Origin of the sequence: Ruminococcus sp. RTP21198st1_G1_RTP21198_201120, from assembly GCF_040924265.1 — a bacterium.
GTDB lineage: Bacteria > Bacillota > Clostridia > Oscillospirales > Ruminococcaceae > Hominimerdicola > Hominimerdicola aceti.
Genome location: NZ_JBCOMH010000007.1, coordinates 57,672 through 115,342, shown reverse-complemented (window position 1 = coordinate 115,342; position 57,671 = coordinate 57,672). Strand labels below are relative to the sequence as shown.

At 44.4% G+C, this 57,671-nt stretch carries 48 protein-coding genes, 3 tRNA genes, 1 riboswitch and 1 other annotated feature (2 of these 53 cut by a window edge); of the genes, 40 read left to right on the top strand and 11 right to left on the bottom strand.

The window, feature by feature from the left end; genetic code table 11:
* The 8 genes from AB5627_RS06250 to gpmI all read left to right on the top strand — a co-directional run.
* Positions 1–169: the final stretch of a DUF5711 family protein gene (locus AB5627_RS06250; RefSeq protein ID WP_278634656.1), read on the top strand. It extends 1,472 nt beyond the left edge of the window; only the last 169 of its 1,641 coding nucleotides appear in the window; its start codon lies beyond the left edge, outside the window; the stop codon is at positions 167–169.
* Between the two features lie 16 nt (positions 170–185).
* Complete coding sequence (locus AB5627_RS06245) at positions 186–1,064, top strand: CvpA family protein (protein WP_278642555.1); 879 nt, start codon at positions 186–188, stop codon at positions 1,062–1,064.
* A 40-nt stretch (positions 1,065–1,104) separates the two neighbouring features.
* Positions 1,105–3,372, top strand: a complete 2,268-nt coding sequence (locus AB5627_RS06240; RefSeq protein WP_333635014.1) for an ATP-dependent Clp protease ATP-binding subunit — start codon at positions 1,105–1,107, stop codon at positions 3,370–3,372.
* A gap of 138 nt (positions 3,373–3,510) precedes the next feature.
* A complete protein-coding gene (gene pgk, locus AB5627_RS06235; RefSeq protein WP_022287444.1) occupies positions 3,511–4,734 on the top strand; it encodes a phosphoglycerate kinase in 1,224 nt (407 codons plus the stop codon).
* A 78-nt stretch (positions 4,735–4,812) separates the two neighbouring features.
* Complete coding sequence (locus AB5627_RS06230) at positions 4,813–5,334, top strand: DUF3592 domain-containing protein (protein ID WP_022287443.1); 522 nt, start codon at positions 4,813–4,815, stop codon at positions 5,332–5,334.
* Positions 5,335–5,464: 130 nt separating this feature from the next.
* A complete protein-coding gene (gene tpiA / locus AB5627_RS06225; protein WP_022287442.1) occupies positions 5,465–6,241 on the top strand; it encodes a triose-phosphate isomerase in 777 nt (258 codons plus the stop codon).
* Between the two features lie 118 nt (positions 6,242–6,359).
* Entirely contained in the window at positions 6,360–6,809 is a 450-nt protein-coding gene (locus tag AB5627_RS06220) for a hypothetical protein (RefSeq protein WP_022287441.1), read from the top strand.
* A gap of 35 nt (positions 6,810–6,844) precedes the next feature.
* Positions 6,845–8,368: a 2,3-bisphosphoglycerate-independent phosphoglycerate mutase gene (gene gpmI / locus AB5627_RS06215; protein ID WP_022287440.1), complete on the top strand. Its 1,524-nt coding sequence runs from the start codon at positions 6,845–6,847 to the stop codon at positions 8,366–8,368.
* A 168-nt stretch (positions 8,369–8,536) separates the two neighbouring features.
* Here gpmI and AB5627_RS06210 read toward each other — a convergent pair whose 3' ends face one another.
* Positions 8,537–9,619, bottom strand: coding sequence for a sensor histidine kinase (locus AB5627_RS06210; protein ID WP_368369737.1), 1,083 nt, complete (start codon positions 9,617–9,619; stop codon positions 8,537–8,539).
* Between the two features lie 429 nt (positions 9,620–10,048).
* On the opposite strand from AB5627_RS06210, the gene gap reads away from it, so the two are divergent.
* Positions 10,049–11,086, top strand: a complete 1,038-nt coding sequence (gap, locus tag AB5627_RS06205; RefSeq protein ID WP_022287438.1) for a type I glyceraldehyde-3-phosphate dehydrogenase — start codon at positions 10,049–10,051, stop codon at positions 11,084–11,086.
* 228 nt (positions 11,087–11,314) lie between these two features.
* On the opposite strand, the gene AB5627_RS06200 is transcribed toward gap, so the two are convergent.
* The 4 genes from AB5627_RS06200 to tyrS all read right to left on the bottom strand — a co-directional run bounded on the left by AB5627_RS06200 (position 11,315) and on the right by tyrS (position 16,199).
* Complete coding sequence (locus tag AB5627_RS06200) at positions 11,315–13,258, bottom strand: carbohydrate-binding domain-containing protein (protein WP_368369736.1); 1,944 nt, start codon at positions 13,256–13,258, stop codon at positions 11,315–11,317.
* 97 nt (positions 13,259–13,355) lie between these two features.
* Positions 13,356–14,060, bottom strand: a complete 705-nt coding sequence (locus AB5627_RS06195; protein WP_022287436.1) for a DUF4956 domain-containing protein — start codon at positions 14,058–14,060, stop codon at positions 13,356–13,358.
* Positions 14,053–14,781: a polyphosphate polymerase domain-containing protein gene (locus AB5627_RS06190; protein ID WP_265290539.1), complete on the bottom strand. Its 729-nt coding sequence runs from the start codon at positions 14,779–14,781 to the stop codon at positions 14,053–14,055. Before AB5627_RS06190 ends, AB5627_RS06195 begins: the two co-directional genes overlap by 8 nt.
* Positions 14,782–14,981: 200 nt before the next feature.
* Positions 14,982–16,199, bottom strand: coding sequence for a tyrosine--tRNA ligase (gene tyrS / locus AB5627_RS06185; RefSeq protein WP_022287434.1), 1,218 nt, complete (start codon positions 16,197–16,199; stop codon positions 14,982–14,984).
* A gap of 65 nt (positions 16,200–16,264) precedes the next feature.
* Positions 16,265–16,503, bottom strand: a binding site (T-box leader).
* 295 nt (positions 16,504–16,798) lie between these two features.
* Here tyrS and AB5627_RS06180 point away from each other — a divergent pair.
* The 9 genes from AB5627_RS06180 (at position 16,799) to AB5627_RS06140 (ending at position 23,825) form a co-directional block, all read left to right on the top strand.
* Positions 16,799–18,538: an ABC transporter ATP-binding protein gene (locus AB5627_RS06180; RefSeq protein ID WP_368369735.1), complete on the top strand. Its 1,740-nt coding sequence runs from the start codon at positions 16,799–16,801 to the stop codon at positions 18,536–18,538.
* Positions 18,531–20,297: an ABC transporter ATP-binding protein gene (locus tag AB5627_RS06175; protein ID WP_368369734.1), complete on the top strand. Its 1,767-nt coding sequence runs from the start codon at positions 18,531–18,533 to the stop codon at positions 20,295–20,297. The genes AB5627_RS06180 and AB5627_RS06175 overlap by 8 nt, the downstream gene beginning before the upstream one ends.
* 234 nt (positions 20,298–20,531) lie before the next feature.
* The gene (locus AB5627_RS06170) at positions 20,532–21,431 is read left to right on the top strand and encodes a DUF5685 family protein (protein WP_022287431.1); all 900 of its coding nucleotides are present in this window, start codon (positions 20,532–20,534) and stop codon (positions 21,429–21,431) included.
* On the top strand, positions 21,428–22,051 hold the full coding sequence (locus AB5627_RS06165) for a DnaJ domain-containing protein (RefSeq protein WP_022287430.1): 624 nt from the start codon (positions 21,428–21,430) through the stop codon (positions 22,049–22,051). The genes AB5627_RS06170 and AB5627_RS06165 overlap by 4 nt, the downstream gene beginning before the upstream one ends.
* Before the next feature lie 6 nt (positions 22,052–22,057).
* Positions 22,058–22,600 (top strand): hypothetical protein, encoded by a 543-nt coding sequence (locus AB5627_RS06160; RefSeq protein WP_046439958.1) that lies wholly within the window; start codon positions 22,058–22,060, stop codon positions 22,598–22,600.
* 13 nt (positions 22,601–22,613) lie between these two features.
* Positions 22,614–23,354: a TVP38/TMEM64 family protein gene (locus AB5627_RS06155; RefSeq protein WP_195248974.1), complete on the top strand. Its 741-nt coding sequence runs from the start codon at positions 22,614–22,616 to the stop codon at positions 23,352–23,354.
* A gap of 139 nt (positions 23,355–23,493) precedes the next feature.
* Positions 23,494–23,567: transfer RNA gene (locus AB5627_RS06150), tRNA-Gly, on the top strand.
* Positions 23,568–23,616: 49 nt separating this feature from the next.
* Positions 23,617–23,693 (top strand) — tRNA-Arg (locus AB5627_RS06145).
* Between the two features lie 54 nt (positions 23,694–23,747).
* Positions 23,748–23,825 (top strand) — tRNA-His (locus AB5627_RS06140).
* A gap of 195 nt (positions 23,826–24,020) precedes the next feature.
* Here AB5627_RS06140 and AB5627_RS06135 read toward each other — a convergent pair.
* The gene (locus tag AB5627_RS06135) at positions 24,021–25,184 is read right to left on the bottom strand and encodes a leucine-rich repeat domain-containing protein (RefSeq protein WP_022287427.1); all 1,164 of its coding nucleotides are present in this window, start codon (positions 25,182–25,184) and stop codon (positions 24,021–24,023) included.
* Between the two features lie 648 nt (positions 25,185–25,832).
* Here AB5627_RS06135 and AB5627_RS06130 point away from each other — a divergent pair.
* The 16 genes from AB5627_RS06130 to AB5627_RS06055 all read left to right on the top strand — a co-directional run bounded on the left by AB5627_RS06130 (position 25,833) and on the right by AB5627_RS06055 (position 45,750).
* Positions 25,833–26,822 carry a C40 family peptidase gene (locus AB5627_RS06130; protein ID WP_051706835.1) on the top strand — a complete coding sequence of 330 codons (990 nt, stop codon included), beginning with the start codon at positions 25,833–25,835 and terminating at the stop codon, positions 26,820–26,822.
* Positions 26,823–27,111: 289 nt separating this feature from the next.
* Positions 27,112–27,217, top strand: a riboswitch (TPP riboswitch).
* A gap of 62 nt (positions 27,218–27,279) precedes the next feature.
* Positions 27,280–28,083 carry a bifunctional hydroxymethylpyrimidine kinase/phosphomethylpyrimidine kinase gene (thiD, locus tag AB5627_RS06125; protein WP_022287425.1) on the top strand — a complete coding sequence of 268 codons (804 nt, stop codon included), beginning with the start codon at positions 27,280–27,282 and terminating at the stop codon, positions 28,081–28,083.
* Positions 28,080–29,393: a phosphomethylpyrimidine synthase ThiC gene (gene thiC / locus AB5627_RS06120; protein ID WP_117856616.1), complete on the top strand. Its 1,314-nt coding sequence runs from the start codon at positions 28,080–28,082 to the stop codon at positions 29,391–29,393. Before thiD ends, thiC begins: the two co-directional genes overlap by 4 nt.
* Positions 29,394–29,714: 321 nt before the next feature.
* Entirely contained in the window at positions 29,715–30,236 is a 522-nt protein-coding gene (gene thiW / locus AB5627_RS06115) for an energy coupling factor transporter S component ThiW (RefSeq protein WP_022287423.1), read from the top strand.
* Positions 30,236–31,054 carry a hydroxyethylthiazole kinase gene (gene thiM / locus AB5627_RS06110; RefSeq protein ID WP_333635075.1) on the top strand — a complete coding sequence of 273 codons (819 nt, stop codon included), beginning with the start codon at positions 30,236–30,238 and terminating at the stop codon, positions 31,052–31,054. Before thiW ends, thiM begins: the two co-directional genes overlap by 1 nt.
* Positions 31,055–31,194: 140 nt before the next feature.
* Positions 31,195–31,665 carry a GNAT family N-acetyltransferase gene (locus AB5627_RS06105; RefSeq protein WP_278340125.1) on the top strand — a complete coding sequence of 157 codons (471 nt, stop codon included), beginning with the start codon at positions 31,195–31,197 and terminating at the stop codon, positions 31,663–31,665.
* 22 nt (positions 31,666–31,687) lie between these two features.
* Positions 31,688–32,329, top strand: coding sequence for a thiamine phosphate synthase (gene thiE / locus AB5627_RS06100; RefSeq protein ID WP_278340124.1), 642 nt, complete (start codon positions 31,688–31,690; stop codon positions 32,327–32,329).
* A gap of 198 nt (positions 32,330–32,527) precedes the next feature.
* On the top strand, positions 32,528–33,946 hold the full coding sequence (gene pyk / locus AB5627_RS06095) for a pyruvate kinase (protein ID WP_046439974.1): 1,419 nt from the start codon (positions 32,528–32,530) through the stop codon (positions 33,944–33,946).
* A gap of 482 nt (positions 33,947–34,428) precedes the next feature.
* Complete coding sequence (gene pflB, locus AB5627_RS06090) at positions 34,429–36,507, top strand: formate C-acetyltransferase (RefSeq protein WP_278634642.1); 2,079 nt, start codon at positions 34,429–34,431, stop codon at positions 36,505–36,507.
* Entirely contained in the window at positions 36,497–36,724 is a 228-nt protein-coding gene (locus AB5627_RS06085) for a hypothetical protein (RefSeq protein ID WP_022287417.1), read from the top strand. The genes pflB and AB5627_RS06085 overlap by 11 nt, the downstream gene beginning before the upstream one ends.
* Before the next feature lie 75 nt (positions 36,725–36,799).
* Positions 36,800–37,051, top strand: a complete 252-nt coding sequence (gene grcA3, locus AB5627_RS06080) for an autonomous glycyl radical cofactor GrcA3 (protein WP_022287416.1) — start codon at positions 36,800–36,802, stop codon at positions 37,049–37,051.
* Positions 37,052–37,307: 256 nt separating this feature from the next.
* Complete coding sequence (gene pflA, locus AB5627_RS06075; protein WP_256320260.1) at positions 37,308–38,051, top strand: pyruvate formate-lyase-activating protein; 744 nt, start codon at positions 37,308–37,310, stop codon at positions 38,049–38,051.
* A gap of 260 nt (positions 38,052–38,311) precedes the next feature.
* On the top strand, positions 38,312–38,809 hold the full coding sequence (locus AB5627_RS06070; RefSeq protein WP_265290543.1) for a DUF2798 domain-containing protein: 498 nt from the start codon (positions 38,312–38,314) through the stop codon (positions 38,807–38,809).
* Between the two features lie 145 nt (positions 38,810–38,954).
* A complete protein-coding gene (locus AB5627_RS06065) occupies positions 38,955–40,037 on the top strand; it encodes a carbamoyl phosphate synthase small subunit (protein WP_302838402.1) in 1,083 nt (360 codons plus the stop codon).
* Positions 40,038–40,358: 321 nt separating this feature from the next.
* On the top strand, positions 40,359–44,414 hold the full coding sequence (gene carB, locus AB5627_RS06060) for a carbamoyl-phosphate synthase large subunit (protein ID WP_081856044.1): 4,056 nt from the start codon (positions 40,359–40,361) through the stop codon (positions 44,412–44,414).
* A 130-nt stretch (positions 44,415–44,544) separates the two neighbouring features.
* Positions 44,545–45,750 (top strand): LL-diaminopimelate aminotransferase, encoded by a 1,206-nt coding sequence (locus AB5627_RS06055; RefSeq protein WP_022287411.1) that lies wholly within the window; start codon positions 44,545–44,547, stop codon positions 45,748–45,750.
* A gap of 294 nt (positions 45,751–46,044) precedes the next feature.
* On the opposite strand, the gene AB5627_RS06050 is transcribed toward AB5627_RS06055, so the two are convergent.
* The 3 genes from AB5627_RS06050 to AB5627_RS06040 all read right to left on the bottom strand — a co-directional run bounded on the left by AB5627_RS06050 (position 46,045) and on the right by AB5627_RS06040 (position 48,301).
* Positions 46,045–46,863, bottom strand: a complete 819-nt coding sequence (locus tag AB5627_RS06050; RefSeq protein ID WP_051706839.1) for an AraC family transcriptional regulator — start codon at positions 46,861–46,863, stop codon at positions 46,045–46,047.
* A gap of 65 nt (positions 46,864–46,928) precedes the next feature.
* Positions 46,929–47,285, bottom strand: a complete 357-nt coding sequence (gene spoVAE / locus AB5627_RS06045; RefSeq protein ID WP_022287409.1) for a stage V sporulation protein AE — start codon at positions 47,283–47,285, stop codon at positions 46,929–46,931.
* Positions 47,285–48,301 carry a stage V sporulation protein AD gene (locus AB5627_RS06040; protein WP_022287408.1) on the bottom strand — a complete coding sequence of 339 codons (1,017 nt, stop codon included), beginning with the start codon at positions 48,299–48,301 and terminating at the stop codon, positions 47,285–47,287. Before AB5627_RS06040 ends, spoVAE begins: the two co-directional genes overlap by 1 nt.
* Before the next feature lie 255 nt (positions 48,302–48,556).
* Between AB5627_RS06040 and AB5627_RS06035 the strand changes: the two genes are divergently transcribed.
* The gene (locus AB5627_RS06035) at positions 48,557–49,810 is read left to right on the top strand and encodes a DUF975 family protein (RefSeq protein WP_302837558.1); all 1,254 of its coding nucleotides are present in this window, start codon (positions 48,557–48,559) and stop codon (positions 49,808–49,810) included.
* Positions 49,810–50,559, top strand: coding sequence for a putative ABC transporter permease (locus AB5627_RS06030; protein ID WP_022287406.1), 750 nt, complete (start codon positions 49,810–49,812; stop codon positions 50,557–50,559). The genes AB5627_RS06035 and AB5627_RS06030 overlap by 1 nt, the downstream gene beginning before the upstream one ends.
* A gap of 193 nt (positions 50,560–50,752) precedes the next feature.
* On the opposite strand, the gene AB5627_RS06025 is transcribed toward AB5627_RS06030, so the two are convergent.
* Positions 50,753–51,100 carry a type II toxin-antitoxin system PemK/MazF family toxin gene (locus AB5627_RS06025; protein WP_022287405.1) on the bottom strand — a complete coding sequence of 116 codons (348 nt, stop codon included), beginning with the start codon at positions 51,098–51,100 and terminating at the stop codon, positions 50,753–50,755.
* A gap of 248 nt (positions 51,101–51,348) precedes the next feature.
* On the opposite strand from AB5627_RS06025, the gene AB5627_RS06020 reads away from it, so the two are divergent.
* Positions 51,349–52,164: an Mrp/NBP35 family ATP-binding protein gene (locus tag AB5627_RS06020; protein WP_265290546.1), complete on the top strand. Its 816-nt coding sequence runs from the start codon at positions 51,349–51,351 to the stop codon at positions 52,162–52,164.
* Positions 52,165–52,818: 654 nt separating this feature from the next.
* On the opposite strand, the gene AB5627_RS06015 is transcribed toward AB5627_RS06020, so the two are convergent.
* A complete protein-coding gene (locus AB5627_RS06015) occupies positions 52,819–54,537 on the bottom strand; it encodes a phospho-sugar mutase (protein ID WP_022287403.1) in 1,719 nt (572 codons plus the stop codon).
* Positions 54,538–54,757: 220 nt separating this feature from the next.
* On the opposite strand from AB5627_RS06015, the gene AB5627_RS06010 reads away from it, so the two are divergent.
* The 3 genes from AB5627_RS06010 to AB5627_RS06000 all read left to right on the top strand — a co-directional run.
* Entirely contained in the window at positions 54,758–55,966 is a 1,209-nt protein-coding gene (locus AB5627_RS06010; protein ID WP_022287402.1) for a D-alanyl-D-alanine carboxypeptidase family protein, read from the top strand.
* Positions 55,967–56,120: 154 nt separating this feature from the next.
* Positions 56,121–57,452, top strand: coding sequence for a glucose-6-phosphate isomerase (locus AB5627_RS06005; protein WP_022287401.1), 1,332 nt, complete (start codon positions 56,121–56,123; stop codon positions 57,450–57,452).
* 96 nt (positions 57,453–57,548) lie between these two features.
* Positions 57,549–57,671, top strand: the start of a protein-coding gene (locus AB5627_RS06000; RefSeq protein ID WP_022287400.1) for a hypothetical protein. Its footprint extends 282 nt past the window's final position; the window shows 123 of its 405 coding nt (coding positions 1–123); its start codon is at positions 57,549–57,551; the stop codon falls past the right edge of the window.

Here is a 57,671-nt window from a genome sequence, read left to right as displayed (position 1 = left end):
CAAGAAGGTGATCCTTCTCGGCGAGGATAATATAGAAGCCTATGACAGTGCAGGAAATCTACTTGCAACAGCGGCAGTGTCCTCTGAGTATCTCGACTTTGTTTACCTCAACGACAGCGTTTATTTCCTGGGTCTGCATGAGATAAACAAAATAGCTTTCGAGACCTGACGAAAGGCAGGAAAATATGGCATATTTTTTTGACGGAGCAGTTATAATGATCCTTATCGTGACCGCTCTGACAGGATACTGTAAGGGCTTTGTGAGATATGTCATCACAATGCTCGGAACAGTGGCAGCCGTTCTTGTGGCTTTTCTTATAGCCAATATGTCGGCTGAAAATGTATATAACAAATATTTCAAAACACAGCTTATAACGAGCCTTGAAAACGCTGCTGAACAGACGGATCTTTCAAAGCTTGTGAGCAATGAACTGAAAAACGAGGGCGTTGATATCGACCTTTCAGATGAGGAGATAAAAAACGTCCTGTCAGGGGCAGGCACTCTTGCGGAGAATACCGAAAAGCTGCTTGTTTCAAAGGGAACAGACCTTGATACTGCTCAGCAAAAGGGCGAGGAGCTTTCAGAGTATATCCACAGCGTTATGCCCCAAAAGCTCAGCGAAAAGCTGGAGGGCAATAAGCTTGGAAAAAGTCTGTCTAAGGCGGTGAAGTTCACTGCCGAGCAGATAGACGAAGCCGTCAAGGCTCTCTCTGAGGGTGGCAGAACTGGTGCTGAGTATCTGGAAAAGAACATTTTCCGACCGATCGCCCTGACTTTTATAAGGCTTTGCGTGTTCATGACGGTTTATGTGCTTATGGAGATAGTCATAAGGCTTATCCTGCGTCTGTCGGGAGTTTTTACCCGAATGGCAGGTCTGACAGCGGCAAACCGTTTCGCAGGCATGGTGCTTGGTCTTTGCAAAGGTGGTCTGTATCTGGTGTTGATAGCCTTTATGGTCTGCACTGTGATAAATGCTACCGAGAACAAGCTTCCCAAGTTCAACAGCGCTGTTTTTGAAAATACCTATCTGTTCAGTTACTTCTTTGATATTCTGTATAAATGATTACCGTAAGGTGTATCAGTAAGGAAAGGAGCAAATAAAAATGTTAATGTGTTCAAGATGTAAAAAGCGTCCTGCTGTGGTGTTCATCTCACAGATGAACGCCAAGGACCCTCAGCACAAGAAGAACGAGGGACTTTGCCTTGTTTGTGCCAAGGAGCTTGGCATTTCGCAGGTGGACGATTATATGAAGGCAATGGGCATCTCAGACGATGACCTTGAAGCAATGTCAAATCAGCTTATGGAGGCTTCCGACGGGGACGATTTTGAGCCGGGCGGAACGAACTTCCTGAGCAATCTTTTCGGCGGTGATGCAGCCAATCTTTTCAGCAACCTCGCAGGAGGTATGCCTAAAGCCACCGATGAGGGCGGAGAGAACAAGCCAAAGGATAAAAAGAAAAAGCTTAAATTTCTCAACAACTATTGCACAAATCTTACTCAGAAAGCAAGAGAGGGCAAGCTTGATAACGTTGTGGGCAGAGATAAGGAGATATCAAGAGTTATCCATATCCTGTCAAGACGTCAGAAGAACAACCCATGCCTTATAGGCGAACCTGGCGTTGGTAAAACAGCCATTGCCGAGGGTATCGCACAGAGGATAGTTGGCGGAGATGTGCCGTTCCATATCAAGGATAAGGAGCTTTACCTCCTCGACCTTACCGCACTTGTTGCAGGCACTCAGTTCAGAGGACAGTTCGAGAGCCGTTGTAAAGGACTTGTAGAGGAAGTAAAAGAGCAGGGCAATGTTATCCTCTTTATAGACGAGGTGCATACCCTTGTTGGCACAGGCGATAATGAGGGAACGATGAACGCAGCTAATATCCTGAAACCGTCCCTTTCAAGAGGCGAGATACAGGTCATCGGCGCAACGACTTTCAAGGAGTACAGAAAGTATATCGAAAAGGACTCTGCACTTGAAAGACGTTTCCAGCCTGTAACAGTTTCCGAGCCGACAGTTGAGGACACAATCACAGTCCTCAAAGGCATAAAGCAGTATTACGAAAATTTCCATAGAGTAAAGATATCAGACGATATGCTCAGAGAGTGTGCAGTGCTTTCTGAAAGATATATCAACGACAGATTTCTCCCTGACAAGGCGATAGATCTTCTTGACGAAGCCTGCGCCTGCACAAGTATCAGAACACCTGAAATAGAGGAGTTCGACGCACTTAACGAGGAGCTTAAAAAGCATGAAAAGCTCGTTGAGGATTACGAGCAGAAGTCAGACCCTGACTATGAGATAATCGCAAAGGAAAAGGGCGAGATACTCAGGATCCAGAACAGACTCAAAGAGGTGGAAGAAACTCTTAAAAACGTTCAGGTCACAGAGGACGATATCTCAAAGGTAATAGAGCTTTGGACAGGTATCCCTGCCAATAAGATAGCTCAGACCGAGTATGATAAGATAAAGCATCTCAAAGAAGCCCTTTCAAAGCGTGTTATCGGTCAGGACGAAGCCGTTGATAAGGTCGCAAAGGCAATAAAGCGTACAAGGGTTCAGCTTTCAAAACGTCGCAGACCTGCTTCATTTATTTTCGTCGGCCCAACAGGCGTTGGAAAAACAGAGCTTGTGAAAGTCCTTGGAGAAGAGCTTTTTGACGCCACCGAGCCGCTTATCAGAGTTGACATGACCGAGTATATGGAGAAGCACTCAGTATCAAAGCTTATCGGCTCACCTCCGGGATATGTAGGCTTTGATGAAGCAGGTCAGCTTACCGAAAAGGTGCGCCGCAGACCATATTCAGTGGTACTTTTTGACGAGATAGAAAAGGCTCACCCTGACGTTATGAACATACTTCTCCAGATACTTGACGAGGGACGTATCAACGATTCACAGGGCAGAAGCGTTTCATTTGAGAACACAGTTATCGTCATGACATCAAACGCAGGTTCGACTGATAGAGATACAGGTGTGGGCTTCAATAAGACCGACAGTGATATCGCCAAGGATAAAGCAATGAAAGCACTGAGAGATTTCCTGAGACCTGAGTTTCTTGGAAGAATAGACGAGATAGTTGTGTTCAATCCGCTCACAGAGGAGAATTTCGCAGGCATAGCAGGTCTTATGCTGGACGAGATGAAGTCGCCGTTGGAGGAGAAACATATCAGCCTGAGATATACAGATGAAGCTCTGAAAGCTATTGCACATAAGGCATACGGTCAGAAGCTTGGTGCAAGAGATATCCGCCGTGTCATAAGAAACGAGGTTGAGGATAAGATAGCCGAACTGCTTATAGACAAGGGCGAGGGAGCGGTGTCCGCCGTGGCAATATCCGCTGACAACGGAGAGATAAAGGTGGACGCACTTTAAAAGCCTAAAGTTATAAAATCAGGGTAAAAATTATAAAAAAATACTTGATTTTTATGACGGTATGTTATATAATAAAGGTAAGGTTGTTAGTTTTTTAACAACGTGAATTAAAAAATTAAATTGAGAGGTGTCTTTAAAATGGCAGGTTTAAACAAAGTTACTGTTGATGACATTAATGTAAAGGGCAAAAAGGTACTCGTAAGAGTTGACTTTAACGTTCCTCTTAAGGACGGCGTTATTACAAACGATAACAGAATAACAGCTGCTCTCCCAACTATCAAGAAGCTGGTAGCTGACGGCGGCAAGGTAGTTCTGTGTTCACATCTCGGCAAGCCAAAGAACGGCCCAGAGGCTAAGTTCTCACTTGCTCCTGCTGCTGCAAGACTTGCAGAGCTTCTTCCTGAAACAAAGGTAACATTCGCTGCTGACGATACAGTAGTTGGCGACAACGCTAAGAAGGCAGTTGCTGAAATGGCTGACGGAGATATCGTTGTTCTTGAGAACACAAGATTCAGAGGCGCAGAGGAAACAAAGAACGGCGAAGCTTTCGCTAAGGAACTTGCTGACCTCGTTGACGACGAAGTATTCGTAATGGACGCTTTCGGTTCAGCTCACAGAGCTCATGCTTCTACAGCAGGCGTTACAAAGTTCGTTAAGGAAACAGCAGTTGGTTACCTCATGCAGAAAGAAATCAACTATCTCGGAAATGCAGTTGAAACACCTGTTAGACCATTCGTTGCTATCCTCGGCGGCGCAAAGGTAGCAGATAAGCTCAACGTTATCTCAAACCTCCTCGAGAAGTGCGATACACTTATCATCGGCGGCGGTATGGCATATACATTCCTCAAGGCACAGGGCAAGGAAGTTGGTCTTTCCCTCGTTGACGATACAAAGATCGACTACTGCAAGGAAATGATGGCAAAGGCTGAAAAGCTCGGCAAGAAGCTTCTTCTCCCTATCGACACAACAGTTGCAGCAGGTTTCCCTGATCCAATCGACGCTCCTATCGACGTAGAAGTTGTTGATTCTGACAAGATCCCAGCTGACAAGGAAGGCCTCGATATCGGCACAAAGACACAGGCTCTCTTCGGCGAGGCTGTTAAGTCTGCAAAGACAGTTGTTTGGAACGGTCCTATGGGCGTGTTCGAGAACCCAACACTTGCAAAGGGTACTATTGCAGTTGCAAAGGCACTTGCTGAAACAGACGCTACAACTATCATCGGCGGCGGCGACTCAGCAGCAGCAGTTATCCAGCTTGGCTTTGCTGATAAGATGTCACACATCTCAACAGGCGGCGGAGCTTCACTTGAATACCTCGAGGGCAAGGTTCTCCCAGGTATCGACGTAATTGCTGACAAGTAATATATCTTACTAGGCTATAAGCTAGGGGCAGGCAGGTTTTGCCTGTCCCTTTTTTATGCAGAAATCGAGGTAGTAAAAATGAATGAAATAACACTACTTGCAAAAAGCGGATTAGGCTGGCAGGGCATAGGCGGAATAATTCTTCTGCTCACAGGCATTGGACTTATCTATTTCGGTATCAAAGCTTTGCAGGGCTATCGCTTTTTTCCAGAGCAGGAACATAATATCCCCGAGGAGGATCACTACGAACCAACTCAGGCAAAGGCCTTGCAGAAAGTCAAGACCACAATGCCTGATTTCAACGGCGGCGAGGACAGAGTTTTTACCGAGTGGAAAATCGGCTATACCATTGACGGCGAGAAATATACCCAGATAGTCACAGACAACGGCTATGAAAAAGGCGATATCATAGACATAAAGTATAACCCCGCAAACCCACAGGAATTTTACCTTGACGATGAAAAATCAAAGGTAGAAGTCACTGAGGAGGAAAAGGAAGCCGAGGAAAAAGAGGAGAAAACGCCTTTCGGCTATGCGGCTATCGCTATCGGTGTCCTGCTTGGCATTTTCGGTGTCGTTATGCTTATAGATAAGCTGTAAAAAACAGATAAAATAAGTCCAAGCCTTTGTTAATTAGTTGACAAATACGAGTGAATGTTGTATAATAGACTTGGAAAACTAGCAGGAGCAGTTTTTCTGTTCCCTATAAAAAATAAAGGAGTTTTTTATCATGAAAAAAGCTGTAAGAAAAGCAATTATTGCAGGAAACTGGAAAATGAACAAGACAAGACCTGAGGCTAAGGAGCTTCTCGAAGCTATCAAGCCACTTGTTGCAAACGCTGAGGGCAAGGTAGAAGTTATCGCTTGCGTACCTTTCACAAACCTTGAAACTGCTATCAACGCAACAGCAGGCTCAAACGTAAAGATCGGCGCAGAGAACGTTCACTTTGAGAAGAGCGGCGCTTTCACAGGCGAGATCTCAGCAGATATGCTCGTTGAGCTTGGCGTTGAGTACGTTGTTATCGGTCACTCAGAGAGAAGACAGTATTTCGGTGAAACAGACGAAACAGTAAACAAGAGAACAAAGGCAGCTCTTGCAGCTGGTCTTAAGCCTATCGTTTGCGTTGGCGAGCTTCTCTGGGAGCGTGAGTGCAACATCACAGAGGAAGTTATCGCAAGACAGGTAAAGCTTGATTTCTTCGGCGTATCAGCAGAGGACGTTAAGAAGTCCGTTATCGCTTACGAGCCAGTATGGGCTATCGGTACAGGCAAGACAGCTACAGCAGATCAGGCTGAGGAAGTTTGTGCATTCATCAGAGCAACACTTGCTAAGATCTATGACGAAGCTACAGCAGAGGCAGTTACAATTCAGTACGGCGGCTCAATGAACGCTAAGAACTGCGCAGAGCTTCTTTCTAAGGAGAACGTAGACGGCGGTCTTATCGGCGGCGCTTCACTGAAGGCTGCTGACTTCAACACTATCGTTCAGGCTGCTGTTGAGGGCTAATTAACAGACGGATATCTAGGGGTAAAATATCATTCGTCACAAGAACAAACAAATAAAAAGTTCCGCAGGGGACGGCTGCGGCTGTCCTCTGCTTTTTTTGAACAGGGGGGACGCAACTATGAAAAAATTAATATTTGCAGCATTAGTATTATCAATGTGTATGTCATTTGCAGCTTGCGGAAGTGTTGACGAAAGCAGCGCACCAGCGGCAGAAAGCTCTCAGACAACATCTGAGGCTCAGCTTGAAAATGTAACTATCAAAATGGACTCTAGTAAGCTCCTTAGCGGCGTTGAGTTCACAGACAGCGAGTTGCTCGACAAGATAACAGAGTTCCGCACGAAAGTCATGGAAAACGCAGAAGAAAAAGAGCCGGATTCAAAGGAGTACGTTGTTGGCGGCGATTGGCTGGATATAAAATGTTCAGAAGGTCCAGCTATCTACTATGAAGCAGGAGAGAGTAACTATGTCCGTATCGGCGCAAAGACCTATTACACAAGCGACGATACTGCCAAGGAATTTAAGGAATATGTCCTGAGCTTCCTTGAAAATGGCGGTTATTGGGGATAATACGAATATAAATGATGTTGAAAGGACTAAGAAATATGTCAAAGAAACCCATAGCACTTATCATTATGGACGGCTTCGGCTATAATCACAAGGATTACGGCAACGCTATCAGAGCTGCCAAAACACCTAATATCGACAGACTTCTTGCCAACTATCCGCACACTCTTATCGGTGCAAGCGGCATGGACGTTGGACTTCCTGAGGGACAAATGGGTAACTCAGAGGTAGGCCATACAAATATCGGTGCAGGAAGAATAGTTTATCAGGAGCTTACAAGAATAACAAAGTCTATCAAGGACGGCGAATTCTTCTCAAACGAAGCTTTTACAGCAGCCGTTGAGAACTGCAAGAAGAATGACAGCGCACTCCACCTGTTCGGACTTCTTTCAAACGGCGGCGTTCACTCACATAATTCACACCTCTATGGTCTTTTGGAGCTTGCTAAGAAAGCTGGTCTTACAAAGGTATACGTTCATTGCTTCATGGACGGCAGAGATGTTCCTCCTACAAGCGGTGTTGACTTCGTAGCTGAGCTTGAAGAAAAGCTCAAGGAAATTGGTGTCGGCAAGATAGCAACAGTAATGGGACGTTACTATGCAATGGACAGAGATAACCGTTGGGAGCGTGTAGGCAAGGCTTATGACGCAATGGTATACGGCGAGGGCAATAAGGCTGATAACGCAGTTGATGCTATCAAGGCTTCCTATGCCGCTGACGTTACAGACGAGTTCGTTGTTCCTACAGTTATCGATGAAAACGGCAAGATATCCGCAAACGACAGCGTTATCTTCTTCAACTTCCGTCCTGACAGAGCAAGAGAGATAACAAGAACTCTCGTTGACGACGACTTCACAGGCTTTGAGAGAAGAAATGGCAGATTCCCACTTTACTATGTATGCATGACACAGTATGACGCAACAATGCCAAACGTTGACGTTGCATTCAAACCAGCAAGCCTTGAAAATACTTTCGGCGAGTATATCGCAAAGAAGGGCCTTTCACAGCTTAGAATCGCTGAAACAGAGAAGTATGCACACGTTACATTCTTCTTCAACGGCGGCGTAGAAGCTCCTTTTGAGAACGAGGACAGAGCCCTCATCAATTCACCAAAGGTAGCAACTTATGACCTCCAGCCTGAAATGAGCGCATATCTTGTTTGCGACGAAGTTCTCAAGAGAATAGAGTCTGACAAGTATGACGCAATTATCCTCAACTATGCAAACTGCGATATGGTAGGTCACACAGGCGTGTTCGACGCAGCCGTAGCAGCAGTAGAAGCAGTTGACGAGTGCGTAGGCAAAACGGTTGACGCAGTTCTTGCAAAGGGCGGTATAGCACTTATCACAGCAGACCACGGCAACGCAGATAAGATGATGGAAGAGGACGGCTCTCCATTCACAGCCCACACAACCAACCTTGTACCTCTTATTATCGCAGGCGCAGGCAATGTTCTTATCAGAGAGGGCGGCGTGCTTGCTGACCTTTCACCAACAATGCTCAAACTCATGGGTCTTGAGCAGCCAAAGGAAATGACAGGTAAGTCTATCATCAAGGACTAATTTCCATAAAATAATCAAGGCAGTACCGAGAAAATCGGCACTGCCTCTTTATCTATGTACGTTGTAGGGGAGCGACGCAATTTCCGCTTTGCAGAAATACGACGTCCCGCTTTTCAACGCTGCGCATTATATTAAAATTTGTTTGTCTGTTCCAAGTGTTTATCTATCCTATTTCAGCGGGTCAAGCCCTTTAGCCATTATGCAGTAGGTACTGCCGTATGGGTTCGGTATGGGTGGCATTCTGCTCACATGAAACTCTTTTGGCAAACCACGGCTGTCACATGGGAAACTCATGGTCACACAAGTGCCTTTGCCGATCTCGCTGCGATAGCTTAGTTCACCGTCAAAACGGTCGCAAAAGCATTTTGCCAGTGCAAGCCCCAACGCCTCGCTGCTACTGTATTTCTGGAATGTGCCAAATGGCGTGATAGCCGCCTGCCATACATCGTCTGTCATGCCATTGCCGTTATCACTTACTGACAGTATTATCCTGTCGTCCTCGGTTTTTAGGATAAGCTCCACCTGCCGCTGTTCCTTGTCATTGTACATATATGCGTTCACAAGCAGATTTACAAGCACATTTTTAATAAGGCTTTTGTTTGTTTCAAAATAAATGCACGGGTCAATGGAGTATCTGAAAATACATCCGTCCTCCTCAAGCAAATTGCCTTCTTCGTCGCATACCTCACCGCATATGTCTGATAGGCTCTGATATTCAGTTGTGAAATTGCCACTGAAATATTTTGCAAGTTCTGTCATGTTCACCGTTGCGGAAAATGTCTTTAGTATACGAAGCCTTGCCTCATGGTCAAAATGCTCATATTCAGTGCCGGCTTTTGAAGAGAAGGATTTCTTTTGGCTGTCAAGCATCGCTAACATTTTAGAAAGCTCCATCCTTATGTTGCCGAGAAAATTCGATTTGAAGCGTAAATATCCAGACTTGTCCGAAAGACGTTCTATGTCCATGCAGGAGTAATAGTGTATGAGATAATTCGTTATAATGCCATTATCTCTCAGTGGTTCAAACCGCATTGCCGCCGAGTCTGCAAACCTGCCCTTATATTCAAAGGTAGCTGTCTTTTCAACAGGCAGAATGAAAGCGTTTTCCGGAGTATCGCATAAAGCAGAAATATCTATAACATCAGGCAGATCACCATGATTTTTCCAAATGACATTAAGCTCAGCGTCAGTGAGGATAATGTTTTCCCCAGACTGAGCGTATATCTCTTTCACAGAAGATGTCAGTTCCACTTTGTTAGCCTGCCTTTCATAAAGATCTCATGTAAATATTATAACCTAAACTGTCGGGGTAGTCAATAAAAAATCATCAATATTTGATCATATTTTAAAGAATTTAGCAGTGCTTTGACGGATCAAGACTCAGATGGCTTTACGGTGAAGTTTTAAGGCAACACCGCACAAAGCCCGCCTGACGGCTTTGCACGCCATCTGCTTGCGGATTTTCCGTCATATCACACAAAAATCCCTTGACATATGACAGTATGCCTGCGGAATTTTTATGTGACCTGACGAAAAAATCTGACTACGCATCTGACGCACAATCTTTGTGCGGTATTGCCTTAAAGAAAAAAAGTTCTAAGTTTTTTGTAAAAACACTTGCAATGTATAGAAAAATGTAGTATAATAAATACAGAAAAATTTTTAGGAGGTAAATTAATTATGGCAGTTAAAGTCGCAATTAATGGTTTTGGACGTATTGGACGTCTTGCATTCAGACAGATGTTTGGCGCAGAGGGCTACGAGGTAGTTGCAATCAACGACCTGACAAAGCCTTCAATGCTCGCTGATCTTCTTAAGTATGATACAGCTCAGGGCGGTTACTGTGGTAAGATCGGTGAGAACCTTCACACAGTATCAGCTGACGATGAGGCTAATACTATCACTGTTGACGGCAAGACTCTTCAGATTTATGCAGAAAAGGACGCTAAGGATTGTCCTTGGGGCAAGCTTGGTGTAGACGTAGTTCTCGAGTGCACAGGCTTCTATACATCAAAGGCTAAGAGCCAGGCTCACCTCGATGCTGGTGCTAAGAAGGTAGTTATCTCAGCTCCTGCTGGTAACGACCTCAAGACTATCGTTTACTCAGTAAACGAGAAGACACTTACAGCAGACGATACAATCATTTCTGCTGCATCTTGCACAACAAACTGTCTTGCTCCTATGGCTAATGCTCTTAACAAGTATGCTCCTATCCAGAGCGGTATCATGAGCACTATCCATGCTTACACAGGCGACCAGATGATCCTTGACGGTCCTCACAGAAAGGGTGACCTGAGAAGAGCAAGAGCTGGTGCTGCAAACATCGTTCCTAACTCAACAGGTGCTGCAAAGGCTATCGGTCTTGTTATCCCAGAGCTTAACGGCAAGCTCATCGGTTCTGCACAGAGAGTTCCAGTTCCAACTGGTTCAACAACAATCCTTACAGCAGTTGTAAAGGGTGCTGACGTAACAGTTGAAGGCATCAACGCTGCTATGAAGGCTGCATCTTCTGAGTCATTTGGCTACAACGAGGATCCAATCGTTTCTTCTGACGTTATCGGCATGAGATTTGGTTCACTCTTCGATGCTACTCAGACAATGGTATCTAAGATCGCTGATGACCTCTATGAGGTACAGGTAGTTTCTTGGTACGACAACGAGAACTCTTACACATCACAGATGGTAAGAACAATCAAGTACTTTGCTGAACTTGCATAATCTGCACAGCCAAAACTAAATTGCTTACTAAAGACCGCTTCATCATGAGGCGGTCTTTTTTTGCGTATGTATACAACAAAGGTGAGCAAAAATGGGTAAACACTGTTAGTCCCTACGATTTATATTACACAAATGTAGGGGCGACCTTTGGTCGTCCGCTTGCCAATCGCAGCCTTATGGCAACACAAAAAAAGGACGAACCCCAAGTTCGTCCTTTTGTCGTTCATATCAGAAACCACGTCCTCCGCCATGACCTCTGCCAAAGCTCATTCCCGTGGAATTAGAAGTAACAATGCCGTCAATAGTCACGGTTTCCGACTGCGACCCTGCCGTAATGGTGTAGGTTTCGCCTTCCTTCAGGTCAGCGGTTGTGAATACAACGCTCTGCCAAGTCTTTGTAGGGGTAAAGCTTAAGATCTCCTTGCCGTCACTGTCAGTGATAGTCAGTTTTTCGTTTGCTGAAACTGTCGAACCAAGATCGTGCAGAACACTGTATTGTGTGGAGCTGTCACCGAAGCCTTCTTCCATTCCAACTGCACCACAGGCGATGAGCGTTCCCCCTGTTACAGTTGCAGTGCCGTTGTAGTCAAGTGCACCGTTGCCACCGTTAGTAGGTCCGCAAACGTAAACTGTACCGCCTGCCATTGTGAAGTTGCCATTTGAGTCAAGTCCGTCGCCGTCAGCGTCAATGGTTACAGTTCCTCCGTTGATGTTAAGTTCAACACCGTCCTGTGACGAGAATTGGTCAGCATCCATTCTGTCTGTTGATCCAGTGTCGCTTCCGCCTGCGCAGTTTATTCCGTCATCGCTTGCTACCACTGATATGGTGCCACCGTCTATTGTTACGATAGACCCCTCGATACCCTCGTAGCTCTTTGTGATGTCTACAATGCCGTCTGATATGGTCAGATTTCCGTCAGCGTGCATTCCATTGTCACCCGATGCCGCAGAAATGTTTCCCCCTGTTATAACAATGTTTCCGTTGCTGTGTACTGAATCGTCTGCCGAATCTATCTTGAACTCGCCGTCGCTTATGTTTACCTCGCTGCCTGCCTTTAAAGCCTTTGCAGATGTTGAAGTGCTGTCCGTTGTATCTGTGCTGTCAGTGGTCGTGTTAGCAGCAGTTTCTATGGTAAGCCCTGTGTCGTCAGACGTAGGCATTGCAGGCGGTTTGCCTCCCGTGCCGTTTCCGTTATCGTCAGGTCTGCCCATTCCGTTCGGACCACCACCACCGTTGCTCATGTTGTTCTGCCAATTTCTGTTTGGCGTGCCGTCAGACTTCATAGAAGCGTTTGCACTTCCACCGCCTGTGGTGATGTCAAAGCTTCCGCCCTCGATAGAAAGCACAGTTTCCGCCTCGAATGCGTCATTGTTTGCGACTACTGTGAAGCTTCCCCCTGTCACGCTTATAAAGCCTTTGTCAGAAGCCTCTGTGTTAGTGGATTTTATGCCGTTCGTGCCTGCGGAAATGTTGACTGTTCCGCCAGATATCTTAACACTGTCCTTGCCTTCCATAGCGGTTGAAGCCGAGGTCACATTGATATTTCCGTCAGTGATAACAAGATCGTCCTTTGAAACTATGCCGTGCTTGTAGTTTGCATTCACAGTAAGTGTACCGCTGCCGTTTATAGTAAGGTCGGCTTTGGAGAAAATAGCACCGTCTGTGTTGCTGTCATCTTCTCCTAAAGAGTAGCTTGCACTGTCCGTCAAAACGTTCTCTGTGCCGTCCTCCAGCACGATATAAACTTTTTTAGCTTTGCTCACAAGCAGGGGAGCGTTGTCAGCACAAGTTATGTCAACTCCATTGAAAATAAGCTTTATTTCAGCCGTCTTGTCCGCTGAAACGATTATCCTGCCGTTGGTCGCCGTGCCTGAAAGAATGTAAGTGCCTGCCTGCGAAATGGTAACAGTTTCCCCCTCAGCGGTCGCACCCTCACCGTCTATAGCTGCACTGCCATCAGCAAATGTAATCCCTATTGAGCTTTCCTCGTCATATCCAACGTCAATGTCCTCTGCCGCAATGCTTGCGTCAATGTCAGACTTTGCCGACTGAGAAACACTGTTTGTGGTCTGTGAAGAACTTGCACTCTCTGAACAGCCTGAAAAAGCCGTGACCGTGATAAAAAACGCCGCCGTGATAGCTGCCAGCTTTTTAGTGTCCGAAATTTTCATGAAAAATACCCCCTTGTATGGTAAAAAAGGTTGAAAAAACCGCACAAGACCGCTTTAGCCTTGTGCGGTTTTGCTTATGGATACTTTTGTTATTTTGTCAGAATGATTGTTCCTCAATGTCTGCTGCCACTGCACACATTATCTCAAGGTTGCCGTTTCTGCATCTAAGTTCGTCAATAAGCTGCTTTTCGTTAGCATCACCCTTTAGCTCTATGCGATATCTCAGCTTGAAAAGGCTTCCCATATTTGTGGTCTTTACCGAAACAAGCTCACATTCTGAAAGATACTTTTCAAATATATCGTCAAATACCTCAGTGTAATCAAGGCTTTCAGGGATAGTGATACTAAGATCCTTGTGACCCGACTTCTTTTTGCCAATAGGCAGAAGCGTGTAAATAATGTTCAGCAGGCTCACGCACACAGCAAGCATAAGAGCCAACGCCAAGTGGTTCGTGCCCGTCGCAAGACCAACCGCCATTGAAAGGAATATAGCACAAATGTCCATTGCACTTCCCGGTACAGAACGGAATCTTACCAAGCTGAATGCACCCATAACAGCCACACCAGTACCGATGTTTCCGTTTACAAGCATTATCACTACCTGTACTATCACAGGCAGCAAAGCAAGCGTCATCATAAAGCTTTTTGTCTTTTTCTGCCTAAAGTTGAATGCAAACGCTATTATAAGACCAAGCACCAAAGACGCCGCAGTGCAGAAAATAAATTCGTTTGTAGTTATCGCCGCCACGGTCGTTTCAGTGGTGGTCACAGTAGTAGCCGCAAGAGTAGTTGAATTAAGCACAGCTTATCACCTTACCTTTATGTATTTTTTCAGAAAACTCGTTAAGATACGCAGTTCCGTATTTTGAGAATGACGCAGGATATATCTCCAGTTCATCAAGTATAGCCGATAACCAAAGTGGCATAGCATTTGGTATCTTTATCTCCATTACCCTCATGCCAGCAGGCAGAAGCTCTTTTCCCCATATGCCCTTGTCAAGCTCCTTTTGCTCCTCACGGTAAAGAATGTGCGTGTCAAAGGTCAGCCTAAGGGACGGGTCTTCCGCACCGCAGTAAGCAAGCCTGTCATAGCTAAGATACATAGCAGGAGCAATGCCCTCATAGAATTTGAGAAAATATTTCAGCTCGTTCTCTATCTGCGGATTATCATGAGGTACCTCTTTGCCTGCAAAGAAATCACGGGTCTGTGCAAGAGTCATTTCAATACGCCTCTTATAGACCACACCCTTGTATTTCTTTTTAAGCTCCACAAAGACCATGTCTTCATCATTAGGTACGCCGTAGCTCCTCACTCTCAGCTTTTCCTTGTAAACAGGCTTTTCAATGGAGTTTCTCACAAGCTGATGACTTGGTGTGTCATAATATATGTTGCAGATAGTGCTTTTGTAATATCTGTCTTTGACAAAATGCCCATCGAGCTTTTTTATAAGCTTTTCATAAGTCGGTTCATCAACGATATATTTTTTCTCTATCCGTCTGAACACTTCCTGATTGCCATTCATATCCACGCCTCTTTTCGTGATTTTTTCGTATGCTTCGTGTAAACTTTCCTTTGATTAAAAGTATATATGAATAACTTTAAATATAGCTAAACCTTATATGTATTTTGTGTGAATGTTTATGAATATTGCAAAATACCATATATTTGTATACAAAAAACGGGTGAACTTCTGTCCACCCGTGGAAATTATTTTGCACTATATTATTCCGCAATAGCCTTGTGGAAGATCTTCTTACCCTTTTTGATAACAACAGGCTCAGAGAGATCAACAAGACCCTTAGGGTCAGTGAACTTCTCGCCATTCACTGCAATACCGTTCTGTGTAACAAGACGTCTAGCCTCGCCATTTGAAGGGCAAAGTCCGCACTTAACGAGAAGCGTAAGAATACCTATCTTGCCGTCAGTAAGATCAGCCGCCGCAATAGTCGTGCTAGGCATATCGTCGCTGTTTCCACCGCCTGCAAAAATAGCCTTTGCCGCAGCGTCAGCCTTGTCAGCCTCCTCCTTGCCGTGAACAAGCTTTGTCAGCTCGTAAGCCAAAAGCTCCTTAGCCTTGTTGTATTCAGCACCCTCCATGTGTTTCTCCATTTCCTCTATCTCCTCGATAGGAACGAATGTGAGCATCTTCAGGCACTTGATAACATCAGCGTCGCCAACGTTTCTCCAATACTGATAGAACTCGTATGGAGAAGTTTTTTCAGGGTCGAGCCATACTGCGCCCTTTTCTGTCTTGCCCATTTTCTTGCCCTCAGAGTTGAGCAGGAGAGTGATAGTCATTGCATAAGCGTCCTTGCCAAGCTTCTTTCTAATAAGCTCAGTGCCGCCCAGCATATTAGCCCACTGATCGTCACCGCCGAACTGCATATTACAGCCGTAATCCTGGAAAAGTCTGTAGAAATCGTAGGACTGCATTATCATGTAGTTAAATTCAAGGAAAGTAAGACCCCTTTCCATTCTCTGCTTGTAGCACTCGAATGTAAGCATCTTGTTTACAGAGAAGCAAGCGCCAACGTCACGAAGTACGTCCACATAATTAAGGTCGAGAAGCCAATCGCCATTGTTTACGATAATAGCCTTGTCATCAGAAAAATCAATGAAGTGTGACATCTGCTTTTTGAAACATTCAACATTGTGGTTGATAGTTTCCTTTGTCATCATTTTTCTCATATCTGTTTTGCCTGACGGGTCGCCTATCATAGCCGTACCGCCTCCGATAAGAACGATAGGCTTGTTGCCTGCCATTTGCAAACGCTTCATAAGACAAAGCGCCATAAAGTGACCAACGTGTAGAGAATCAGCAGTTGGGTCAAAACCAATGTAGAAAGTAGCCTTACCAGCGTTGATAAGCTCCTTTATCTCCTCCTCGTCAGTGAGCTGAGCGAGAAGACCTCTTCTTTTCAGTTCTTCAAATACTGTCATTTTTCATACCTCCGTATTATTTTTTTGCGGTACATAAATAAAAAAATCCCCTGACAGAATATCTGTCAGAGGACGAATTATCGTGGTACCACCTCAGTTTATCGGGGAAACTCCCGACCTTACAGGCTCAGCAGAAAGCGAAGCCATAGCACGGTAACGTGTGCAAACCGTTTCGCCTTACGCAAAAGCTTTCTCAGCGAACAGCTCAGGAATGTATTCACACTTTGTAGAAATGCTTTCTCGCACCGACCGAAAGCTCTCTGAAATTTCGCAAAAGGCTACTTATTTCCGTCATAGCATTTAAACCTATTGATATGACTATAGCACACTTTCACCCTTTTGTCAACCCCTTTTTGCTAGAAGTGAGGAATGAGGAGTGAGGAATGAGGAATGAGGAATGAGGAATGAGGAATGAGGAATGAGGAGTGAGAAATGAGGAATGAAGGTATCGCCTGCGGCGATGATTATTGTAGGGGCAAACTTTTTACCCCTGCATTATCCCCCACTTTTTTAAAGAATTAACTTATTCGTCTACAATTGTACAAAAACATATGATATAATAAAATTTATATGATTTTATTTAGTTGGGAGAAAGAAAAATGCTGAAGCTTTTTAGGTATCTGAAAAACTATAAAAAAGAAAGCATAATCGGTCCGCTGTTTAAGCTTATCGAAGCCTGCTTCGAGCTTGCAGTGCCACTCGTTATGGCTAATATCATTGACGTGGGTATAAAAAATCAAGATAAGCCCTACATCTATAAAATGGGCGGCGTGCTTGTTCTCCTCGCCTTCTGCGGACTCGCGTGTTCGCTGACTGCTCAGTATTTTGCTGCAAAAGCGTCATTGGGCTTTGGAACAGCCCTCAGACGTGACCTTTTCAAGCATATCAATTCACTGTCCTATGCGGAAATAGACAGCGTTGGAAGCCATACCCTCGTCACACGAATGACAGCGGATATCAATACCGCTCAGCAGGGCGTGAATATCCTCCTTCGTCTGTTTCTTCGTTCGCCTTTTATCGTTTTAGGCTCAATCATAATGGCATTCTCTATCTCAGTGAAGCTTACCCTTATCTTCCTGATAATCGCACCTTGCCTTGCCTATGTTATCTACCTTATAATGCACATCACTATCCCGCAGTATAAGAATATCCAGAAAAAGCTGGATAAAACTAACCTTATGACAAGCGAAACTCTCACAGGTGCAAGAGTTATCAGAGCATTTTCCCGTCAGAAAGACGAGGAAAAAGAGTTCGCTGATAATACCGAAGAGCTCAAACGTCAGCAGATTATCGCAGGAAGAATTTCCGCCCTTATGAACCCTGCCACCTATGTTATCGTAAACTTCGCTATCATCGCTATCATTTGGTTTGGCGGCAAAACAGTTTATTCAGGCTCTATCTCACAGGGCGAAGTGATAGCCCTTGTAAACTATATGAACCAGATACTCTTGGCACTCCTTGCTATGGCGATACTCGTTACAAATATCACCAAAATGCAGGCTTCCGCTATCAGAATAAATGACGTTTTCGCTGTGGAGCCAAGTGTATCCGATAAGAATAATAAGCCTGTCGCAACTGACGGTAATGCCCCATGCGTAGAGTTTAGGAACTGTTTCTTCTCGTACGCATCAGCCGAAGCCGACTCCCTTTCGGATATAAGCTTCAAAGTCATGAAAGGCGAAACTATCGGTATAATCGGCGGTACAGGCTCAGGCAAGACCTCTCTTATCAACCTTATCCCAAGGTTCTATGACGTCCGTCAGGGCGAAGTCCTTGTTGACGGCGTTGACGTAAAAGAGTACCCATTCTCACAGCTCAGAGGTATGATAGGCATTGTTCCTCAGAAAGCCGTCCTCTTTAAGGGTACTATAAGACATAATATGCAGTGGCGTGATAAAAACGCCACGGACGAGGATATCTGGAACGCTCTTGATATCGCTCAGGCGAAAGATTTTGTAGAGAAAAAGCCTGATAAGCTTGACGAGATGATCTTGCAGGAGGGCAAGAACCTCTCAGGCGGTCAGCGTCAAAGACTTACCATTGCAAGAGCATTGGTTGGTGATCCTGAGATACTCATTCTCGATGACTCAGCCTCCGCCCTTGACCTTGCCACAGATGCAAGACTAAGAAAAGCTATCCACGAAAAAACAAGCGGCATGACCGTTTTCATAGTTTCACAGAGGATCTCATCTATAAAAAGTGCCGATAAGATAATCGTTCTTGACGATGGCAAAATAGCAGGTATCGGCACTCATTCAGAGCTTTATAAGGGCTGCGAGGTATATAAAGAAATATGCCTTTCACAGCTTTCAGAAAAGGAGGCGCAGGCAAATGGCTAAACAAAGCACAAAAAACAAGCTTGATACCTCCGCTCTCAGACCGCTTCTCAGATACGCAAAACCTCATATGTGGCTGTTCGTCCTGTCTATGGTCTTTGCAGTCATAACCGTTGCCACCACCCTTTATGCTCCTATCCTCGTGGGCAACGCTGTTGACCTTATCATAGCCAAGGGACTTGTAGATTTTGACGGAATTATCAATATCATCATCAAGCTTGGCGTAACAGTCACCGTAACAGGCATTGCCCAGTGGCTCATGTCACTTTGTACAAATAAGATAACCTATTGCGTGGTAAGAGATATCCGAAACGATGCTTTCGCAAAGCTCCAAAAGCTACCCCTTTCTTATATCGACTCCCACCCTCACGGTGATATAATCAGCCGTATAATCTCCGACTTGGAGCAGGTGTCAGACGGACTTCTCATGGGCTTTTCACAGCTCTTTACAGGCGTATGTACAATTTTTGGTACACTTGGCTTCATGCTCTCCATAAACGTGAAAATAACCCTTATCGTGGTTATCCTCACTCCGCTTTCCCTATTTGTCGCAAGATTTATCGCCAAGAACACATTCAAGCTTTTCCACCAGCAATCAGTTGCAAGAGGCGACATGACCAGCCTTGTTGAAGAAATGACAGGCAATCAGAAGGTAGTAACAGCATTCGGCTATCAGGAAGAAGCTGAGGAGCAGTTTGAAGAAGTGAACCTGAAACTCCAGAAAGTTGGACTTAACGCCACATTCTTCTCCTCACTCACCAACCCATGCACACGTTTTGTAAACAACCTCGTCTACATGGCTGTCGGTATCGTGGGCGCACTCTCTGTAATAAAAGGCGTGGGCTTTACAGTTGGTAACCTTAGCTGTTTCCTAACCTATGCAAATCAGTATACAAAGCCTTTCAATGAAATATCAGGCGTTATCACCGAGCTTCAAAGTGCATTCGCTTCTGCAAAGCGTGTCTTTGAGGTCATAGACGAAACAGAGGAGATACCTGACAGCTCTAACGCTACTGTCCTTACCTCCGTTGACGGAACATTAGACGTTGACAACGTGTCATTCAGCTATGTGCCTGATGTGAAGCTTATCGAGAATTTTAACCTCCATGTAAAGAGCGGTCAGCGTACAGCTATCGTAGGACCAACAGGCTGTGGCAAGACCACCATGATAAACCTCCTTATGAGATTTTACGACACCGACAGCGGCGAGATACGCATAAGCGGCGAGCCTATAAAGGATTGTACCCGTGACTCCATGAGAAGTATGTACGGCATGGTCTTGCAGGAAACGTGGCTGAAAACAGGCACCATAAGAGAGAACCTCTGTTACGGCAAGCCTGACGCCACCGAGGAAGAAATGATAGCCGCCGCCAAGTCAGCCCATTGTCACGGCTTTATAAAGCGTCTGCCAAAGGGCTATGATACCGTTATTTCAGACAGCTACAGCACTATCTCCGCAGGACAGAAACAGCTTCTCTGTATCGCACGAGTAATGCTCTCCCTGCCGCCAATGCTCATTCTGGACGAAGCTACATCGTCTATAGATACCCGTACCGAGATATTGGTACAGCGTGCCTTTGAGAAAATGATGCAGGGAAGAACGAGCTTTATAATCGCCCATAGACTTTCTACTATCAAGAACGCAGATACTATCATAGTAATGGATTCGGGACACATAGTAGAGCAGGGAAGCCATGACGAGCTTATGGCAAAGAACGGCTTCTACGCCAACCTCTATAACTCCCAGTTTGCTGTGACCTGATCCCAGCGTTTGTTTATAAAAACCTGATATAGGGGCGGCCTTTGGTCGCCCTTTTGTATTTTGCCCTATTTTTTTATCCCGTCCGTCTTTTCGATCCCTCCATTACCCCACCCTTATTTTTATCATAAAAATTATTGACTTTTATCTTAAAATTGTTGTATAATGTTATATATTTCACGGGATATACACAATCGTGTTTTATAATGTATAGTAACGAAAACCTAAGGAGTGCCTATGTTCGGATATGTCCGCCCTTTCAAACCCTATATGCGAATGTTTGAATATGATATCTATAAAGCTGTCTACTGCGGACTCTGTAAGGATATGGGCAGGCGCTATGGCTTTGTGACACGCTTTACCCTTAGCTATGATTTCGCATTTCTCTCCCTTATGGATCTCTCTGTGAGGGGAGTAAAGCTTGACGCAGAAAAGCAACGCTGTATCGCACACCCTCTTAAAAAGACTATGTGCGCAAAGTGTACCTGTAATCTTAAATATACGTCCTCAGCCGCCGTGATACTCACATATCATAAGCTCCGTGACGATATAGCCGATAAAGGGCTAAAAGGCAAGCTTGCCGCATTTGCACTTCTGCCTTTTTTCAAAAAGCCCTATAAGAAAGCGGCTCGCCTTTATCCGGATCTTGCACCTGCCGTTGAAAACGCAATGGAATTGCAAAATAAAATAGAGCGTGAAAAAACAGCAGGCATAGACCTTGCCTGCGAGCCTACCGCACTTATGATGCAAGCCGTTGCAGGCGGACTTACAAGCAAGCATGACCAACGCCGACCGCTCCTTGAACGATTCGGCTACCTTCTCGGCAGATTTATCTATATCTGCGACGCTCTTGACGACCTGCCCGACGACCACGAGAGTGAAAGCTACAATCCGCTCCTTGCAAAATTTCCACCCACCGAGGGCATAAATGCTGACTATCTGAAACAAGTCCACGCCTTTTGCGATGACAGCATAAACTTCACACTGGGCGAAATGGCAGATATCTATGTGAAGCTCAATCTTAAAAGATATCGTGATATACTTGATAATATCGTGTATCTTGGACTTAAGAATGTCTATACTCAAATAAGAAGCGGAAAATTCCGCAATAACAGGAAAGGAAATAACGATCAATGATCTCCAAAGACCCTTATAAAATTTTAGGCGTATCCCCAACAGCTTCAGACGCTGAAATAAAATCAGCTTATAAAGAGCTTGTGAAAAAATATCACCCCGATCAGTATCAGGATAACCCCCTAGCTGACGTAGCTGAGGAGAAAATGTCCGAGATAAACGCCGCCTACGATCAGATCATGACTTCAAGACGTGGGGGAGGATACCAGTCCGCAGAAAGCGGCTATGACGGCTATGCCTCTTCGCAGGGCTTTGACTCAGGCTATATCAGAAGCCTTATCCAAAGCGGAAGCTATACTCAGGCAGATCAGATACTTGATAATGTGTCCTCCTCGGAAAGAAATGCCGAGTGGTATTTCCTTAAAGGCACTATCTGCCACCGCAGAGGCTGGCTCAATGAGGCTTATAACAACTTCACAAGAGCCGTCCAGCTCGACCCTAATAACATGGAGTATCAAAGCGTGTTAGCCCAGATGAACAGACAGCGAAGCGGCTATATGAGCGGCAACCCAACTCAGGGCTACCAAGCAGGCGGCATGAGCGGCCCTGACTGCTGTTCCTCCCTTTGCTGTGCAGACTGCTGCTGTGAAATGATGGGCGGCGACCTTATACCGTGCTGCTAAATAATCATGAGAAATAAAATAGCTTTTCGAGTGGCACTTGGCGGCATATGCTCTGCTGTCTGCCTGCTTTTGATGTTTTCAAGCAGCTTTTTGCCCATGCTCGATTATACTATCCCGACCTTCGCCGGCTTCATGATGGTTGTGATGATAGTGGAGGTGGATAAAAACTGGGCGATAGCCACCTATTGTGCAGTGAGCCTGCTGAGCATTTTCGTAACCCCAAATTATGAAGCAACCCTGCTTTTCATATTGTTCATGGGGTATTATCCAATACTTAAATATTATCTCGACCAAAAGAAAAACCGCCTATTGGTGTGGGCAATAAAGCTTGCAGTGTTCAATGTGGCGATAGTCATCTTCTTTTTGGCATTTCAGTATATCTTTACTTCGGTGGATATGCTCGAGGGCATGGAGATGTTTGGCAAGTATGCCGTGCTTGTTCTGTGGGCGGCGGCGAACCTGTTTTTCTTTATTTATGACTATGCCCTCACACAGTTGACAGATATGTACATAAATTGGTTTAGGAAAAAAATACTCAGAAGAAAATGACGGTGACGTTTTTATGAACGAAGAACAAGAGAAAGAAATATTAAACGAGGCGAAAATACAAACTGCAAGGCACAAGAAAAAAATACAGATAATAAGCCTTGTTGCAATAATAGCGGTCATAGCAATGGCTATAGTGGCGTGTATACCTCTTATAAAAGCGCTTCACAGCAAGGCAGGCATTGCGGCCTTGGAGCGTAAACTAGATAACTACAGTGGCATTGTGGGAGTGCTTATCTTTACTTTCATACAAGCTCTTCAAGTGGTCATAGCGGTCATACCGCCTATACAAGTGGTGGGTGGAGTGCTGTTCGGCTGGTTCTGGGGCGGGTTGCTATCATTCTTAGGTACGCTCCTTGGCACAATGGCAATATTCGTGCTTGTGAAAAAATTTGGCAGACCGATAGTGGAAGCCTTTGTTGACGAGAAACAGCTAAAAAAATTCAAATTCCTGCAAAATGAGAAAAAGCTAACCGTTATCCTTATAATCCTCTATCTCATACCGGGAATACCCAAGGACGTTATCTCATATATCGTCCCCCTGACTCCCATAAGCAAGAAGGATTTTTTCTATTATGTCATGCCTTGCAGACTTCCGGCAATAATGCTCTCCACGATTTTGGGGAGCAATGTAAAAAGCGGTAACTTCACGGTTGCTCTTGTGGTGCTTGGAGTAGCTCTAGTAGCAGGTATCGTTGGCTTTTTGTTTAAAGATGTTATAGTGAATAAAATGAAACAACATAAGAAGAACAAATAAGTAAAGTTGCACAAAGTTGAGTTTAGATGAAAAAAATATAAAAAAGTGCTTGACAAAAGGCTCTTGTAGTGGTATAATAAATATCGTTGATTGAGCGGTAAGCTTGAAAGACCACCAAAAAAGCCTGGTCAGGCAGTATGCGGGTGTAGTTCAGTGGTAGAACTCCAGCCTTCCAAGCTGGTCATGTGGGTTCGATTCCCATCACCCGCTCCAATATATCTTAAACTTTTATCCGAGTTTGAGATATCAATGAGTACAGTATGCGTCATTAGCTCAGTTGGATAGAGCAACCGCCTTCTAAGCGGTAGGTCACTGGTTCGAATCCAGTATGGCGTACCATTAAACTCGTTCCAGATGAAAATCTGCTGCGAGTATTTTCTTCTAATATGTATGGTGGGTATAGCGTAGCTGGCCTAACGCGTCAGTTTGTGGCACTGAAGACCGTGAGTTCGAATCTCACTACCCACCCCACTGAATACGTTCTGCATTATGCAGAGCGTATTTTTTTTTTGTTTACATATCGCAGGGCGACCTTTGGTCGCTCGTTTTTTATGTACCTACGACAATGACCTATATCCTACCGACTTGAAATATATCCCACCTGCAAATAGACAGAAAAAGGACGGCAACTTAAAAGCTGCCGCCCCGATCCAGAGGTTATATATTTTATAAAGCGAAATTTTTGTTGTAAACAGCCTCGGCTATCCTGAATGTTTCGTCATCAAGTGCAGGAACAGCGTCAGCAGTAATCAAGGCGGCACCTCTCTCAAAAGCGTCCTCCGCAATGCCATCGGCACCATGCTGAATAACAACGCTTCGTAACTCAGAGCAATCCACGAAAGCCTTTGCGCCAAGCTTCTTCACAGATGATGGGATAACAACTTCTCTCAAAGCATTACAGCCACGGAAAGCCTCGCTTCCAACATAAGCGATCTTGCCTGATATTCTCACCGTCTTAACTACAGTATTCTGAGCAAACGCTCTCTTGCCTATTCTGCTAACGGAATCAGGAAGATAAACGCTCTCGAGCTTCTCACAAAGTGCAAATGCACACTCGCCTATCTTTCTTACAGATCCTGCGAACTCAACCTTTTTCAGAGCAGAGCAGCCGAAGAATGCGTAGTCGCCAACAGCCTCGATTCCAAATGGTATAGAGACCGCTTCCAGACCTGAGCAGAATGTGAAAGCATTCTCTGCGATCTCGATCATAGCTGTCGGTATCTCAAGCTCTCTCAGAGAAATGCAGTTCTGGAAAGCTCCGTTTCCTATGGAAACTATATTTTCATTAAGACAAATTTCTTTCATTGAAGAGCAGAAACCGAATGCAGACTCACCGATCTCTCTTACGCTCTCAGGCAGGTCAGCTCTCTCCAAACTGTCGCAATTGTAGAATGTGAATGGCAGTATCCTTTCCACACCGTCAGGTATAGTCGCAAATCTCAGAGATTCACAACCGCAGAATGCCATCTCACCAATAAACCTTACGCTCTCAGGTATAGTCACATTCACCAGTGAACAGCATTTGTAAAATGCCTTTCTTCCGATGATAACAACGTCCTTTGAGATAACAGCACATTTAAGGTCGTAAAGATGTGCGAAAGCACCGCCTGCAACAGCTATGACCTTTTTGCCACGAAGCTCAAAAGGAAGCTCCAGCACTTCGATATGGCTGTCACCGCAGTATCCAGTGATAATACACATATCGTCAGCCGTAACATATTTAAAACAGCCCGAGATCTTCTCGCTGCTGATACTGCTGCTTGCAGTTACACCAACGCTCTCAAGTGCTTCTTTGAAACCATTGTCGCCCATAAAATTAATGCTTTTCATCAGCGTGACCTCCATTATACCCACTATAAATATATACCTCGTAACTGAACTTAAACGTTTTCTGTATTTTCTAATGAAATTATACTACAGTAAACTATGTTTGTCAATGGTATTCGCAATATTTTATTTATAAAAAATTAATTTTCAGAACTTTTTCACTGATTGTGAACGGCTTTTTTGTCACTTTTCACAATTAATTTACGCAAAATAATTTTAGTTTTCACATATCGTTCTCAATCTTTGAGAATGCTGTAATTTTATAGTAGCAAACGTTTTCGCAAGTGATGCAAAAGACTAATACCAATTTGTAGAATTTTCTTGATTAAATCGACCAAACCATAAGATGATGTTTTTCTTATATTTGTAAGATTGTCATAAATTATATTTATATAATATTAATAAATAATGATATGCTGTTCATGATAATGCAAGAAAGCACCAACAACTGCATTAAAATAGGAGATTAATATACTAACGATAAACAAAAATGTATAATATTATCATAAAGGTTTACAAAATAGAAACTTAATTATTACAGATTGTAATAATTTACGGTGTATAATAGTATAAATGAAATCGTATAAGTACATGAATACAAAAACCGGAAAGGACTGATCCGTTATCAACATAATAAGAAAAATAACAGCAGTGATAATTTCATCAGTTATAATGATAAGCTTTGTGGCATTTGCACCGCAGGAATCCGCTAAGACTTATGTGAATGTTATAACAGCTTCTGCCGCTGACTTGATGACAAAACCTGTTTTGATAAAAAGACAAGCGTATTCAAACAAAATAGAAGCAGGAGTAAAAAATCTCACCAGCTTTTCATCAAAGACTACATTTGAGGTCTATGTAAACGGACGCTATGTAAGAAAATATACATGGCAGGCACTTAAAAAGGATAACTATATAAATATAACCAATGACGGCAAGCTTTATCTTAAAGCTTCCACAAAATATAAAGTCACCGTCAAAGCGGTAAACGGCAGTGCCAAGTCAGAGTCATCGGTCCTCAACGTAAAGACAGCAGCAAAAACATACTATTATATAGATAAAAACGTTCAGCTTTATAGCTTTAAAAACGGTAGGTTCAAGAAATCCTCAAAAACAAAAGCCTCTGTGGCTGTGTCGGGTACTCTCACTACCGATAAAAATAAGCGTGTGGCAGGTCAGAGCAAGAATATCGGCGGAGCAAATTATGTCCTTATCAATGAAGGCGATCATAAGGGTAAGTACGTCAAGGTAGGAAAAGGTGTGAAGCGTACACCTGAGAGAAAAGCAAGAATAAAAACAGCCGTTGATTATGCCGCAAGCATGAACGGCGGAAGATATGTCTGGGGCGGAACAAAGTATAAGGCAACGGACTGCTGTGGATTGACAATGCAAGCCTATAGAAAAGCCGGTGTTAATATGTATAACAGCGTATATTCGCAGGCGAAAATGGGAAAAGCAGTGTCTTTGAAGAATATAGAAGCAGGAGACCTGATAATCTGTAATAACTATGGCCATGTAGCAATGTATATAGGCGGTGGAAAAATAGTCCATGCTATGAGTACATATTATGGGATCAGAATACAGCCTCTTGCAAATATCAAGTATTGCGGAAAGATAAACACTATCAGGAGAATACTGTAGTAAGTGAGGAGCAGAGCTAAGTGAGGAGTGAGGAGTGAGGAATGGCGGAGTCAAACCGAGCTGAACACCAACACAAAGTAGAGGAAACACCGAGCAGAGCGATCTTGCGGCATAACAAACTGTCGAATAACTGTATCGGCAAATTTTCAAATGTAAATGTAGGGGCTGGCGCCCTCGACAGCCCGATTTTGTTTGCTCGATAATACTTGCGATATCTACACAATTTTTCCTTGACAATCTCGCTGACCGGTGTTATAATAAAAAAGCAGAAAAACTGCGAAAAATCGAATAAAGTTTGCAGGGGGACCCAAGCAAAAAGCTGGGTTGAGAAGGTAAAACCTGACCCTTTGAACCTGTTGGTCAAGACCAGTGTAGGAAGCAAGTTTTGTGTAAATTTACCTCCTGCATGGTCAGGAGGTTTTTTTGTTTCCCCTTTTCCATAAGAAAGGAATAAAGTATGTTAAAATGTTTGTCAGTGGCAGGCTCGGATTGCTCCGGTGGCGCAGGTATACAAGCCGACCTTAAAGCCTTCAGCGCTAATGAAACTTTCGGCATGAGCGTTATTACCTCTGTCGTCGCTGAAAATACTACCCGTGTGCTGTCTGTTTTCAACGTACCCGTTGAGGAGATACAAAAACAGATAGACGCTGTGTTTGAGGATATCCACGTCGATGCCGTAAAACTCGGTATGCTCCCAACTGCCGAAATTATTTCAGCAGTTGCGGATAAGCTTAATGAGTATAAACCAAGTATTATCGTCTGCGATCCCGTCATGGTCGCTACAAGCGGCGACGCTCTCTCTGAGGGCGGAACTGTTTCCACCATGAGGGAAAAGCTCTTTCCTATAGTTACGCTCCTTACACCGAATATCCCCGAAGCTGAAGCTATCTCAGGCTTGGAGATAAAGAATGAAAACCATATGGAAAAAGCCGCAAGGATAATAATGGATATGGGCGTAAAAAACGTCCTCGTCAAAGGCGGTCATCTCACTGGCGACGCTGTGGATTATCTCTGTACCCCAGAGGGTGTTCATAAGCTTGTCTGCAAGCGTGTTGATTCGCCTAATACCCATGGCACTGGCTGTACTTTGTCATCTGCCATAACTGCAAACCTTGCCCACGGTATGGATATGCTCTCCGCTGTAACAAAGGCGAAAAACTATATCACCGAGGCAATAGAAAAATCATTCACAGTGGGCAAAGGACATAGCCCCGTTAATCACTTTTATGACTATTACGATTTGAAAGGAACTGTTCTATGAGAAATTATAAAACTCAAATGGAAGCCGCTAAAAAGGGTATCGTTACCCCTGAAATGGAAACAGTGGCTAAGAAAGAAAATATGGACGTAAACGAGCTTATGGCTCTTGTTGCAGCAGGTCAGGTGGCGATCCCTGCCAACGTAAACCATACTGCTCTCTCTGCCGAGGGTATCGGTAAAGGTCTTAAAACTAAGATAAACGTAAATCTCGGTATCTCAGGGGACGCTAAGAATTATGACATTGAGATGCAGAAAGTGGATATGGCTATCAAGTTCGGCGCTGAAGCTATCATGGATCTGTCAAACTACGGCAAGACCAATACTTTCAGAAAAGAGCTAGTAGCAAAGTCGCCTGCCATGATAGGCACTGTTCCTATGTATGACGCTATCGGCTACCTCGATAAAGACCTCCTTGAGATATCCGCTCAGGACTTTCTTAAGGTAGTAAAAGCCCATGCAGAAGAGGGCGTTGACTTTATGACTATCCACGCAGGTATCAACAGACGTGCAATCGAAGCTTTCAGACGTGAGGGAAGAAAAATGAATATCGTTTCCCGTGGCGGTTCACTGCTCTTCGCATGGATGATGATGACAGGCAATGAAAACCCATTCTTTGAGTATTATGACGAGGTGCTTGAAATACTCAGAGAGTATGACGTAACTATCTCACTTGGCGACGCACTCCGTCCGGGATGTCTTGCAGACGCTTCCGACGCCGCTCAGATCTCCGAGCTTATCGAGCTTGGCAACCTCACAAAGAGAGCGTGGGAAAAGGACGTTCAGGTAATGGTAGAAGGCCCTGGCCATATGGCAATGAACGAGATCGCCGCAAATATGATAATGGAAAAGAAGATATGCCATGGTGCACCTTTCTATGTACTTGGACCTCTGGTAACAGATATCGCCCCTGGCTATGACCATATCACATCAGCTATCGGCGGAGCAATAGCCGCAGCAAGCGGTGCAGACTTCCTCTGCTATGTTACCCCTGCCGAGCATCTCAGACTTCCTGACGTTGGCGACGTTAAGGAGGGCATTATCGCCAGCAAGATAGCAGCCCATGCCGCAGATATTGCAAAGGGCGTAAAGGGTGCAAGAGATATCGACGATAAAATGGCAGCGGCACGTCACAAAATGGATTGGGACGAAATGTTCGAGATAGCACTTGACGGTGAAAAGGCAAGAAGATTCTTTGAGCAGACCCCACCTGCCGACAGACATACCTGCTCAATGTGCGGCAAGATGTGTGCCGTTAGAACAACAAACATGATACTCGAGGGCAAAGAAGTGAAATTCTGCTCAGAGAAGTAGAAAACTCGATGTAGGGGCGAACGGCGTTCGCCCGCATGATATAAAAATTGAATGTCAGCTCGACAATTGTACGAAAAATCGGACAATTACATGAGAGCAGATATAAAAAGAATGTAATGTGCAAGAGGAGCGTCTTGCGAACTTTTTCATAAAAAGTATTCAGCGAGGGAACCCGTGTTTCGGGGTGAGAGGGTGCAATGGAGCACCGACCGAAAATAATTTACGTCAGACCGTGAGCGGATAGCATAGCCATGGTCTGTGCGCCGCTGGATAACTTGCTCTTTTTCGTTCGGCGGTGCGATACGATATGGAGGAATAAAAATGAAAAAGACAAACATTCACAAATTGGTATTCGCAGCAGTATTGGTAGCCCTTGCAGTGGTAGGCTCGCTTGTTTCGTTCCCTATCGGCGCTTCAAAGTGCGCACCTGTTCAGCACCTTGTAAACATAATCGGTGCAGTTTTCCTTGGACCTGCATGGGCAGTGGGCGTTGGCTTCACAGCCGCACTTCTCAGAAATCTTCTGGGACTTGGCTCTCTCCTTGCGTTCCCAGGCTCAATGGTTGGCGCATTCGTTGCAGGTATGCTCTATAAGTACATAAAGAAGCTCCCTGTCGCTTATGTCGGCGAACTTTTCGGCACATCAGTCCTCGGCGGACTTCTTGCATATCCTGTTGCAAGATTTCTCGTTGGCGCACCAGCCGCAGCAATAACAGTTTATATCCTGCCTTTCTTTGTAAGCTGTGCAGGCGGTACAGTTCTTGCTATCGTTATCGTTACAGCTCTTAAAAAGGCAAAAGTATTTGATAATTTCCTTGGCTTCTCAAAGGAGGTAAGAGCATAATGGGCACTATAATTGAAAGCTGTGCGAAAGCAGCAGACAAGGTAAGAGATATATGCCCTTTGGTGCATTGTATCACAAATTATGTTACTGTAAATGACGTTGCAAACTGCATTCTCGCCATTGGCGCTTCGCCTATCATGGCAGACGATATCGCAGAAGCAGCAGATATAACTTCTATCTCAAAGGCTCTCGTTATAAACATGGGTACTCTCAATGCAAGAACGGTCGAGTCAATGGTAGCTGCTGGAAAGAAAGCCAACGAGCTTGGCGTTCCTGTGGTTTTTGACCCGGTTGGAGCAGGCGCATCAAATTTCAGAAATGAAACTGCAAAGCGTATACTTGAAAATGTGAAAATAAGCATACTCAGAGGAAACCTTTCTGAAATGTCATATCTTGCAGGACTAGAAGTTTCCACAAAGGGTGTTGACACCTCGGAAGCTGACGAGAAAAACGACCCTGTTTCCGTTGCGAAAAAAACAGCCGCAAAGTATAACTGCGTTGCAGCTATCACTGGTGCGGTGGATACAATAACAGACGGAAAAAGAGTCGCAAGGATATCAAACGGTCACCCATATCTTTCAAAGGTAACAGGCACAGGCTGTATGACAACAGGACTTGTAGGCTCATTTGCAGGTGCTTGCGACGATATGTATACCGCCGCTGTAACAGGCATTGCAAGCATGGGCATAGCAGGCGAGTTCGCATATGAAAATGCTGGAGAGATGGGCTCAGGAAGCTTCCATATTTCTATCATTGACGCAATCAGCAAAATGAATAGTCAGGTATTTGCGGCTAAGGCTAAGATAGAAGAAGTTTAGTATTGCAATATTTCAGATTTAGTGGTATCATATCAATGTGATGCCACTAAATTTTATGTGGTGATGTTGCTTGCAGGGGCGAACAGCGTTCGTCCGTTTGCATTGCATATTATACTTTTTCATACAAAGGAGAATGAAAAATGACCGTAAGATTTGCTTGTGAAAAGGATATACCGCAGATGAACAGCTTGCTCTATCAGGTAGAGAGAGTTCATCAGCAGGGCAGACCTGACCTTTTTAAAGAGGGCGCGAAAAAGTATACTGATAACGAGCTTAAAGCTATGCTCAAGGATAAAACAAAGCCTATATTTGCCGCAGTTGATGAAAATGATGTGATGAAGGGCTACGCTTTTTGTGTGTTTCAGGAGCATAAGGGCGACAATGTTCTCACGGATATAAAGACTTTGTATATCGACGATCTGTGCGTTGATGAAAATTGCAGAGGTCAGCATATCGGCTCGGTGCTTTTCGAGGCGGTGAAGAAATTCGCTAAAGAGCAGGGCTGTTATAATGTTACTCTCAACGTGTGGGAGTGTAATCCATCGGCAAGAAAATTTTACGAAAAAGCAGGGTTGAAGCCATACAAGACAGGTATGGAAGTTATTTTATGATAAAAGATAAGAGGGTAAAAAAATGGACAAATCGAAAATTGACTACACGCTTTATCTCTGCACTGACCGTGGACTTATGTCCTGCGAAACTATCGAGCAGTCGGTAGAGGATGGCGTAAAAGGCGGCTGTACAGTTATCCAGCTAAGAGAAAAGGACTGCACTTCAAGAGAGTTCTATGAGCTTGCAGTCAGAGTAAAAAAGATAACGGACAAATACAATGTGCCGCTTATCATCAACGACAGACTTGATATCGCACAGGCTGTTGATTGTGCAGGCGTTCATCTGGGACAGAGCGATATGCCATGTGCAGTTGCAAGAAAAATCCTCGGTGAGGACAAGATAATAGGTATTTCTGCGGCAACTCTTGAAGAAGCTAAAAAAGCACAGGCAGACGGTGCAGATTACCTTGGCGTTGGTGCAATGTATGCCACCAACACAAAGACAGACGCAAGAGCTGTCACAAAGGAACAACTTGTAGAAATAAGAGCCGCTGTGGATATCCCTATCGTAATAATAGGCGGAGTTAATCAAAAAACTGTGCCGAACTTTAAGGGTATGGGTATTGACGGCGCTGCGGTAGTTTCTGCGGTGGTATCTCAGCCTGATATTGAAAAGGCGGCAAAGGATCTTCGTGAGCTTTGCGAGGATTGTTTCGGAAGATAAGATGTTGAACGGGCGGTTATTAAGATCGTCCGTTTTTTGTTTTGAAAAATGTATGATTTTGTTTTTCGATTTTACACAAATTATACATTGTGCTATTGACGATTAAGTTAAAATCGGTTATAATAAATGAAAAAGCTTTGTTTTTTTGGATTAAAACGCTAATGCGTTGAAATAGTAATGTATGTTAGGAGAGTAAAAATGAAAAAAACTAAGATCGTATGCACTATCGGACCTTCCACAGATGACGAAAACATTATGCGTGAGCTTATGAAAAACGGCATGGACGTTGCGAGATTCAATTTCTCACACTCTGACCACAGTGTTCATAAGGCTCGTTTTGAAACTGTATGCAAGCTAAGGGAAGAACTTGGCGTTAATATTGCAACTCTTCTTGATACAAAAGGACCTGAGGTAAGACTTAAAAACTTTAAGGATCACAAGCCTGTTACTATCAAGGACGGCGATACATTCACACTTACCACAAGAGAAGTGGAGGGTGACGAAACTATCTGCTCTATCACATTCCCACAGCTTCCAAAGGACGTTTCTGTAGGCACCAGAATACTTATCAATGACGGAAATATCGAGCTGAAAGCACTGAGAGTTGACAACACTGACATCGTTTGCGAAGTAATCCACGGCGGAGTTGTTTCCGACCACAAGGGTATCAACGTACCTGACGTAAACCTTTCTATGCCTTATATCTCTGACGCTGATATGGCTGACCTTGAATTTGGCGCAAAAATGGGATTTGACTATATCGCTGCTTCATTCGTAAGAACAGGCGCTGACGTTATTTATCTTAGAAAATTTACTCAGAGCCTTGGCTGGTTCAATCCTAGAATTATCGCTAAGATAGAAAACGCTCAGGGTGTTGCCAATATTGACGAGATCCTTGACGCTGCTGACGGAATAATGGTAGCAAGAGGAGATATGGGCGTTGAGATACCTTTCGAGCAGATACCTGCTATCCAGAAAGAGCTTATCAGAAAAGCCTACAACGCAGGCAAGAACGTTATTACAGCTACTCAGATGCTGGAGTCTATGATAACAAACGCACGTCCTACAAGAGCTGAGATAACCGACGTTGCAAACGCTATTTATGACGGCTCGTCTGCTATAATGCTTTCAGGGGAAACTGCCGCAGGTAAATATCCTGTTGAGGCTGTCAAGACCATGAGCCTTATCGCAGAAACGACCGAAAAGGATATCGACTATATCTCACGTTTCAAGAAAAGAGCAGATGAGAGAAATTCATCTATCACTGACGCTATCTCACACGCTACTGTTACAACTGCCCATGACCTTAATGCTGTAGCGATCCTGACAGTTACAAAGGGCGGAACAACAGCAAGAACGCTTTCAAAATTCCGTCCGAACTGTCCTATAATCGCACTTACAACTGACGATACAACATATCATCAGCTCAGCCTTTCATGGGGTATCAGAGCAGGCGTTATCGAAGAGAAAACAAACACTGACGAACTCATCAGACACGCTCTGGAGCGTTCTGTGGAGCTTGGCTATCTGAAGAAGGGCGACCTTGTCGTTATTACAGCAGGAGTACCGCTTGGAATGAGCGGAACGACAAATCTGCTCAAAGTCGAGAGAGCGTAGTTTTTAAGTGAGGAGTGAGGAATGGCAGCGCCATACCGAGCAAATCACCAACACAAAGTAAAAGCACACACGAGTGAAGCGAGCAAAAGGTACAGGGCAAAGCTCTGTCGGAGCTTGAGGCAGAGCCTTAATAGGAACAAGCCTACTAAGCGGTGCAGAAAAGCAATAGAACAATTGCAAAAAAATCAATTACAAAGCGGTGTCGGAGCGGAATGCTCTGCACCGCTTTTGTTGCAAAAAATGTTTGGGCTTTTTGGAGGCGATCACTTTTTTTATTCAAATAATTTTCCGTGAATTGGGTAACCAATTCTAACATATGAAAGAAGTATGGCGTAAGAGTAATATTTCTGAATGTGACTTGACTTTGATTTTGAAGTGTGTTATTATTTTAACATACGAGCGGTAGTATTATTAATAGGTATGCAATACTGAATATTGAGGTAATATGTGCTGCCCGAAATCTTATGTCAGGAGAGTATAAAATGGAAAGACAGTTTTATGACGAATGGGAAGGCTTTAAGCCCGGCAGATGGTCAAACACTTCTATCAATCTTCGTGATTTTATCCAGAAGAACTTCACACCATATGACGGTGACGACAGCTTCCTTACAGGCCCTACAGAAGCAACTACTAAGCTCTGGGAACAGGTAATGGAGCTTTCAAAGAAGGAGAGAGAAGCCGGCGGTGTTCTCGATATGGACACTAAGATCGTTTCTACTATCACCTCACACGGCCCTGGTTACCTTAACAAGGATCTTGAAAAGATCGTTGGTTTCCAGACTGACAAGCCTTTCAAGCGTTCTCTTCAGCCTTTCGGCGGTATCAGAATGGCTATGAATGCTTGCGAGCAGAACGGCTACACAGTTGATCCTGAAGTTGTAAAGATCTTTACTGAATATAGAAAAACTCACAATCAGGGCGTTTTTGACGCTTACACACCTGAGATGAAGCTTGCCAGACACGCTGCTATCATCACAGGCCTTCCAGACGCTTACGGCAGAGGAAGAATCATAGGCGACTACAGAAGAGTTGCTCTTTATGGTATAGACTATCTCGTTGAGGACAAGAAGGATCAGCTTGCTACTTCACTGGTAAGAATGACTTCTAAGAACATCAGACTCAGAGAAGAGCTTTCTGAGCAGATCAGAGCCCTTGGCGAACTCAAGAAGTTGGGCGAGATCTACGGCTACGATATCTCACGTCCTGCTAAGAACGCTAAGGAAGCTATCCAGTGGCTGTACTTCGGCTACCTTGCTGCTGTTAAGGAGCAGAACGGTGCTGCGATGTCACTTGGCAGAACTTCTACATTTATCGATATATACATCAAGAGAGATATGGACAGAGGTATCCTCACAGAGCAGGAGGCTCAGGAGCTTGTCGACCACTTCATCATGAAGCTCAGACTTGTTAAGTTCGCTAGAACACCTGAGTACAACTCACTGTTCTCAGGCGACCCAACTTGGGTAACAGAGTCTATCGGTGGCGTTTCTATCGACGGCGTTCCAATGGTAACAAAGACTTCATTCAGATATCTCCACACACTTGAGAACCTTGGTCCTGCACCAGAGCCAAACATGACAGTTCTGTGGAGCACAAAGCTTCCTGTAAACTTCAAGAAGTTCTGTGCTAAGACTTCTATCAAGACTTCTGCTATCCAGTACGAGAACGACGACCTTATGAGAGTTACACACGGTGACGACTACGCTATCGCTTGCTGTGTATCTTCAATGAGGATCGGTAAGGAAATGCAGTTCTTCGGTGCAAGAGCTAACCTTGCTAAGTGCTTGCTTTATGCTATCAACGGCGGTGTTGACGAAAGACTTAAGATACAGGTTGGTCCTAAGTATCGTCCTGTTACGGGCGATTACCTCGATTATGATGATGTAATGGCTAAGTATGACGATATGATGGAGTGGCTGGCTGGTCTGTATGTAAATACACTGAACGTTATCCACTATATGCACGATAAGTATTCTTATGAGAGAGTTCAGATGGCTCTTCATGACAGAGATGTCAAGAGATACTTCGCTACAGGTATCGCAGGTCTGTCAGTTGTTGCTGACTCACTTTCTGCTATCAAGTACGCTAAGGTAAAGTGCATCAGAGATGAGGACGGAATCGTAACTGACTATGAAGTTGAGGGCGATTTCCCTAAGTATGGTAACAACGACGAGAGAGTTGACAAGATCGCAGTTGACCTCGTTAGAACATTTATGGACAAGATCAGAAAGCACCACACATACAGAGATGGTGTTCCTACAATGTCTATCCTTACTATCACATCTAACGTTGTTTATGGTAAGAAGACTGGTTCTACACCTGACGGAAGAAAGATCGGTGTGCCTCTTGCTCCTGGTGCTAACCCAATGCACGGCAGAGATACTCACGGTGCATCTGCTTCACTTTCTTCAGTTGCTAAGCTGCCATTCAGACACGCTCAGGACGGTATCTCAAACACATTCTCTATCATTCCTGACGCTCTTGGCAAGGACGACAAGGTATTCATGGGCGACCTTGATATCGAAAGCATAGCTAAGGAGCTTAACGAAGATGGGGTTTAATGTTAAAAAGGACGAGGACGAGGCTCAGGTAAACGAGCTTGTTGACGTCATTGACAGACTTATGATGGGCGGTCAGGGTCATCTTACGATAGACATTGACGAAACTGAAGAAGGTCTGAACGTTAAAACTTACAGCACTTCCGATTGTGGCGGTGACGGCAAGACGGCTTGCTGTCAGCCTACAGAAGAGGACGCTGTTGACAGAGATGAAGATTAACTCCCTATTTTAGAAAACGGCGGAGGTTCGTTCTCCGCTTGTTTTCCATAAATACTAAGAAAGGAATGTAATACTATGGCAAACTTTGAACCAACAGAGGCACAGGTAGACAACCTTATCGGACTTCTTGACGGATATGCTGAAAAAGGCGGTCATCACCTTAATGTAAATGTACTTAACAGAGAAACTCTTCTGGACGCTCAGGCTCACCCTGAGAAGTATCCACAGCTCACTATCAGAGTTTCAGGCTATGCTGTAAACTTCGTAAAGCTTACTAAGGAGCAGCAGGACGACGTTATTTCAAGAACGTTCCACAAGAGCCTTTAATTTGAGCTTTGCCGCATAGAATGAGTTTCTTTGCGGATAATATGCACACGGGCGGTCGGCGTCGTCTTACATGGAACTTCTTGTTTTATGTGGATGAGAGTTGCCGCTCGTTTGTTACTTTTTGTGGATAGCTGTGCGGTGATATAAATTTGTGAGCGAGCAGAAACGGGACGTCGAGGGCGCCGTCCCCTACAGAATGGTTTGTGCAGGCTGAACGGGCGTGCGTTCATGCGAAATAAAAAAGGAGGGATATCCCATGGAGGGATTTATACATTCTACGGAAAGCTTTGGTACGGTGGACGGACCGGGGATAAGGTTTGTTATTTTCTTTCAGGGCTGTCCTATGCGGTGTCTTTACTGCCACAATCCTGATACTTGGAAGATAGGTACAGGAACGAAAAGGACGGTTGAAAGTCTGCTGGCGGAATATGACTCGGTAAAAGAGTTCATGAAAAATGGCGGAATTACCTGCACGGGCGGTGAGCCTTTGGTACAGATAGACTTTGTGACGGAGCTTTTTGAAAAGGCTAAGAAAAAGGGGATACACACCTGTCTTGACAGCTCGGGCATCACTTTTACGCCTGACAGCACGGAAAAGTTTGAAAGGCTTTGCAAATGTACTGACCTTGTTATGCTGGATATCAAGCATATTGACCGTGAGGAACACAAGAAGCTTACGGGACATTACAATGACAACATTCTTGCGTTTGCAAAGTTTTTGTCGGAGCATGGTGTGCCTATATGGATACGTCATGTTGTTGTGCCGGGTATCACGGACAAGGAAGAATATCTTTTCAGGCTGGGCGAATTTATTTCTCAGCTAAAGACTTTGAAAGCGCTTGACGTTTTGCCTTATCACACTATGGGCAAGGTAAAGTATGAGCAGCTCGGTATAGATTATCCTCTTGGTGACACGCCGCCTCTTGACAAGGAGGACGCTGTTAAGGCGAGAGATGTTATCATGAGAGGGCTTAAAGCGGCGTTGAAAAAGAGAAAATAGTATTTAGACGAGTAGACTTTGGTCTGCTCGTTTTTTTGTGTAAAAGTATATATTTTTCTCGACAAGTTTTTGAAAATATTCTGCATATTTGGATAATTGACGGCAGGCTTAAAATATGGTAAAATGAATGAGTAAGGAATACAGCAATAGAATATTGTTAAGACAGGTTTATATTGGAAACGCACATTCTCTGAATGATAACGAACAACACAGCGTCTGCGAAAGGGCTGTAGGTTTGATATCATAAGGAGGATTTTTTTATGCCAAAGAATTTGTTTCAGGAGATAGTTTTTACGGTGCTGATGGTGTTTGTGATGGTATACGCCATGATATGCTACAACATTGCACTCAACATTGGCGGAATGTCAAATGCCGTATTTCTCAAGGCGTTTCACGAGCTTGTGATAATGGCTCCGATAGCTTTTGTTCTTGACTTTTTTGCTGTGGGAAAGATAGCAAAGAAAAAGGCTTTCAGCATTGTTGATATGAGAAAGGATAATCCTTTTCATCTTGTGCTTGCCATATCTGTTATCTCTGTTATTTTTATGTGCCCACTCATGAGCCTTGCGGCTACGCTGCTTTTTAAGGACGCAGGCAGGGAAGTTATTGCGGTATGGTTAGAAACAACGGCTATGAACTTTCCTATGGCTCTTTGCTGGCAGCTTTTCTTTGCAGGTCCGATAGTTAGATTCGTCTTCGGACTTATTTTCAGAGAACGTGAACAGAAAAGCGGGGCTGTTTCTGCGGCTGCGGAATAAGGTTTTTACGAGTGGACTTTAGTCTACTCGTTTTTTATTTTACACTGAAAAATAAAAACTAAAAAAAGTGTTAAAAGCCTTTACAAAGGCAGGCGGTTGTGTTATAATAGTAATCGTAAAAATTTGCGTGAAAAAGGAGGAGCTTATAGTGCAGAAGGCGTATCTGATTTTGGAGAACGGTACTATTTTCGAGGGTAAAAGTTTCGGCGCAGCTGGCGAAGCTATTGGCGAAATTGTTTTTACTACGGCCATGACAGGCTATCTCGAAACACTTACTGACCCTAGTTACTACGGACAGATAGTTGTTCAGACATTTCCGCTAATTGGTAACTATGGTGTTATTCCTGAGGATTTTGAAAGTGAATGTCCTCATGTTAAAGCTTATATTGTTAGAGATTGGTGTCAAGAGCCTAGCAACTTCCGTTGTGAGGGTGATCTTGACACTTTTTTAAAGCAGCATAACATCGTTGGTCTTTACGGTATCGACACTCGTCAGCTCACAAAAATAGTTCGTGAGTCGGGTGTTATGAACGGAAAGATCGTTCCTGAGGGTTCAAGCTTAGGACTGACAGATCTGAAGAACTACACGATAGTTGAGGCTGTAAAGAACACGACCTGCTCGGAGGAGAAGACATTCGAGCCTGAGGGAGAGGTCAAGAGAAAGGTAGTGCTTTACGATTTCGGTGCAAAGCACAACATTGGAAGAGAGCTTGTTAAGAGAGGCTGCGAGGTAACTGTTGTTCCTGCTTATACTAAGGCAGAGAGGATAAAGGAGCTTGCACCTGACGGCATAATGCTTTCAAATGGACCTGGAGATCCTGCGGAGAATGTGGAGATAATCGAGGAGCTTAAAAAGCTTTCTGAGATGAAGATACCTACTTTTGGAATTTGCTTGGGTCATCAGCTTTTGGCGCTTGCACATGGTGCGATGACACACAAGCTGAAGTATGGTCACAGAGGTGCGAACCAGCCTGCTGAGAACACTGAAACAGGCAGAGTTTACATAACATCACAGAACCATGGATATGCAGTAGAGAACGATTCGCTCCCTGAGGGTGAAGCAAAGGTGCTTTATGTAAATGCCAATGACGGCACTTGTGAGGGTATCAGATATCTCAACGAGCCTGCATTTTCTGTACAGTTCCACCCAGAGGCTTGTGGTGGTCCGCATGATACTGACTTCTTGTTTGATGAGTTTATTGAGCTCATTGACACTAACAAGAAGTAAGCTCTGATTTTTTGAAGTATAGAAATTATTGATCTCAGTTTCTGCAACAGTAGGGGCGAACAGTGTTCGCCCGTGGCTGACGGAATGTGTTTGATATGACTATTGTAGTGTTCATTATTCGAGCGGCTTTTATATGGGGCGGTCGTGATAGTGAACGGGCGAACGCTGTTCGCCCCTACATTATGTTTTACTGAGGTCGTTAAGCTTTAACACAGAGGGCTGCTGGGTGCGGTTTTCGAGAGTGTGAGAAGGGATAACTCCTCACTCCTCACTCCTCACTTTCAGTGTTTCCCTAAACTTTTCAGAAAGGATTGAATTTAAGTGCCTTTAAATAAAGATATAAAGCGAGTTCTCGTTATCGGCTCGGGTCCTATCGTTATAGGTCAGGCTGCAGAGTTTGACTATGCAGGTACACAGGCTTGCCGTGCGCTCAAGCAGGAGGGCCTTGAGGTTATTCTTATAAACTCTAACCCTGCTACTATCATGACGGACAATGCTATGGCTGACAAGATATACATTGAGCCGCTTACTCTTGAAACTGTTAAGAGAGTTATCAAAAAAGAACGCCCTGACAGCCTGCTTTCTACCCTTGGCGGTCAGACGGGTCTTACGCTTTCTATGCAGCTTGCTAAGGAGGGATTCCTTGACAAGTATAATGTTAAGCTTCTTGGTGCTAACCCTGAAACTATCGACAAGGCTGAGGACAGACAGATGTTCAAGGACACTATGGAGTCTATCGGTCAGCCATGTATCCCTTCAAAGGTCGTTAATACTGTTGAGGACGCTGTAGACTTCGCTAATCAGCCTGGTATCGGTTATCCTCTTATCATCAGACCAGCCTTTACACTTGGAGGTACAGGCGGCGGTATAGTTAATGATGAAGAAGAACTGAAAGAGATCACAAGAAACGGTCTTTATCTTTCACCTATCACTCAGGTGCTTGTTGAGAAATGTATCGCAGGCTGGAAAGAGATAGAGTTCGAGGTAATGAGAGACGCTAAGGGCAACGTTATCACTGTTTGCTCAATGGAGAACTTTGACCCTGTTGGTGTTCACACAGGCGACTCTATCGTTATCGCTCCTGCTGTTACGCTGGCTGATAAGGAATATCAGATGCTCCGTTCTGCGGCTTTGAAGATAATCGATACTCTTAAAGTAGAGGGTGGCTGTAACTGTCAGTTCGCTCTTAACCCTGACAGCTTCGAGTATGCTGTTATCGAGGTAAACCCTAGAGTTTCACGTTCTTCCGCACTTGCTTCTAAGGCGACAGGTTATCCTATCGCTAAGGTCGCAGCTCAGATAGCTATCGGATATACTCTTGACGAGATAAAGAATGCTGTAACAGGCAAGACTTATGCTTGCTTTGAGCCTGCCCTTGACTATGTTGTTGTTAAGCTCCCTAAGTGGCCTTTCGACAAGTTCGTTTATGCTAAGCGTGAGCTTGGTACACAGATGAAGGCTACAGGTGAGGTTATGGCTATCGGCTCTACTTTTGAGCAGGCTATAATGAAGGCTGTAAGAGGTGCTGAGATAGGTCATGACTGCCTTATCTCACCTAAGATGCTTGACCTTGATGACAAGACTATCCATGACAGACTTTCTGACTGCACAGACGAAAGACTTTTCGTTGTATACGAGGCTCTCAGACGTGGCGTTTCTGTTGATGAGATACACAGCATCTCTAAGATAGACGAGTGGTTTCTCTACAAGCTCTGCAAGCTTATCGACATGGAAAAGACACTCAAAAATGACTTCAACGAGGAAACTTATCTTGAAGCTAAGAAGATAGGCTATACTGATAAGGTCATTGAGAAGATAACCGGCAAGAAGATAGAAAAGCCTGTTCATGCTGTATTTAAAATGGTTGATACCTGTGCGGCTGAGTTTGCGGCTATGACACCTTACTTCTACTCAACATATGACAACGAGGACGAGGCAAGCGAGTTCATTGCAAACAGAGGTCATGACAGAAAGACTGTTATAGTATTCGGTTCAGGTCCTATCAGAATAGGTCAGGGTATCGAGTTCGACTATGCGTCTGTTCACTGCGTATGGGCTTTGAAAGAAAAGGGATATGACGTTGTTATCGTAAACAACAACCCTGAGACAGTTTCAACTGACTTTGATACTGCTGACAGACTTTATTTCGAGCCTCTTACCGACGAGGACGTTATGAACATCATCAGAGTTGAGAAGCCTGTCGGCGTTGTTGTGGCATTCGGCGGACAGACTGCTATCAAGCTTACAAAGCATATGGCTGAACATGGTGTAAACATTCTTGGTACTCCTCCTGACGCTATCGACGCTGCTGAGGACAGAGAGAGATTTGACGAGCTGCTTGAACAGCTGAAAATAAAGAGACCTCAGGGCTTCACTGTTATGACTTGTGACGAGGCTCTTGAAGTTGCAAATAAGATACATTATCCTGTTCTTATGAGACCTTCTTACGTTCTCGGCGGACAGAACATGATAATCGCATTCAACGATGACGATATCAAGGAATACATGGCTATCATTCTCGACCAGGGAATCGAGAACCCTGTACTTATAGACAAGTATCTTATGGGTACTGAGCTTGAGATAGACGCTATCTGTGACGGCGAGGATATCCTTATCCCTGGTATCATGGAGCATATCGAGAGAACAGGTATCCACTCAGGCGACTCTATTGCAGTTTATCCTGCATGGAACGTTTCTGACAGCCTGATAAACAGAATTATCGAGTGCTCAAAGAAGCTTGCTATCGCACTTAACACAAAGGGTCTTGTAAACATTCAGTATATTGCATACCATGACGAGATATATGTTATCGAGGTAAACCCACGTTCTTCAAGAACTATCCCTTATATCTCTAAGGTAACGGGCGTTCCTATGGTAGACCTTGCTACTAAGTGTATGCTGGGCGAAAAGCTGAAAGACATGGGCTACGGCACTGGTCTTTACAGAAATTCACCATATGTTGCGGTCAAAGTTCCTGTATTCTCATTCGAGAAGCTTATCGGCGTTGACAACCACCTTGGACCTGAGATGAAGTCAACAGGTGAGGTGCTTGCAGTTTCTAACTCCCTCGAGGAGTCACTGTATAAGGGTCTTACTGCTGCTGGCTATAAGCTTGGCAAGAAGGGCGGAGTATTCATCACTGTCAGAGATTCTGACAAGGGCGAGATACCACAGACGGCTAAGATGTTCGCTGACCTTGGATTTAAGATATACGCTACAAACGGCACTGCTAAGGTGCTTCATGAGCACGGCATTGACGCTGAGGTAGTGGCTAAGATACACGAGAACGAGGACAACAACACTCTCACGCTTATCGAGAGCGGAAAGATAGCTTACGTTATCTCTACTTCTTCAAAGGGCAGAATACCTACAAGAGATTCTGTTAAGATAAGAAGAAAGACAGTTGAGTGGAACATTCCTTGTCTGACTTCTATCGACACTGCAAACGCTATTGCGGCATCTATCAGAAGTAAATACACTGAGTCAACTACTGAGATAGTTGATATCAACAACATGAGAACTGAAAAGCAGACATTTGAGTTCACAAAGATGCAGGGCTGCGGCAATGACTACATCTACTTCAACTGCTTTGATCAGAGAATAGACAATCCTGAGGGTCTGGCACTCAATCTGTCTGACAGACACTTCGGTATCGGCGGTGACGGTGTTATCCTTATCTGCCGTTCAAAGGTCGCAGACGCTAAGATGAGAATGTTCAATCTTGACGGTTCTGAGGGCAAGATGTGCGGAAACGGTATCAGATGCGTTGCTAAGTTCATGAGAGATAACGGCATTGTTGACAAGGACGAAATGACTATCGAAACACTTTCGGGTATCATGACAGTTTCACTTATCCGTCACTACGGTGAGGTAAGCGGTGCTACTGTAAACATGGGCAAGGCTATTCTTGCTCCTCACCTTGTTCCTGTTGAACTTGAGCCTGACGAGAACGGCAGGGTAGTTGACAGAAAGGTGAACATTGCAGGAAATGACTACAACATCACCTGCGTTTCAATGGGCAACCCACACGCTGTTGTATTCATGAACAATGTTGACAGCCTTGACATTGACAAGGTAGGTCCTGAGTTCGAGCATGACAAGATATTCCCTGAGAGAGTGAACGCTGAGTTCATCAAGGTGATCGATGACCACACACTCAAGATGAGAGTATGGGAGAGAGGCTCCGGCGAAACTTGGGCTTGCGGCACCGGTGCTTGTGCAGCAGCAGTTGCGGCTGTTCTTAACGGATTCTGCAAAAAGGACGAAGAAATATCTGTTATACTTAAGGGAGGCACTCTTAAGATAAGATACACAGACGAGGCTGTATATCTTACAGGCGACGCTGTAACAGTATTCTCAGGTCACATCGTAATGTAAATTTCGCAGCGGACACTGCGTTAAAAAAGCGGCAGCCGCAGAGCGTTTTGAATGTGCTTTGCGGCTGTGTGCGTTTTATAAGTTTGACCCGTGAAACTTCGGGTCGCAAAAATGAAAAGGAGTTGGAATTATGCCAAGTATAAACGAAAATTTTCTCAAGCTGGAAAAGAATTATCTTTTTATAAACATTGCCAAGAAGGTAAAGGCTTTCACTGAGGCTCATCCTGAGGCTGACATTATCAGAATGGGTATCGGCGACGTTACTCAGCCTATCGCAAAGTGCGTTGTTGAGGCAATGAAAAAGGGTGCTGACGAAATGGGCGTCAAGGAAACATTCAAGGGCTATGAGGACAGCGGTGCAGGATATGACTTCCTGAAAGAGGCTGTTGCAGGCTACTACAAGAGTTTCGGTGTTGACATTCCTGCTGACGACATCAGGATAAACGACGGTGCAAAGTCTGACTGCGGAAACATTGTTGACATTTTCGGTGACGACAATGTAGTGCTTATCACAGACCCTGCATATCCTGTATATGTTGACACAAACCTTATGAACGGCAGAAAGGTAATTTATGCTGATTCAAACGAGGAGAACAACTTTGCGGCTATGCCTGACGAGAACGTAAAGTGCGACATTATTTATCTTTGCTCACCTAACAATCCAACGGGTTCTGTTTACACTAAGGAGCAGCTTAAAGTTTGGATAGACTATGCAAAGAAGAACAACGCTATCATCATTTACGATTCTGCATACGAGGCATTCATTACCGAAAAGGACGTACCAAGAAGTATTTTTGCTGTTGAGGGTGCAAAGGAATGTGCTATCGAGATGTGCTCACTTTCAAAGACAGCAGGCTTTACCGGTATGAGATGCGGATATACAGTTATCCCACACGAGCTTGTTGTTAAGGCATCTGACGGCAGCGAAGTATCTATCGCTCAGCTTTGGGGCAGACGTGAAGGCTCAAAGTTCAACGGTGTATCATATCCTGTTCAGTGTGCTGCTGCGGCTGTATTCACTGAGGAGGGTCAGAAACAGACAAGAGCCAACATTGAATACTATCAGAACAACGCAAAGGTAATGGCTTTCACACTTGACGAGCTTGGTATCAAGTACACAGGCGGCAAGAACTCGCCATACATTTGGCTGAAATGCCCTAACAACATGGGTTCATGGGAGTTCTTTGATTATCTTCTTGAGAATGCAAATGTTGTTGGCACACCTGGCGCAGGTTTTGGCAAGAACGGCGAAGGCTGGTTCAGACTTACTGCTTTTGGTGACAAGGACAGAACTGTTGAGGCTATGGAGAGAATAAAGAAGCTGCTTTCTAAGTAGTGAGGAGTTAGGAGTGAGGAATTATTCTTGCTTTTACTCTGATATTCTCGGATAGGTTTTATATGATTTTAAAAGGGCGGTTTTGACCGCTCTTTTTTTGTTCGCAAATTCTACCGCCGCAAAATCGCTTCGCTCTTTGCGGGGTGGGGTTTTAAAATGAGATAGTAAAAGCGGTGCAGATTTTTTACTCCGACACCGCTTTGTTATTTGCTTTAGTTTGTGTTTCTTCTACTTGGTAGTGGCTCTTTGCTAGGTTTGGCTATGCCATTCCTCACTCCTCACTTCTCACTTTGCCTACACCTTTATTCTCCGATACTCTCCCGGAGTCATATTTTCATACCGTTTGAATACCACGGAGAAATAAGATCCGTCCTGAAAGCCCGTTTCATCTGATATCTCACCTATGGTCTTGTTGGAATACACAAGCAGATCCTTTGCGTGCTGTACCCTTACTTGCGCAAGATACTCCATAGGTCTGAGCTGAAAATTTTTCTTGAAAAGTCTGCATAAGTGCTGCTCGGATACTCCTGCGATTTTTGCAAGCTCGTTAAGCTTTATTTGCTCCGGATAATGCTCTTCAATATACTGCAATACGTCTGCCAAGGCAACAGATTGTGCGGTATAAAATGACGAAAGCCTGTTATCAGCTATTTTACGATATTCTATAAGAAAGTCGTAAAGCTGTGCTGAAGCGTAATGATTGCCATAAAGCTTATCACTTTTCAGAGTATAATAGATGCGTGTTATGATACGGCGTAATCTGTCCATATCTACCCCTTGAATGGCGGTGAACTTATTAAGCTTCCACTGCTCCAAGAGGGGAATGACCTGTGAGCCGGAAAAGGCTATCCAATCCAGATACCACGCATCGCTTAGCGCATGATACTCATGAGGACAGAATGGGGGGATATAGAAAACAGTATCGGGCGGTATTTTTGTGGTTTCTCCGTTTATTATGACCTCGCCCTCCCCTGAGCGTGACAAAAATATTTGTGGGTACTCGTAGCCATCTGCACGTTTTATTGGAAACTGCCAGCTTTCAAGTCCCAGACCTACCACATAAAAGGGCAGGTTTTTTTCGTCGCCTATGACGGGATATATCTGTTTGTACATTATTCTGCACCCCCAATTTACATATCTTTATAATACCACTGGGTTTGGGGTTTGTCAAGATAAAACTATTCTTTTGCTGAGCTTTTAAAGAAAAGCGAAAAGATAAAGGCGAATGTCATGGCTGCAGTTATACCTGCGGCGGAGGCGGTAAGTCCCCCTGTGAAAATGCCTAGGAAGCCTATTTTATCTATCTGTTCACGGACACCGTTATAGAGAAGATAGCCGAAGCCCGTGAGAGGGACAGTTGCGCCACAGCCTGCGAGGTCTATAAGTGGCTTATAAAGTCCCAGCGCACCCAGAAGCACGCCGCCTGTGACGTATGCCACCAGTATTCGTGCGGGGGTCAGTTTTGTGAAGTCCATAAGCACCTGTCCTATGGCACAAAAAAGACCTCCTATAAGAAAAGCCCATAGATAGTCCATTAGATTGCTCCTTTCATATCTTTTTCCCCTGACAGCCACACGAGATGTGAGATAGAGGGGATAGATTCCCCTTGCTGATTTACTGTTGGTGACATTAGCGCACCCGTGGCAGCAAAGAGGATATTTTTTATTTCACCTGCACGGAGCTTCGGGAGAAAATAGCCGCACAGAACGCTTCCTGCACAGCCACAGCCGCTTCCCCCTGCGTGGATATCCTGCTCGTCAAAGTCATAGAGCATCATGCCGCAATCTTTATGATTGTCACGGATATTTATATTTTCACGCCCGAAAAGCTCACAGAGAATACGGCTTCCAACTTTGCCAAGGTCGCCTGTGACAATATAATCGAAGTCGGAGGGGGTCATGCCTGTGTCGGTGAAAAATGTGCTTATGGTGGAAAAGGCTGCAGGTGCCATGGCTGCACCCATGTTGTTGGCATCGCTCACGCCCCAGTCAACTATTTTTCCGATAGTACAGCCCCTGATGTAGGGGGGCTTGTCCGAGGGGGCAACCACCAATGAGCCTGAGGCTGTGGCTGTCCACTGAGATGTGGGAGTGCGCTGTCCACCGTAGTTGAGGGGAAAGCGGTACTGTCTTTCAGCGGTGCAGAAGTGGGAAGATGTGACCGCCATTGCTTTTTTTGCGAGGTCGTTGTCAACGAAAAGAGAGGCGAGGAGAAGTCCCTCCGCCATGGTGGAGCAGGCTCCGTAAATGCCGAGAAAGGGCATTTCAAAGGCTCTCACGCCATAGGTAGTGCCGACACACTGATTTAGCAGGTCACCGCCGAAAAGCACGTCTATATCCTCTGGGGAGAGGGCGGCTTTATCCAAAGCGTGAAGCACTGCCTGCTTTTGAAGCTGACTTTCGCCCTTTTCAAAGCTATCTGTGGATAAATAGGGATCGTCATTTATTTTGTCAAAATAGTCGCCCAAAGGTCCTTCGTTTTCTTTCTTGCCGCCTATGGCTGCGAAAGAGATGACAGAGGGTGAGGTTTTCATAAGCTTAGTGGCTTTCATTTTATCACTCCTATTGATGAATATCGTCATTTGATGTTATTTTCTACATTGCAGATGAAAATATGCAAAAAAAGTTTGGTGTTTTAAACGTAAACTTAAAACTATCTTAAAATAAGCTTGTTTTGATCTCAAAATCGTTGACATATTCACAAAAAAAAGATATAATTAAATAGTCGATTTATTGTTGATTATGTAGTGTTTTGTTAAGTGGTATGTGTGAAGGGAGGATATGTCCCGTCGGGGGCATAGTTTTAGATGAAGAAAAATGAAGATAAGCCGGTGGTCATAAAGCTTGACCGAAAAAAAATAAAGCAGTCGGCTAAAGGCAGGGTGAAGCGAAATTATATCGCCTGCATAGCAGTGTGCTTCATAATGGTATTTATTGCAGGAGAATATGGCTCGACCACGCAGAATGTGTCAAGCTATGATAATTCTCACGTTGCTGATCTTAAATATGACGCCGAAGATAAGGAAGAGATCATTGAGGATATGATTAAAAATGGTCTTACGGCAGAGCAGGTCAGTGACAAGTGGCAGATAGACAATCCTGATGCTGTAAAAAAATGGCTGGACGCTTATAAAAAATACGGAGTTGACGGGCTAAATTCAAAGGAAGTCACGTTTTTTGGTTCATCAAACGATACTTCTAATCTGGAAGCACTGGCAGACGCTTTTTCTTTTAGCCGAAATGCAAAGGAAAAGGCACAGACCTATCTTAATGACAGGCTCAATAATTTTACAGCCTCTGCTTCGGTTTATTTTGACAGTGCAACAAGCTCTAATTCCTATCAGTTTTCATTGCTTACGGCGATAATGAATGTTTTAGGAAAAAAATCCACATGGGATACTATAGTTTCATTCGTGTATTTTATTTTCCAGTTGATGTTCACCATATTCATAGTTAATGTGCTTTGGGTATGTGAGAGAAGATTTTTCCTTGAAAATCACACATACAAGAAAACGAAGATAGGCAGACTAGGCTTTCTTTTCCGCGAGAGAACGCTTCACCCTGCAAGGACTATGTTTGTAACCAGCATATATCAGACCTTATGGGCGTTTACTATCGTGGGATATCCTATAAAACATTATGCCTATTCAATGGTGCCGTTCATATGTGCGGAAAACCCTAACATCAAGACGAGAAAGGCAATAAAGCTTTCTATCGCCATGACTAGGGGATACAAGTGGCAGCTTTTTAAGGTGGATCTTTCTATGATAGGCTGGACACTGCTTTCGAGCATATCGTTCGGTGCGGTGGGAGTATTCTGGTCTAACCCATATACAACTGCGATAGACGCAGAGGTGTATTTACAGCTAAGGCGTGAGGCTATCAAGAACAAGATAGAGGGCTATGAGGAGCTTAATGACAAGCTGCTTGACCTTGACCTTCTGGAAGAGCTTATGGCTGAGGAAGCTGCACAAAAGGGCGAAAATCCGGACATTGTTAGAAGCATACCGATATGCACGATAAAAGTGCCTGAAAATAATGAGAATGGGGGCGATGAATAATGGAGAGAACGCTGACGCTTGACGATCTGCGGGAATTTGAGCAATACCCCGGTCTTGCGGTAGACAGAAAGGCGCATTTCAGCCGATTTGCCAACAAGACTATAGTTCACCGTGACTATCACAGAAACTATACACTCATGACGTATATACTGCTGTTTTTCATATTCGCATTTATAGGTTGGATATGGGAAGTGGGCATACACATCGTTGAGGACGGAGTTTTCGTCAATCGAGGAACCATGTTTGGCCCATGGCTTCCTATATATGGTTTTGGCGGTGTGTGCGGTATCATACTGCTGAAGCGGTTCATAGACCACCATGTGGCGACTTTTTTCCTTGTCGTGGGGTTATGCTCGGTGGTCGAATACGTAACGAGCTGGTATCTTGAAACGTTCAAGCACATGAAATATTGGGATTACACGGGATATTTCTGCAACATCAATGGCAGGATATGTCTTGAGGGAGCGTTGATATTTGGCTTTGCAGGCTGTGCAGGAATATACATCATGGCACCGTTTTTTGATGATCTTTTGAAGAAGATACCATTCAAGGCAAGGTTTGCGGCGTGTGTGATACTTGTTGTATTATTCTGTTGTGACGCTGTTTACTCAAAGGCTAATCCTAATCAGGGCAAGGGCATAACTGATTATGCGGCTTACAATCTGCCTTTTCACAGGGTCGTGATTAGTGAGGAGTTGGGTGTTAGGAGTGAGGAATTATTATTGCCGCACTCTGATATTCTCAGATAGGTTTGATATGATTTTTAGAAGGGCGGTTTTTGACCGCCCCTACGGATTTTTGGGGATATAGAAAAGCGGTGCAGAGTTTTCACTCCGACACCGCTTTGTTTTGTTCTTTATTTGGTGTTTGTGATTTGTTCGGTTTGGCTATGCCATTCCTCACTCCTCACTCCTCACTCCTCACTCCTCATTCCTCATTTAACTAGAGCTTTAATCCAAAGCTTATTGATAATGCCGAATTTACTGCGGACATGGAGCTTACGTCAAGTGTTCCCATTTTCTCCTTTAGCCTTTTCTTGTCCAATGTACGGATCTGTTCCAACAATACCACGGAATCTTTCGCTAGTCCGCAGGTGCCACCGCCAACTTCTATATGTGTCGGCAGTTTCGCTTTATCAAGGCGGCTCGTTATTGCCGCTGCTATCACTGTGGGTGAATGCTTATTGCCTATGTCATTTTGTACTATCAGCACCGGTCGCATACCGCCTTGCTCTGAGCCTACCACTGGGCTGAGATCTGCATAATATATATCGCCCCTGTGTACAGTCACTTGTAAACACTCCTATTCTATGGGCTTTCGCCTTGATTTGCAGGCTTTTGCTCCTGCTTGTTCCTATTATTGCCTTATTATCGGGGTATTATACCAAAGTATCTATTTTGTTACAAGGTGCAGGGCTGTTTTATTTTATGCGGCAGCAGTGCTTTGGGTGAAAAGTCAGTATTGGTTGACTTTTCACGGTCAAAGTGATATACTTAACATAGTAAATAAAGGCGTAATGCCTTGAAAGGAATGATTCTATGAGCGAAGGCTGCACACATGATTGCGAAAACTGTGCTTCAAAATGCTCTGATAAAAAGAGCTTGAAAGAGGAGCTTAATGCTGCGAGCTCTGTGAAAAAGGTATATGCAGTAATGAGTGGAAAGGGTGGCGTAGGCAAGTCTTTGGTGACAAGTATGCTTGCAGTAACGGCACAAAGACGTGGTTTTAAGACCGCTGTGCTGGACGCTGACATAACAGGCCCGTCTATACCGACAGCGTTTAATATCCACGAGAGAGCTAATACCAATATGTATGGCATTATCCCTGCGGTGAGCAAGACTGGTATCGAGATAATGAGCCTTAATCTGCTGCTTGAGAATGAAACTGACCCTGTTGTATGGCGTGGACCTGTTATCGCAGGTGCAGTGAAGCAGTTTTGGACAGATGTGGCATGGAACGACGTTGACGTGATGTTTATAGATATGCCACCTGGAACAGGCGACGTGCCACTGACAGTTTTTCAATCCATTAAGGTTGACGGCATAGTTATCGTCACTTCGCCACAGGAATTGGTTTCCATGATAGTCGAGAAAGCGGTGCATATGGCGGATATGATGAAAGTACCGGTGCTTGGAATAGTGGAGAATATGTCATATTTTGAGTGTCCTGATTGTGGAAAGAAGCATAATATCTATGGTGAGAGCCATGTGGACGAAGCGGCAGTGAAGTTTGGTATCGACGCTGTGGCGAAAATGCCTATAGACTCGAAGTTTGCGAAAGCTTGCGATAATGGTGAGATAGAAGAAGTCGAGGGCGGCTGGTTGGATACGATCGCGGATAAACTTCTCGGTTAAAGTGAGGAGTGAGGAGTGAGGAATGGCATAGCCAAACCGAACAAATCACAAGCATAAAGTAAAAGTCAACACCGAGCGTAGCGAGAGATAAAACGCAGGCTCAAGCCCGGCGTTAGAGGGCTTGCAGGGTCAAGGGACAGAGTCCCTTGCGGAGCTTGAGGCAGAGCCTCAATAGGCGTAAGTCTACCAAGCGGTGCAAAAAAAGTAAAGAAGAAATATAAAGTAGTGATTAAAACAAAGCGGTGTCGGAGCACAAAACTCTGCACCGCTTTTTCCATCCCATAGCACAACGTAAAATCCGCAAAGAGCGGAGCGATTTTGCGGCACAGCGAATTTGCCTGAAACTCTGTAGGGGCTGGCGCCCTCGACAGCCCGCTCGAAGCGGTAAGGTTTGATTATTCATGAATTTGTGTAGACGTGTCGTGTGCGGAAATGTTGTGCCGTACAGTGTTTTGAAAAAATATGCCGAACGTTGTGCGGATAACGTAGAATTGGACAGGCAAACGAGAAGCGGGACGTCGCATTTCTGCTTGCAGAAATTGCGCTGCTCTCCTACATGGTTTGTGAAACGCAAAGCATTGTGTGGATATAGCAAATAAAAAAGCAGGCAAGTCAAAAAACTGACTCGCCTGCTTTCGCTATATTCAGTAATTATTAGAAACCAAGAATGCCCTTGAAATCTTCAATAAGCTTTTCTTCCTGTGCTTCTGCATCAGCTCTTGTGTCGCCGATAGTTGTGTAGTATGCCTTGATCTTTGGCTCTGTGCCGGAAGGTCTGATTATTACACTTGCACCCTGCTCAAGCTTGAATGCGATAACATCTGACTTTGGAAGTGTAAGAACTGTCTTTGCGCCTGTTTCAAGGTTTGTTTCCTCAGATGCAAGATAATCTGCTATGTCTACTACCTTGAGTCCGCCAATAGCCTTAGGTGGATTAGCTCTGAGATCTGTCATGATCTCCTTCATTCTCTCCATTCCGCTTGCACCCTCGCACTGGAATGACTTCTGGCTGTGGAGATAGTTGCCGTACTTCTTGTACATATCTTCTCTTGCCTGAAGCAGTGAGATGCCCTTTGTTCTGTAGAATGCTGCCATTTCACAAATGAGCATTGAGCCTACTACTGCGTCCTTATCTCTTACATATGAGCCTGCAAGATAACCATAGCTCTCTTCAAATCCGAAGATATATCTGTCGTCCTGTCCCTCTTTCTCAAGGAAACCGATCTGCTCGCCGATAAACTTGAAGCCTGTGAGAACTTCTCTAAGCTCTACATTGTACTCTGCTGCTATCTTCTTGCAGATGTCTGTTGTTACGATAGTCTTAACAGCTACAGGATTCTTTGGCATTGTGCCAAGAGCTGTTCTTTCCTGACAAATGTATTTGAGAAGCATTGCGCCTACTTCATTTCCGCTGAACAGAACATAGTTGCCCTCTGGGTCAGGTACTGCGATACCAACTCTGTCACAGTCTGGGTCTGTTGCAAGAAGAAGATCAGGCTTTACTGTCTTGCAAAGCTCAAGTCCCTTTGCAAGGGCTTCCTTTATCTCAGGGTTAGGGAATGGGCAGGTAGGGAAGTTTCCGTCAGGATTTTCCTGCTCAGGTACTACTGTTACTTCCTTTATGCCTATCTTCTTAAGGATAGCTCTTACAGGCTTGTTTCCTGTGCCGTTAAGAGGAGTGTATACTACCTTCAGACCGCTGTCTGCTACGAGGTCAGTATGTACGCCCTGTTGAGCTACCTTGTCAAGATACTTGTCGATAACTTCCTGCTTGATGTATTCAATCTTGCCAGACTTGATGCCGTCCTCAAAGTCCATTACCTTTGCACCGCCAAACATCTCAACTGCGTTGATCTTGCCGATAACTGTGTTTGCAACATCGAGTGTGATCTGACAGCCGTCCTCGCCGTAAACCTTGTAACCATTGTACTTTGCAGGATTGTGTGATGCAGTTATAACGATACCTGCCTGACATTTAAGCTCTCTTACAGCCCATGAAAGCATTGGAGTCGGCATAAGCTCTGAATAGATGTATACCTTTATGCCGTTTGCAGCCAGAACCGCAGCAGCTTCCTTTGCGAACTTGTCAGACTTGATACGGCTGTCATATGCGATAGCTACGCTGCCGTTTTCAAATGCGCCGTTTACATAGTCTGCAAGACCCTGTGTTGCACGTCTGATAGTGTAAACATTAAGTCTGTATGCGCCTGCACCGATAACTCCTCTGAGTCCGCCTGTGCCAAATTCGAGATCTCTGTAAAATCTGTCCTGGATTGCAGCCTCGTCGCCCTCGATAGATTTAAGCTCTGTCTGGAGATCAGGATCGTCAACAGCCTTTTCACACCAAAGCTTGTAAAGTTCCATTTCTGTCATTGTTAAATCACCTCATATAAATATTTCGCTTATAAAATACACATTTCTATAGAATACATTATAGCACACTCCCATATTTATTTCAAGAGTTGTAACAGTTATTTAACAAATTCCTGAAACTATTTACAAATGAGTTTCCGGAAACTTTTCGGGGCATAATGCTAATTTCGGGACAGGGTGAATATAAATATAAAAATAGTATATGTGAGAGGTGGAAAATGTGAAAATATTAAGGAAGATATGCTCGGCAGTGTTATGTGCAGCGGTGGCAGTGTTTATGGTGTGTTCGCTGGCGGAGGGAAAAGAAAAAGCAGGTGCGCTGTCAGCGGAGGACTTTGTGCCTGCGGATACTGTGGCGGTGAGCGATATTATAGAGGGGCTTACGGCTAGGTCTGCAGTGGTGACGGAGATGACAACAGGCAGGGTGCTTTTTGAAAAAGAGCCGCAGGAGCAGTGTGAGTGCGGTCACTATGCGAAGCTCATGGTGCTTTTGCTCACAGCAGAAAAGATAGACAGCGGTGAGCTTTCCATGAGCGACACGTCAGTGGTATCGGAGTATGCCAACTCTCAGCAGGGAAGCCAGATATGGCTTGACAAGGGAGAGAAGATATCTGTGGAGGAACTTATAAAATCAGTGTCGGCAGGCAATGCAAACGACGGCTGTGCAGCACTTGCGGAAAAGGTGGCAGGCTCGGCAGACAAGGCGGTGGAGCTTATGAACAGCCGTGCGAAAATGCTTGGCATGAATGGTACTGTTTACACTGATTGTACTGGCATGGGAGAGGGCAATGTTACAACAGCGAATGACACGGCTTTGCTTTGTTCGGAACTTGCAAAATACAAAAATCTCACTCCTTACCTTACCTGCTGGCTTGACACTGTGAGAGACGGCAAGGCGGAGCTTGTAAATCTTAATAGGCTTGTGCGTACTTACAAGGGCGTAACAGGCATGAAAGCGTGGGGAAGTGAAAAGGCTGGGAGCTGTATTGCGGCAACGGCTGAAAAAGGGGATATGTCAGTATGCGTAGTGCTTAACGGCTGTGATTTGCAGGAGAATATGAATGCTGAGGCGAAGAAACTTCTGAACTTGGCGTTCGATACATATGAGATATACACCCCTGAACTTCCAGAGGATATGGTAAAGGAAACTGTGGTGTGCGGAGGAGAGGAACTTTCTGTGGAGCTTGCTCCCGAGGGACTTTATCCTATAGTTATACCGAGGGGAACATATCATATGGTGGAGTGCGATTTTACGGCAGAGGAGAAGCTTGACGCACCTGTGAAAAATGGCGAAACTGCGGGAGAAATAAGATACACAATGGGCGGTGAGGTGATATTAGAGGGAAAGATAGTCGCCTGCAAAGAGGTGAAGAAAATGAATTTTATCTGCGGCATAAAAAAGCTTGTGTACAATTTGCTGAGTATGTAATATTATATTTGTTTAAAATGTACAAAAGATGATTTCGCTTTATAAAACTCTTGAAATGTTCACAAAAATATAGTATAATTTATCTAGTATTAACGGAGAAACGTGTTTTATGGTATCACGCTCTCCGACAGGTAAGGAAAGGAAATGAAGGATAATGTCATTAAAGCTTAACACAAAGTATCTTGAGGGTTTTGTAAGTGAACATGAGTATGAGGGCATGGCTGCTCAGGTAACTGCCGCTCATAACACTCTGGTGAACAGAAACGGTCTGGGAAATGATTTTCTCGGCTGGGTAACACTCCCTGAGGATTATGATAAGGAAGAATTTGCAAGGATCAAGGCTGCTGCCACAAGGATCAAGGAAAAGTGCGATGTTCTCATCGTTATCGGTATCGGCGGATCTTATCTTGGTGCAAGAGCTGCTATCGAGCTGCTCAAGTCGCCATTCTACAACAATCTTAAGAAGGATACTCCTGACATCTATTTTGTCGGAAACAATATCAGCTCGGCTTACCTCAATGAGGTGCTTTCAATTTGCGAGGGCAGAGATATCTGCGTAAACGTAATTTCAAAGTCGGGCACGACAACTGAGCCTGCACTTGCTTTCAGAATTTTCAAGAAGCTTCTTGAAGATAAGTATGGCAAGGAAGAGGCTAAGACAAGAATTTTCGCTACAACTGACAAGGCTAAGGGTACTCTTAAGCAGCTTTCTGACGAAGAGGGCTATGAGACATTCGTTGTTCCTGATGACGTTGGCGGAAGATTTTCAGTTCTCACAGCAGTTGGCCTTCTCCCTATCGCAGCAGCAGGCTGTGATATCGACAAGCTCATGGCTGGCGCAAGAGAGGGTATGAAGAAGTATTCTGCTGATGATAACAACGATTGCTATAAGTATGCAGCACTTAGAAACATTCTCTACAGAAAAGGCAAGAGCGTTGAGATGCTCGTTTCATATGACCCTTCATTCACAATGATGGGCGAGTGGTTCAAGCAGCTGTTCGGCGAGAGCGAGGGCAAGGACGATAAGGGTATATTCCCATCTGCCGCTACATTCTCTACAGACCTGCACTCACTTGGTCAGTTCATTCAGGACGGCTCAAAACTTATGTTTGAGACAGTTATGCACATCAAGACACCAAAGAGCGACCTGTTCTTGGAGCCTGACAAGGATAATCTTGACGGACTTAACTTCCTCACAAATCAGAATATGTCAGTTGTAAATGAAAAGGCATATCAGGGTACTATCCTTGCTCACACTGAGGGCGGCGTTCCTAATATCGTTATAGATGTTGATAAGCTCGATGAGGAAAACCTTGGCGAGATGATCTACTTCTTCGAGAAGGCTTGTGCTATCTCAGGTTATATGCTTGGCGTAAATCCATTCAATCAGCCGGGCGTTGAGAGCTACAAGAAGAATATGTTCGCTCTTCTCGGCAAGCCGGGTTATGAGTCACAGAAGGCTGAACTCGAGGCTAAGCTGGGCTAATATTCCAAAGGCAGAACAAAAGGAAATTTTGAGCGTTTCCCCTTCGGGGGTCTGCTCTTAAAATAAATGCTTTAATAAGCGGAACGGAGAGTTTATATGATTAATTTGATTCCAGGTAAAAAGGGCACAGGCAAGACTAAGATACTTGTTGATTCTATCAAGAAGGCTGCTGAAAATGCTACAGGCAACGTTGTTTGCATTGAAAGAGGTATGCAGCTT

Coding starts and splice junctions, on each gene's coding strand:
- AB5627_RS06245 (WP_278642555.1), top strand. CDS start 186: ATGGCATATTTTTTTGACGGAGCAGTTATAATGATCCTTATCGTGACC.
- AB5627_RS06240 (WP_333635014.1), top strand. CDS start 1,105: ATGTTAATGTGTTCAAGATGTAAAAAGCGTCCTGCTGTGGTGTTCATC.
- pgk (WP_022287444.1), top strand. CDS start 3,511: ATGGCAGGTTTAAACAAAGTTACTGTTGATGACATTAATGTAAAGGGC.
- AB5627_RS06230 (WP_022287443.1), top strand. CDS start 4,813: ATGAATGAAATAACACTACTTGCAAAAAGCGGATTAGGCTGGCAGGGC.
- tpiA (WP_022287442.1), top strand. CDS start 5,465: ATGAAAAAAGCTGTAAGAAAAGCAATTATTGCAGGAAACTGGAAAATG.
- AB5627_RS06220 (WP_022287441.1), top strand. CDS start 6,360: ATGAAAAAATTAATATTTGCAGCATTAGTATTATCAATGTGTATGTCA.
- gpmI (WP_022287440.1), top strand. CDS start 6,845: ATGTCAAAGAAACCCATAGCACTTATCATTATGGACGGCTTCGGCTAT.
- gap (WP_022287438.1), top strand. CDS start 10,049: ATGGCAGTTAAAGTCGCAATTAATGGTTTTGGACGTATTGGACGTCTT.
- AB5627_RS06200 (WP_368369736.1), bottom strand. CDS start 13,258: ATGAAAATTTCGGACACTAAAAAGCTGGCAGCTATCACGGCGGCGTTT.
- AB5627_RS06190 (WP_265290539.1), bottom strand. CDS start 14,781: ATGAATGGCAATCAGGAAGTGTTCAGACGGATAGAGAAAAAATATATC.
- tyrS (WP_022287434.1), bottom strand. CDS start 16,199: ATGACAGTATTTGAAGAACTGAAAAGAAGAGGTCTTCTCGCTCAGCTC.
- AB5627_RS06180 (WP_368369735.1), top strand. CDS start 16,799: ATGCTGAAGCTTTTTAGGTATCTGAAAAACTATAAAAAAGAAAGCATA.
- AB5627_RS06175 (WP_368369734.1), top strand. CDS start 18,531: ATGGCTAAACAAAGCACAAAAAACAAGCTTGATACCTCCGCTCTCAGA.
- AB5627_RS06170 (WP_022287431.1), top strand. CDS start 20,532: ATGTTCGGATATGTCCGCCCTTTCAAACCCTATATGCGAATGTTTGAA.
- AB5627_RS06165 (WP_022287430.1), top strand. CDS start 21,428: ATGATCTCCAAAGACCCTTATAAAATTTTAGGCGTATCCCCAACAGCT.
- AB5627_RS06160 (WP_046439958.1), top strand. CDS start 22,058: ATGAGAAATAAAATAGCTTTTCGAGTGGCACTTGGCGGCATATGCTCT.
- AB5627_RS06155 (WP_195248974.1), top strand. CDS start 22,614: ATGAACGAAGAACAAGAGAAAGAAATATTAAACGAGGCGAAAATACAA.
- AB5627_RS06135 (WP_022287427.1), bottom strand. CDS start 25,184: ATGAAAAGCATTAATTTTATGGGCGACAATGGTTTCAAAGAAGCACTT.
- thiD (WP_022287425.1), top strand. CDS start 27,280: ATGTTAAAATGTTTGTCAGTGGCAGGCTCGGATTGCTCCGGTGGCGCA.
- thiC (WP_117856616.1), top strand. CDS start 28,080: ATGAGAAATTATAAAACTCAAATGGAAGCCGCTAAAAAGGGTATCGTT.
- thiW (WP_022287423.1), top strand. CDS start 29,715: ATGAAAAAGACAAACATTCACAAATTGGTATTCGCAGCAGTATTGGTA.
- thiM (WP_333635075.1), top strand. CDS start 30,236: ATGGGCACTATAATTGAAAGCTGTGCGAAAGCAGCAGACAAGGTAAGA.
- AB5627_RS06105 (WP_278340125.1), top strand. CDS start 31,195: ATGACCGTAAGATTTGCTTGTGAAAAGGATATACCGCAGATGAACAGC.
- thiE (WP_278340124.1), top strand. CDS start 31,688: ATGGACAAATCGAAAATTGACTACACGCTTTATCTCTGCACTGACCGT.
- pyk (WP_046439974.1), top strand. CDS start 32,528: ATGAAAAAAACTAAGATCGTATGCACTATCGGACCTTCCACAGATGAC.
- pflB (WP_278634642.1), top strand. CDS start 34,429: ATGGAAAGACAGTTTTATGACGAATGGGAAGGCTTTAAGCCCGGCAGA.
- AB5627_RS06085 (WP_022287417.1), top strand. CDS start 36,497: ATGGGGTTTAATGTTAAAAAGGACGAGGACGAGGCTCAGGTAAACGAG.
- grcA3 (WP_022287416.1), top strand. CDS start 36,800: ATGGCAAACTTTGAACCAACAGAGGCACAGGTAGACAACCTTATCGGA.
- pflA (WP_256320260.1), top strand. CDS start 37,308: ATGGAGGGATTTATACATTCTACGGAAAGCTTTGGTACGGTGGACGGA.
- AB5627_RS06070 (WP_265290543.1), top strand. CDS start 38,312: ATGCCAAAGAATTTGTTTCAGGAGATAGTTTTTACGGTGCTGATGGTG.
- AB5627_RS06055 (WP_022287411.1), top strand. CDS start 44,545: ATGCCAAGTATAAACGAAAATTTTCTCAAGCTGGAAAAGAATTATCTT.
- AB5627_RS06050 (WP_051706839.1), bottom strand. CDS start 46,863: ATGTACAAACAGATATATCCCGTCATAGGCGACGAAAAAAACCTGCCC.
- spoVAE (WP_022287409.1), bottom strand. CDS start 47,285: ATGGACTATCTATGGGCTTTTCTTATAGGAGGTCTTTTTTGTGCCATA.
- AB5627_RS06040 (WP_022287408.1), bottom strand. CDS start 48,301: ATGAAAGCCACTAAGCTTATGAAAACCTCACCCTCTGTCATCTCTTTC.
- AB5627_RS06035 (WP_302837558.1), top strand. CDS start 48,557: ATGAAGAAAAATGAAGATAAGCCGGTGGTCATAAAGCTTGACCGAAAA.
- AB5627_RS06030 (WP_022287406.1), top strand. CDS start 49,810: ATGGAGAGAACGCTGACGCTTGACGATCTGCGGGAATTTGAGCAATAC.
- AB5627_RS06020 (WP_265290546.1), top strand. CDS start 51,349: ATGAGCGAAGGCTGCACACATGATTGCGAAAACTGTGCTTCAAAATGC.
- AB5627_RS06015 (WP_022287403.1), bottom strand. CDS start 54,537: ATGACAGAAATGGAACTTTACAAGCTTTGGTGTGAAAAGGCTGTTGAC.
- AB5627_RS06005 (WP_022287401.1), top strand. CDS start 56,121: ATGTCATTAAAGCTTAACACAAAGTATCTTGAGGGTTTTGTAAGTGAA.